Source organism: Janibacter sp. LM (assembly GCF_039631275.1).
GTDB classification, from domain to species: domain Bacteria; phylum Actinomycetota; class Actinomycetes; order Actinomycetales; family Dermatophilaceae; genus Janibacter; species Janibacter terrae.
Genome location: NZ_JBDIVG010000011.1, coordinates 1 through 54,566 on the forward strand (window position 1 = coordinate 1; position 54,566 = coordinate 54,566).

The window sequence follows — 54,566 nt, forward strand, 5'->3', positions numbered from 1 at the left end:
ACCCAAACCAGGCGGCCCGCACAAGGGGCAACTTCTCAAACTTACCGCTGTCCACGCTTGGGCGTCAACTTCGTGATCCGCTCTCGGAGCGGCCGACGCTGATCGCGCTTGGATCTTCAGCGGTGGCCCACCGTAGCAGCGCAGCTGCTCGGTTCCAAATCCCCGGATCTTGGTCTGTCCGCGACCACCTGGGTGGCCGCCGACCTGATCCGCGTACATCGGATGGGGGCTGTCAACTCGTGGGACCGGCCTGCCTGGGGCGACTTCAGCGAGTCACCGCTTGGTGTCCGTTCCTCCCTGTCGGGCTGACATCGAGAACATTAGGACACCGATCCCGAGGTTGCCAAATCGGCCGGTATTCCGGGGTTCTGGGTGTCTCCCCGCATGGGGGTCCACGTCCCGCGGCTGATCATCACCGTGCGCAGGACGTCCGGCCGGTCGGTGATGATCCCGTCCACACCCATGTCGAGGAGCTCGTGCATCAGCCCCGGCTCGTCGACGGTCCACACCACCACCCGCACGCCCAGCCGGTGTGCCCGCCGCACGAGGGAGGGCGAGTGGATGGGCAGCCGCCCGAGACGGACGGGGACGTGGGCGAACCGACCCCGCACCACCGACGACGGTGGCTGCACACCCGCCTTGGACGCGGAGATCAGGGCGACGAGCGATCGCCACCCGAGCGCGGTGCGCAGGTGGGGCGCCTGGGAGGCGAGCAGCTGCAGCCACCCGTCCCACGCACCGGCGACGCACACCCGCTCGGCGAAGTCACGGCGCTGGAGGAGGCGGGCCATGGGCGCGATGGCCGCCCGGTTCTTCAGGTCGACGGTGAAGCACGCGTCCGGGAAGGTCGTCAGCGCCTCCTCGAGCGTGGGGATCGGCTCCGTCCCCCCGACGCGCACGGTGCGGCGCAGGTCCGCCAGGGTGCGCGCGCCGATCCGACCCGTGCCCGTCGTGCACCGGTCGAGCACCTCGTCGTGGAAGCAGACGAGCTCTCCATCGGCGGTGAGCCTGATGTCCGACTCCAGGTAGCGCAGCCCCAGCGCCGTCGACATCGAGAAGGCCGCCAGGGTGTTCTCGGGCGCGAGGTGCGCGCCACCGCGGTGCGCGATCGCGAGAGGCTCCGTCTCCTCGCCGTAGGTCATGTCTCGATGGTCCCCCCCTTCGCCCGCCGGGGTCGCCGATCCCGGGTGTGGCGCGGGAAGGTTCACCCGGACTTCGTCGTCCTGTTCCTCCCCCTTCGCCCTCGGGCACCGACAGGCCGCCTGGCGGGCCGCACTGCTGTGACCGCGAACCCAGCCGACTCGTGGGTAGGCTGGCTCATGCACAGGCCACCCCGGTTGTGGCACCCGATCCACTGGGACCAGGAGCAGCATGAGCAACGACCAGCCCCGCACCACCACCGGCAGCAGCGATCCCGCCACGCGTCGGCGGATCGGTCAGCCCGCGCCCGGGGAGACCGAGCGCACCGTCGGCCAACTCGTCGCCGACGCCTCGCACGACATCTCGGCCCTGGTCCAGAGCGAGATCAAGCTCGCCAAGGCGGAGGTCACCAAGGGCCTGTCCTTCGGCGGCAAGGGGGCCGCCCTGCTCGGCGGCGCCGCCTTCCTCGGGCTCCTCGGGCTGATCTTCCTCTTCCACACCCTCGCCCAGGTCATCGCGATCTGGCTGCCCCTGTGGGCCGGCTACCTCATCGTCACCGTCGTGCTCCTCGCGATCGCCGCGGTGCTCGGCCTCATCGGCCTGAAGGCCCTCAAGAAGGCCAAGGAGAACACCGTCCCGCAGAAGGCGATCCGCAACGCGCAGGAGACGGTTGCCGCGATCAAGCCGGGCAGCTGAACCCGCCCGACGCCGCGGCCGCCCTCGTCGAGGGTCCGTGGGAGCACCGCTTCATCTCCGCCAACGGGGCCCGGTTCCACGTCACCACGACGGGGACCGGGCCCGTCGTCCTCTTCGTGCACGGCTACCCGCAGTTCTGGTGGGCCTGGCGTGCGCAGCTGCCGGCCGTCGCCGCCGCCGGCTACCGCGCCGTGGCCGTCGACCTGCGCGGCTTCGGGGCGAGCGACAAGCCGCCGAGCGGGTACGACGCGCCGACGGCGTGCGACGACCTCGCGGCGATCGTGCGCAGCCTGGGCGCCGAGAGGGTCGCCTTCGTCGGGCTCGGGCTCGGCGCGACCTTCGTGTGGAGCATGCCCACGCACCATCCCGAGGTGACCGCGGCGATCGCCCCGATCGGCATGCCCCACCCGGCGGTCTTCCACCACGCGATGTGGCGCCACCCGGTCCAGTGGCGCGCCAACCGGTACCTGCGGGCGATGCAGACCCCCTTCGCCTCCGAGCGCCAGTCACCGAGCGTGGCCCGACGGTTGCGCGCGTGGTCCGGGCCGGACCATGCGTGGATCACCGACGAGGTCGTCGAGCGCTACACCGAGGCGATGTCCTTCCCCTTCGCCGGGGTGGCCGCCGCGGAGTACCACCGCTGGTTCTACCGCTGCCGGCTCACCCCGCAGGGGGTCCGCTACCTGCAGCGGGTCAAGGCCCGCATCGAGGTCCCGGTCCTGCACCTGCACGGCTCCGAGGACCCCACCTCCCTGACGACGATGGCCGCCGAGTGCGAACGCCATGTCTCCGGCCCGCTCACCGTGCGGACCATGGCCGGCGCGGGGGCCTTCGTCCCTGAGGAGGCTCCCACGGAGACCACCTCGGCCCTCATCGAGTGGTTGGCCATCGCCCACCCGACGCACTGACGTACTGGCGCACGAAGCGCAACGGGAGGCGGCGCCGTCTGCCGTCGTCCCAGGGCCGGGTGAGTCCCGAGGCGTCGAGCAGCACCGAGAGCAGCTGGGCGGTGAAGCCCCACACGAAGAGGTCGGCCACCTCGAAACCCGGCCCGACGTAACCGCTCGGTCCCTTCACCGTGAAGCGGTTGGCCGGGTCCACGAGGTCGTCCACGGGGATCCGTTCGACGCGGGCGACCTCACCCGGGTCGACGACCCGCAGCGGGCCGGGCGCACCCCACCAGCCGAGGACCGGCGTCACGGCGTTCTGCGAGGGGCTGAGCCACAGGTCGGGGAAGGACCCGACGACCTCCACGCCCTGCGGGTCGACCCCGACCTCCTCCCACGTCTCGCGCAGGGCGGCCTCGACCGGCCCCTCGCCGGGGTCGAGCCGACCTCCCGGGAAGGAGACCTGGCCCGCGTGGCTGCGCAGCGCGTGCGAGCGCTCGGTGAGCACGATGTCGTGCCCCCGTTCCCCCTGCGCCACGAGCATGAGGACCGCGGACCGACGGGCGACGTCCTGCGGGGGCGCGAAGTCCCTGAACCAGGCGGGCTGGTCGGCCCGCAGGTTCTCCTCCGCCCGCAGCAGCCACTCCGGGGGACGCACGAGCGCCGTCATCGCGTCGCCGCCTGCGCACCGGGAGCGAGCTCGTACCTGAGGAGCTTGGCGGCCTTGTCCGGGTCGGTCTCCCCCACACCGTAGGAGGGGCACAGCCGGGCGACCGGGCAGGCGCCGCACGCGGGGCGGCGGGCGTGGCAGGTGCGTCGGCCGTGGAAGATCAGGACGTGGCTGAGCATCGTCCAGTCCTTGCGGGGGAAGAGCTCACCGACCGCGTGCTCGACCTTGACCGGGTCCTCCTCGTCCGTCCAGCCCATGCGACGGGCGAGCCGGCCGAAGTGCGTGTCGACGGTGATCCCCGGGACCCCGAAGGCATTGCCCAGGACGACGTTGGCGGTCTTGCGGCCCACGCCGGGCAGCTTGACGAGGTCGGCGAGGCGGGGCGGGACCTCCCCTTCGTGCCGCTCGACGATCGCGGCGCCCAGTGCGAGGACGGAGGCGGTCTTGGCCCGGAAGAAGCCCGTGGGCCGCAGGACCTCCTCCATCTCCGTGCGCTCAGCGGCGGCGAGGTCGGCAGCCGTCGGCCACCGGGAGAAGAGGAGCGGGGTCACCTTGTTGACCGTGAGATCGGTCGTCTGCGCGGACAGCACCGTCGCGACGAGCAGCTGCAGCGGGGTGTCGAAGTCGAGCTCGCAGTGGGCGTACGGGTAGCGCTCGTGCAGCATCCGGTACATCCTGCGGGCACGGCGGACCAGGGCGAGCGGGGACTCGACGCGTTCGGCAGACACCCCCGCAGCCTAGGCCCCCTACGGCAGGTGCCCCGTGGCACACTGCCCTCTGTGAACCTCGATGTCGTACGCCGCGCCCCGCTCTTCGCGACCCTTGACGACGACTCCGCCGCCGAGGTGATGGCGACCATGACCCCCGTGCGCATGGAGCGTGGGGACGTCCTCTTCAACGAGGGCGACCAGGGCGACCGGTTGTACGTGATCACCGAGGGCAAGATCAAGCTCGGCCGCACCTCGACCGACGGCCGGGAGAACCTGCTGGCGATCCTCGGTCCGTCCGAGATGCTCGGCGAGCTCAGCCTCTTCGACCCCGGGACGCGCACCGCGACCGCCACCGCCGTCGCCGAGACGCAGCTCATCGGGCTCGGCAACGAGCAGCTCACGCAGCTCCTCGGGGCGCACCCACGCATCGCCGGCACGCTGCTCGCCGCGCTGGCCCGCCGCCTGCGCCGCACCAACGAGAACCTCGCCGACCTCGTCTTCACCGACGTCCCCGGTCGCGTCGCGAAGGCGCTGCTCGAGCTGAGCCAGCGCTTCGGCCGCCCGGTCGAGGAGGGCGTCATGGTCGCCCACGACCTCACCCAGGAGGAGCTCGCCCAGCTCGTCGGCGCCTCCCGCGAGACGGTCAACAAGGCGCTGGCCGACTTCGCCTCACGCGGCTGGCTGCGCCTCGAGGCCCGCGCGGTCCTGCTCACCGACGTCGAGCGCCTGCAGCGTCGCGCACGCTGACCCCTGGCACGACGAGGGCCCGGATGCACGAGCATCCGGGCCCTCGTCGTGCGCGGGGTACCGGTCAGCCGACCTGCTCGAGGTGGGCCATCTGGGCGAGGACGGACATCCTCGCCGCGGGCCAGACCGAGCGGTCGACGTCGGCGTACACGCGCGCCACGACGGCGTCGGCGTCGCCGGCCCCGTCGGCGAGCGCCGCCCGCACCTGCTCGAGCCGCTCGCGGCGGTGCCTCCGGTAGAAGTCCACCATCGCAGCCGCGTCGGGGACCGTGGGGCCGTGGCCGGGCAGGATCGCGGTCACCTCGCCGTCACCGGTGAGCCCGCGGATGCGCTCGAGCGAGTCGAGGTAGGCCGCGAGCTCGCCGTCCGGGTGGGCCACGACCGTCGTCCCGCGCCCGAGGATCGTGTCGCCGGTGAGCAGGGCGTGGTCGGCGGTCAGCGCGAAGGAGACCGAGTCGGACGTGTGCCCGGGCGTCGCCACGACCCGCACCTCGAGGCTGCCGGCCCGCAGCACGTCGCCGTCGACGAGGTCGTCGTGACCCCGACCGACCGCCTGCACGGGAGCACGGGTCAGGTCGGCGAGGCGCGGAGCGCCCTGGCTGTGGTCGAGGTGCCCGTGGGTGAGCACGATCCGCGACACGCGGGCACCGAGCGCGGCGACGTGGTCGACGACCCGCTGCTGATGGGCGGCCTCGTCCTCACCGGGGTCGATGACGATTGCCTCGGTGCCACCGGGCTCGAGGAGGACCCACGTGTTGGTCCCGTCGAGGGTCATCGGCCCGGGGTTGCCCTGGAGGAGGCAGTAGGCGTGCGGGGTCACCGCTCCTCCCGCCCACGAGCCGAAGGGGGCAGAGGGCTCCGGCGCGACCGCTGCGCTCACGGCAGGTCGGCCCGCATCGCCGGACCGGCCTCGGTGAGGACCGGGTGCGGCATGACCGGGGCGACGTCGACGTCCTGGTCGAGGGCGGCCCGCACCGTGCTGACCTCGGCGAGCTGCTCGAGGCAGACGATCGTGGGCGGCATGAGGAGCAGGTCGCCGTCGGCGAAGGCGTCGAGCACCCCCGAGGGGCGCACCCACTCGGACAGATCGGCCTCGCTCGTGTCGCCGTCGGGGTCCTGCCCCTCCGGCACCGCCGCGACGAAGAAGCGGGTGTCGTAGCGACGCGGCTCGACCTCCGGGGTGATCCAGTGGGCCCGGTAGCGCAGCAGGTCGCTGCGCAGGACGAGGTGCTGGTCGAGGAGCACGTCGCCGAAACCGATCTCGCGCCGCACGAGGCGGGCGCGCAGCACGGCCGCGAGGGCTGGGTCGAGGTGGGGGACGCCCCCTTCGTCATCGACCGGAGAGGCGAGGAGCACGCCGGTCTCCTCGAAGATCTCGCGGACCGCCGCGGCGACGAGCATGCGCGCACTGGCCTCGTCGGTGCTGAGCTCCTCGGCCCACTCGGCCACGCTCGGCCCGGCCCACGGCAGCTCGTCCTCGGCATCGCGCTGGTCGACGCCCCCGCCGGGGAAGACGTGCATCGATGCCGCGAAGGCCATCGACCCCGCCCGGCGCAGCATGAAGACCTCGAGCGGGCCCTCGTCGTCGCGCAGGAGCATGACGGTGGAGGCGAGCTTGGCCCGCACCGGCCCATCACCGGAGGGCTCGACGTCGAGCCCGAGGACCTGCTGGGCCCGGGCTCCCAGCAGGAAGTCGCGCTGGGCCATCAGTGACGGACCCGGACGGTCACCTCGACCTCGACGGGCGAGCCGAGCGGCAGGGCCGCCACGCCGACCGCCGAACGGGCGTGCTCACCCGCGGTGCCGAAGACCTCGCCGAGCAGCTCGCTGGCGCCGTTGATGACCCCCGGCTGCCCCGTGAAGTCGGGGGCGCTGGAGACGAAGCCGACGACCTTGACGACCTGCTCGACCCGGTCGAGGTCGCCCACGGCCTGGCGGATGGCAGCGAGCGCGTGGATCGCGCAGGTCCGGGCCAGGTCCTTCGCGGTCTCCGGGTCGACCTCCGCGCCGACGTGACCGGTCGCGGGGAGCGAGCCGTCGACGAGCGGCAGCTGGCCCGAGGTGAGGACGTGGTCACCGTCGACGATGGCCGGGACGTAGGCGCCGGCCGGAGCGGGCGGGTCGGTCAGGGTGATGGACAGCTCTGCGAGGCGCTCGTCGATGCGTCCCATCAGGCGGCCCTGGGTCGCTTGAGGTAGGCCACGAGGTTGCCCCCGTCGCCCTGCAGGACCTGGACGAGCTCCCAGCCGTCCTCGCCCCACTGGTCGAGGATCTGCTTGGTCGCGTGGACGATGAGCGGCACGGTTGCGTACTCCCACTGGGTCATGGCCGCACCCTACTCGTAGGGTGATCACGTGACCGGTCCCTCCACCTCCCCCGTGCGGTTGCACGTCGTCTCCGGCAAGGGCGGCACGGGCAAGACGACCGTCGCGACCGCCATGGCGCTCGCGCTCGCCGCCCGTGGCCAGCGCGTCCTGCTCGCCGAGGTCGAGGGGCGGCAGGGTCTGGCCCAGGTCCTGGACGTGGCCCCGCTCGGCACCGAGGAGCGCACCCTGGTGACCGACCCCTCGGGCGGTGAGGTCGTCGGCCTGTCGGTCGACGCCAAGACCGCGCTGCTGGAGTACCTGCAGAAGTTCTACAAGCTCGGTCGCGCGGGCTCCGTGCTCGAGCGGGTCGGCGCGGTGGACTTCGCGACGACGATCGCCCCCGGCGTGCGCGACGTCCTGCTCATCGGTCGCGTCTACGAGGCCGCCGGGCGGGTGACGAAGGGGGCGAAGAAGCGTCCCGTCTTCGACTCCGTCATCCTCGACGCGCCCCCGACGGGACGCATCGGCCGCTTCCTCGCAGTGAACTCGGAGGTGTCCGAGGTCGCGAGGGTCGGACCGATCCGCAACCAGGCCGACTCGATCACCCGGATGCTCCAGAGCCCGACGACCGCGGTGCACCTCGTGACGCTGCTCGAGGAGATGCCCGTGCAGGAGACGCTCGACGCCATCGAGGAGCTGGGTGAGCTGTCCCTGCGGGTCGGCTCGGTCGTCGCCAACGACGTGCGACAGCCGCTCGTGGCCGACGAGGACGCCGAGGCCATCGCCTCGGGCGAACCGGAGGTGCAGACCGCACTCGAGGAGGCGCTGGCGCTGGTCGACATCACGGCGGGACCTGCGCTCGTCAGCGGATTGCTGCGGGAGGGCGCCGACCACGTCCACCGCTCACGGCTCCAGGCCGAGCAGCGCGAGGTGCTCGGCGCTCTGCCGGTGCCGCTGCGGGTGCTGCCCCACCTCACCGACGGGGTCGAGTCCGGCGACCTGCGCGTGCTCGCCGAGGTCCTCGACGAGCAGGGCGGTGTGTGATGGCGACCCGTCAGGGCCCCGTGCTCGACCTCGACGCCGTCATCGGCGACCCGGGGCGGCGGATCATCGTCTGCTGCGGCTCCGGAGGGGTCGGCAAGACCACGACGGCCGCGGCCCTCGCCGTGCGGGCGGCCGAGGAGGGGCGGCGGGTCGTCGTGCTGACGATCGACCCGGCCCGTCGGCTCGCCCAGTCGCTCGGGCTCGAGGAGCTCGACAACACCCCGCGCCCCGTCGCCGGCATCGACACCTCGGCCGGCGGCTCGCTCGACGCGATGATGCTCGACATGAAGCGGACCTTCGACGAGGTCGTCGAGTCCCACGCCAGCCCCGACAAGGCCGCGCAGATCCTCGCCAACCCCTTCTACATCGCCGTGTCGAGCTCCTTCGCGGGCACCCAGGAGTACATGGCGATGGAAAAGCTGGGCCAGCTGCGCGCGCAGATGGCCGACGGGTCGCGTGACTGGGACCTGGTCATCGTCGACACCCCGCCGTCGCGCTCGGCCCTGGACTTCCTCGATGCCCCCAAGCGGCTCGGGTCCTTCCTCGACGGGCGCTTCATCCGCCTGCTCACCGGACCCGCGAAGGTCGGCGGGCGCGCCTCGCTCAAGGTCTTCACCGCCGGCGTCTCGGTCGCGGGCGGGATCATGAGCAAGCTGCTCGGTGGCGAGTTCCTGCGGGACGTGCAGACCTTCGTCGCCGCGATGGACACGATGTTCGGCGGGTTCCGCGAGCGGGCCGACCAGACCTACGCCCTCCTCGCCCGTCCGGAGACCGCCTTCGTCGTCGTGGCCTCCCCGGAGCGGGACGCCATCCGCGAGGCCGGCTTCTTCATCGAGCGGCTGGCGAGCGACCGGATGCCGCTGGCCGGCGTCGTCGTCAACCGGGTGCAGGTCGCCTCGGCCAAGCAGCTCGGCGCCGGCCGCGCCGAGGACGCGGCCGCGCAGCTCGAGGAGACCGGGGGCCACGCGGTCGCGGCCGCCCTCCTCCGGGTGCACACGGAGGTCGCCGAGACTGCCGCCCGCCACCGGCAGGTGATCACCCGCTTCCGCACCAACCACCCGGGCGTCCCCCTGGGTACCGTCCCCGCGCACCCGCTCGACATCCACGACCTGGAGGGTCTGCGCGAGATCGCTGAGGCGCTCGACGGGAGCTGACCGGCTGCGCGGGGTCCCCGACCCGCACAGGTTGCTTCGTTACCCTGTGCCGCATGTCTGACTCAGGGATGCCGCACCTCTTCCGCCTGCTCGGCGTCTTCCTGGCCGTGGCGGTGGGCCTCGGCCTCGTCGGTGCGGGCATCGTCATCCCGATCGCGGGAGCGACCGGTGGCGCGGCCAAGTCGACCGCCACCGCGTTCAACGAGCTGGACGAGGAGTTCACGGCCAGTGCCCTGTCGCAGCAGTCGAAGATCTACTCGGCCGACAACAAGCTGCTCGCCACCCCGTATGCCGACAACCGCATCGTCGTCCCGCTGAGCAAGATCTCGCCGACGATGCGCAAGGCGCAGATCGCCATCGAGGACAGCCGCTTCTACGAGCACGGCGGCATCGACGTGCGCGGCACCACCCGCGCGCTCGTGTCCAACGCCTCGGCCGGCCAGACCCAGGGCGGCTCCTCGATCACCCAGCAGTACGTGAAGCTCATGCTCGTCGAGAAGGCCCGCGCCCAAGGCGACGAGGCCGGCATCACCGCGGCGACGGAGCAGACCTACAGCCGCAAGCTGCAGGAGCTCAAGTACGCCCTCAACGTCGAGAAGACGCACACCAAGGACCAGATCCTCGCCGGCTACCTCAACCTGGCCCTGTACGGCGACCAGGCCTACGGGGTCGAGGCGGCCGCGCAGCACTTCTTCAGCAAGCACGCCAAGGACCTCGACCTCGCCGAGTCGGCGACCCTTGCCGGCGTGGTCCAGTCGCCGAGCCGCCTCAACATGCGCACCAACCCCGACGAGGTGCAGGAGCGCCGGGACCTCGTCCTCACGCGGATGCAGCAGCTCGGCATGGTGACCCCCGCCCAGGCGGACGCGGCCAAGGCCAAGGACGTCGAGGACATGCTGAAGATCAAGAAGAACGAGGGCGGCACCTGCTCCAAGGCCGCCGACCCGTACTTCTGCAACTACGTCATCCAGTACCTGCGCACGATGCCCGAGCTCGGACCCGACCCCGATGCGCGCATGCTCGCCGTCAACACCGGCGGTCTGAAGATCAGGACCACACTGCGTCGCGACTGGCAGAAGAAGCTCAAGGACGACCTCACCGAGCGCGTCCCCACCGGCACCGAGCGGTTCGGCGCCGCCGGCGCCCTCGTCGAGCCGGGCACCGGCAAGGTCCGGGCCATCGCCCAGACCTCGACGTACAAGATCGGCCTCAAGAAGGCCTCGACCCGCTACTCCGAGCAGGCGTGGAGCGTCCCCGCCCAGTACGGCGGCACCAACGGCTTCGCCATCGGCTCGACGGCCAAGATGTACGCCCTCGTCGCGGCGCTCGAGAAGGGCAAGCCGCTCACCTCGACCGTCAACGCTCCCCCGGCGGGTGTGAAGAACCCGCACAACTTCTCCCCGGGCGACTTCCAGAAGGGCTGCACGACCAACGACCCGACGTGGGCGGTGTCGAACGACTACCAGATCGGCGGGAGGATGACCCTCGCCGAGATGACGAAGAAGTCCATCAACACCGCCTTCGCACAGCTCGCCTCCGACGTCGGCTCGTGCAACATCCCCAAGGTCATGTCGAAGATGGGTCTCGTGGACGGCTACGGCCTCCCCTACGGCCTGACCTACAGCGGCGGCAAGAAGGCCAAGGGCGACTACGCCATCTCCAACCTCGTCCTCGGCTCGGACTCGACCTCCCCCCTCCAGCTCGCGTCCAGCTACGCGACCCTGGCAGCGGACGGCAAGTACTGCCCGCCCAACCCGATCGAGTCGATCACGACGGCCACCGGCAAGAAGCTGAAGATCACCCCACGCCCGTGCAAGCAGGTCATCGACAAGGACGTCGCCCGGGGGGTGACCCAGCTGCTCCTCGGGCCGCTCGAGACCGGTGGCACCGCCGCGGGCAACGACCTCGCCAACGGACGCCAGGCCGCGGGCAAGACCGGCACGACGGACAACCACAAGCAGTCCTGGTTCGCCGGGTACACCCCGCAGCTGTCCACGGCGATCTGGGTCGGCTCCCCGATCCGCGAGTACGACATGGACGGCATCACCCTCGGTGACCGGTACTACGACCAGGTCTTCGGCGGCACGATCGCGGCGCCGATCTGGCAGGAGATCATGAACGAGGCCTCGGAGGGGATGGCGAAGAAGCGCTTCGCCAAGCCGAGCAAGAAGGTCGTCAACGGCGACCTGCGCACCATTCCCGACGTCACCGGCCAGGGGCCGACCCAGGCCCGGGCCGCCCTGGAGAAGGCCGGCTTCAAGGTCAAGGAGGGCGGCCAGGTCAACAGCAGCGTCCAGGCCGGCGCCATCGCTTACACGCAGCCGAGCGGCAAGGCACTCAAGGGTGCGACCGTGACGATGTACATCTCCAACGGCATCCCGCCCTACACCCCGCCGCCGCCGCCGAGCACGACGTTCACACCGCCGCCGCCGCCGCCGGTCACGACGACCCAGCAGCCGGCTCCCACGACGACGCAGAGGCCGAGCACGACCTCGACACCGGCGCCGACCACGACCTCTGCCCCCACGACGACGTCCAAGCCCAGGCCGACGAAGCCCAAGAAGACCGCCAAGCCGTCGGGCGGCAACTAGCCGGCCAGGCGCGCCTTGACCTTGGCCGCGATGGCGCCACCGTCGGCGCGACCGGCAGCCTCGGCCTGGGCCACCCCCATGACCTGACCCATCTGCGCCATCGAGGTCGCGCCGACCTGCGCGATGGCGCGGTCGACGATGGCGGTGAGCTCGTCGTCACCGAGCTGCTCGGGCAGGTACTCCGCGAGGACGGCGAGCTCGGCCTCCTCGCGCTCGGCGAGCTCGGGGCGACCGGCGTCACGGAAGGCGGTGGCCGACTCCTTGCGCTTCTTGGCCTCCTTGGCGACGACCTTGAGCGTCTCCGCGTCGGTGAGCTGCTTGGCCTCGGTGCCGGAGACCTCTTCGTTGCTGATGCCGGTGAGCACCATGCGCAGCGTGGCGACCCGGACCTGCTCACGGGCGCGCATCGCCGTGTGGAGGTCGTGCTGGAGGGTGTCCTTGAGAGTGTCGGTCATGACCCGATTGTCGCAGTGTCGGCACGCGGCGTCCGCCGACTTTGCCAAGATGGGGCGGTGACCTCCTCCCCCTTCGTCCGGTCCGTGGCCGGGATCGCCGCCACCGGAGCCGCCGTCATGGCCTGGGGGACGCTCGTCGAGCCGCGGCTCTTCGCCCTGCGCCGTTACACGCTGCCGGTGCTGCGCGCCGGCTCGCTGCCCGTGCGGGTCCTGCAGCTCAGTGACATCCACATGGTCCCCGGTCAGCGCGCCAAGGCCGAGTGGATCCGATCGCTCGCCGCGCTCGAGCCGGACCTCGTCGTCAACACGGGCGACAACCTCAGTCACCTCGAGGCCGTCCCCGCCGCGCTCGCCGCGATGGGGCCGCTGCTCGAGCGCCCGGGGGTCTTCGTCATGGGCTCCAACGACTACCACGCGCCGGTCCTGAAGAACCCGGCCCGCTACCTCACCACGAACCACGCCGAGATCGTCGGCCGCAGGATCGCGCTGCCGACCGACGAGCTGCGCTCCGGCATGACCGAGCGCGGGTGGGTCGACCTCGACAACGCGCGCACGAGCATCACCGTCGGTGCCGATCGCCTGGACCTCGTGGGCGTCGACGACCCGCACATCCATCGGGACGACTACGCCGCGGTGAGCGCGCCCGCCGACCCGACCGCGACGACCACGATCGGCGTCACGCACGCGCCGTACCGGCGCGTCCTCGACGCGATGACGGGCGACGGCGCGCGGCTCGTCATCGCCGGCCACACCCACGGCGGCCAGCTGTGCGTACCGGGGTACGGCGCGCTCGTCACCAACTGCGACCTCGACCGACGTCGGGCGAAGGGGGTCTCGCGCTGGTGGCCGGGTGCCGGTCGCGCGGGCAGCGGGCCGGACGACGCGGCGTGGTTGCACGTGTCCGCGGGCCTCGGGGCGTCGCGCTTCGCGCCTGTACGCTTCGCCTGCCGACCAGAGGCCACGCTCATGACCCTCGTCCCGGAAGGACTCGATCGATGAACGCACGCGAGGTGGCCGCCCTGGCGGTCGCGGCGGTCTTCGCCTGCGGGTCCTCCGCCTGGGCCCTCGCCGGGGCCGCGCCCGTCGCGGACCTGCCCCCGGCACCCAACCTGTCGACGAGCCAGCCCTCCACCTCGTCGAGCTCGTCCACGAGGACGAGGAAGAGCTCGACGACGTCGACATCGACGTCTTCCTCCGCGAGCACCGTGGAGACGACGGCCCCGGAGCCGACCACCACCCAGGCGCCCGAGCCCGAGCCGACGACGACCAGCGAGTGGACCCCGCCGCCGACCGACACCTGGACGCCGCCGCCCACCGAGACGTGGACCCCGCCGCCGACGCCGGAGTACACGCCTCCGTACACGCCCCCCGCGACCGAGTCGACGACGACCGTCCCGGGCCCGGACCCCACCGGCACCGGGACGGGCGAGACGACCGAACCGACCGAGCCGACCGGGCCGAGCGAGACCGGCCTGACCGACACGGTGACGGAGCGGCTCGCGCCCACCGCCCCGGGTCCGCGGCGGACCGGGCGCTGACCCCGATTGTGGCTCGGGCCGGGGACTGGGTTATCCTTCCTTGTCGCCGCCTCGAGCAGGTGGTGCACGCTTCGGGGTGTGGCGCAGCTTGGTAGCGCGCTTCGTTCGGGACGAAGAGGCCGCAGGTTCAAATCCTGTCACCCCGACCCGCTGAACCGGCTCCGGTCCTCCAGGATCGGGGCCGGTTCTTTCGTGCCCGACCTTGGCGCCGGTTGTATACATTGGGTAGCGTTGTATACATCATCTGTACCGAGGAGGACCCGTGACCCACCGCCCCTGCTTCCACCTGGCCATCCCCGTCGACGACATCGCCGCAGCCCGTGCCTTCTACGGCGGCGTCCTCGGCCTCGAGGAGGGGCGCTCGGACACCCTGTGGGTCGACTGGAACTTCTACGGCCACCAGGTCGTGACGCACCAGACCGCGGACGGCTCGCCCGGGCCCGCCGGGCACAACCCCGTCGACGACCACCAGGTGCCGGTCCCGCACTTCGGCGCGGTCCTCTCGTACGACGACTTCCACGACCTCGCCGGCAAGATGCAGGCCGCGGGCGCCGAGTTCGTCATCGAGCCCTACCTGCGGTTCGAGGGCCAGGCAGGCGAGCAGTGGACGATGTTCTTCCTCGACCCGGCCGGCAACGCCATGGAGTTCAAGGCCTTTGCCGACGAGTCGATGATCTTCGCCAGGTGAGCACCGCGCCCTCGGCGACGACCAAGGCCGGACAGGTCCACGCCGCGCTGCGCGCCGCGATCCTCGACGGCTCCCTCGCCCCCGGCGAGGCGGTCGACGAGGCCGCGATGGCCACGGCCCACGGCGTCTCGCGCACCCCCGTGCGCGAGGCGCTGCGCGCCCTCACGAGCGAGGGGCTGCTCGTGCCCGGCGCCCGACGCCAGCTGCACGTCGTCGACGTCTCCGAGGACCACCGGCGCGAGGTCGCCTCCCTTCGCACCGCACTGGAAGGTGCCGCAGTGGAGGCGGCCTGCGAGCGCCGCACCGACGAGGACGTCGACCGGCTGCGGCTCCTCGTCGCCCGGCAGCGGCGGGAGGCGAAGGGGGGCGACGCAGCAGCCTTCCTCGGCAGCGACGAGGCCTTCCACCGCGCGCTGGCGCAGGTCGCGGGCATGCCCACTCTCCTGCAGCTGCTCGACCAGCTCGGCGCCTTCGTCCGGCTCGCCCGTCTCGGTGAGCCGACGCCGCAGCGGCACATGCTCGCGCTCGCCCGGGAGCACGACCAGCTCGTCGACCTCCTCGAGGCCCGCGACGCCGCGACCCTCAGGACGACGCTCACCCAGCACATCCGCTCCACGGCACCTCGTGCGTGAGGGATAACCTCCGTGCCATGGCGCGCCCCGGCTTCCTCACGCGCATCGCGGGCGCCGAGCGGACCCCGGAGCTCAACCACCAGCTGGCGACCCTCCTCGCCCTCGTCGCCGGCGTGCTCAACTCGGTCGGCTTCGTCGCCGTCGCCTTCTACACCTCGCACATGACGGGCGTGGGCGCGCAGGTCGCCGATCACCTCGTCCTCGGCGACTACTACCTCGTCGGCATCGGCCTGCTGTCGATCGCGAGCTTCGTCACCGGCGCGATGGCCTGCGCGGTGATCTTCAACTGGGGGCGCCGTCGTGGCCTGCGCAGCCGCTACGCCAACGTCCTGCTCGGCGAGGGGACGCTGATGCTCGTCTTCGGCCTGCTCGCGGAGGAGCTGACGGTGTCCTGGCGCGAGCTCGTCTTCGTCCCGGTCCTGTGCTTCACGATGGGCCTGCAGAACGCGATCATCACGAAGATCTCCGGCGCCCAGATCCGCACGACGCACATCACGGGCATGGTGACCGACATCGGCATCGAGCTGGGCAAGCTCAGCTACCGCAGCCGACGCACCGACCTGGAGCCTGTGCAGGGTGACTGGCCCAAGCTGCGGATGCTCGGCTCGCTCGTCCTGCTCTTCGTCCTCGGCGGCGTCATCGGCGCAGGAGGCTACCTCAGCCTCGGCTTCGCGGTCCTCGTACCGTGCGCCCTCGCCCTCGTCGCCGTCTCCGTCCGCCCGCTGGCCGCCGACCTGGCCGAGCGTCGGTCCGAGCAGGCCTGACTACCCTGCTGCCATGAGCACCGACCTCTGCCCCTGTGGCTCCGGAGCCGACCTCGCGGCATGCTGCGGCCCGCTCCTGGCGAGCGAGCGCCAGGCGAGCACGGCCGAGGAGCTGATGCGCAGCCGCTACACAGCCCACGTCTACGGCAACGCCGAGCACCTGTGGCGCACCTGGGACGGCCGGACCCGACCGGCCCAGGTCCACCTGGACGACACCCGCTGGCTCGGGCTCGAGGTGCGGGAGGTCGTCGACGGGGGACCCGACGACACGACCGGCGTCGTCGACTTCGTCGCCAGGCACGCGGACGGCGAGCTGGCCGAGCGCAGCGAGTTCACCCGACGCGGCGGGCGTTGGTTCTACACGAAGGGAAAACCATGACCGAGGTCCGCTACGAGGTCGCCGACCACATCGCGACCATCACCCTCGACGCCCCGGACCGGCGCAACGCGCTGTCCGTGGAGATGTCGCGCCAGCTCGTGGACGCCGCGCGCACGGCCGAGGCCGATGCAGCGGTGGGCGCCGTCGTCGTGACGGGTGGGGGCCACTTCTGCGCCGGTGCGGTCCGTGACGTCCTCGCCGGCGTCGGTGCCGACCCGGTCGAGGACGAGGCCTACCGCGGCCTGGAGACGGTCTACTCCGCCTTCACCACGATCGGCTCGATCGACCTGCCCACGATCGCCGCCGTGCGCGGGGCCGCCGTAGGGGCGGGCCTCAACCTCGCCCTGGCGACCGACCTGCGCGTCGTCTCGCGCACGGCCCGCCTGCTGCCCGGCTTCGCCCAGATCGGGATCCACCCCGGCGGCGGGCACCTGTCGCTGCTCGCCCGGGTCGGCGGGCGGGAGAGCGCCGCGGGGATGGGGCTCTTCGGCGAGGAGGTCAGCGGCGAGGACGCCGTCCGCCTCGGCATGGCCTGGTCCGCGCACGAGGACGAGGACGTCGAGCAGGCCGCCCGGGACGTGGCCGCCCGCGTGGCCGCCGACCCCGAGCTGGCCCGCCGGCTCGTGCGCAGCTTCCGCCGCGAGACCGCACCCGCCACCTTGCCCTGGGACGTCGCCGTCGAGGTCGAGCGCTCGCCCCAGATGTGGTCGCTGCGGCGCAAGCACGGGTCGAGGTAGCACGGGTCGAAGGGCCAGCGACCGGATAGCCGGTCGCGATTACCTCGAATCGTGCCGGTGGTGGGGGTGCTGACCGATGTCGGAGAGGAGGTCGGCGAACCAGTCGACGCCCGGGTCGAAGGCCCCGCCGCCGGCGATCCGGTCGAACTCGACGACGCGCAGCTCGTCGCCACGCTCCTCGTCCTGCCCGACGACGCCCGAGCGGCCGTCGAGGGCCGCGGTGACGGCCAGCTCGGTGCAGCGCCGGATGAGCTCGAGGTCCTCCTGGTTGGGAGCGGCCGCGCGCGCGAAGTAGCCGGACTTCCACACCTTCGCCTTCTCGGCGCCGAGCGCCTCGGCGAAGGTCGAGGCGAGGTACTCCCCCGGGTTGACCAGGTCGAGCTGCACGTGACCGAAGGGGTCACGGGGCACCTCGTGGCCGGAGGCCTCCATCGAGGCGACGACGTCCGCGACACCCGCCCCCTCGGCGACGAAGAGGTTGACGCACCCGATCTCGTCCATGACCGCCCGAAGGCGCCGGCCCTCACCCGCGAGGTCGAGGGGCAGCTCCGGCACGTACACGCCGTGGACGTCCCAGCGTCGCGGGTCGTTGCCGATGCCGGGGACGAAGCGCCGCGTGGCCAGGTCTGCGCGGTAGCGCCGTGCGGTCTCCGCGGTGAGCCACCCGCTGTGCCGGCCCATGACCTCGTGGACGACGAGCATCCGGGGGTTGGAGGAGTGCTCACCGATGATGTTGCGGGCGAAGAGCGCACCCTGCTCGGCCGCCGTCCAGGCGCCGAGGCTCTGCAGGATCGGGACGATGTCGTTGTCGATGGTCTTCGGCAGGCCGACGACGCGCATCGCGTGGCCCTCCGCCGCCAGGTGGGCGGCCAGGTCCGCGGCCGTCGTGTTGGTGTCGTCGCCGCCGATCGTGTGGAGCACGTCGACGCCGTCGGCGGCCAGCTGTGCCGCAGCGGTGCGAAGGGGGTCCTCCCCCGCCCGCACGAGGCCGCGTCGCTCGCAGTCGGCCGCGTTGGTCAGCTTGACCCGCGAGTTGCCGAGCGGGGAGCCACCGAAGTCGTGGAGGCGGGAGGCCTGGGAGCGCACCTCGTCGGTGACCTCGACGCTGCGGCCGGTGAGCAGCCCGGCGTACCCGTCGAGGTAGCCGACGATCCGCACCTCGGGAGCGACCTGCGTGTAGCGCTCGATGAGCCCGCCGACCGCCGAGGAGAGACAGGGCGCGATGCCCCCGGCCGTGAGGAGGCCCACCGTGCGGACGGTCACGAGCCCTCGGGCACGCAGGGCTTCTGGATCGTCTCGGCCGGACGCACGTACGGCTTGACCTGCGGCACCCGGGACTCGGGCTTGAGCCGCTCGAACTTGTTGCCGAGCACGAGGTCGACCTTGCGGCTCGTCCGGTCGTCCTTCTGCAGCTGGGCTCCCTCGATCTGCTGCGCGAGCCGCTTGGCCGAGCGCTGGCCCTCGGGCCCGAAGCGGATGATCGCGACCTCCTTCTCGAGGAAGCTCATCTGCGGGTCGTTGCCCGTGGCCTTGATCTTGAACCCGCGGTCCCTGAGGTCATCGGCGACCTCCGAGGCCAGACCTTCCTTCCACGTCGTGTTGTAGACGTTGAGGGTGATCTCCGAGGGGGCGGGCAGCGGCGGCTCGGGCTCCTTGACCAGCTTGTCGTAGCCGTAGCCGAGGACCAGCTGCACGCTGTCGCCGGGCCGGGCGTCGTTCCAGATCTTCGCGCCGGGGATCTGCTTCTGCAGCAGCAGCGCGTTGTCGCGCCCCTCCTCGCCGTAGTAGATCGTCGCCGAACCCTTGACGTAGACCGAGCTGTCGGCGTTGCCGACGGAGGCGACGTCGAAGTCGCGCAGCGTCAGCTCGCGGGCGACCTCGCTGCCGAGGCCGTTGGTGTCGTTGCTGTTGAGCAGCTGGATCTCGAAGGAGTCGCGCTCAGGGGCGGGCTCGCTGATGGGCTCGCAGACCGTCGCCTCGGTGCCGATGAGACCGGTGCCGTAGGCCGTGGCCACCGTCGCGGTGCCGAGCATCAGACCGGGCAGGGTGACGAAGAGCAGGAGCCGGCGCCGACGCTGCCGGCGGTAGTGCTCCGCGGCCGAGCCGTCGAGCTCGTCGAAGCCCACGACGCGATACGAGGCGCGCTCCTCGTCAGACTGCAGATCCACGTCGCCCTCCTGGTCCCTCATGCGGTGTCCGTCCCCACGGTCGAGTATAGGTGGTCACATCATTCACAGTGACCACACCAGTCACACAAGCCCCACATCTCGATCGTGCTCCGAACGAGACCTGTGCGTGCCGCTCCCCATGGTCGACGACTCGGGTGTCGGAAGGGTTGCGTCCCGGTCACCGTCGGGACTCGGCACCGACCATCTCGGCCACGGCGAGCATCGCGCTCGCCCCGCGGCGCGTGGTGTCGGAGCTGACGAACATGTCGACGTGGTGCCCGGCCCCCTTGGGCTGGCGGATGCGGCCGACGAACCGCGGGTCGATGCCCACGCTGTCGACCGGGGTCGGGACCTCGCCGTCCTGCTCGTCGAGGTGGACGAGCGAGGGGGCGGCGACGCAGGCTTGGCGCACCTTGTCGATCGCGACGGGGCGGGCACAGCGGGCGTGCAGCGCCATCGAGTGCGCGAGCACGACGGGCACCTGCACGAGCGTGACGACGACGGGCACCTGCGGACCCAGGCGCAGGATCTTGCGCACCTCGTCGGCGACCGCCAGCTCGGCGGTGGTGTATCCCCCTTCGTCGGGCTGCCCGACCCACGGGATGACGTTGAGCGCCAACGGGGCCGGGAAGGGCGAGCCGATCGGCAGGTCCGAGACCGCGGCGCGGACGTCGCCGGGGTGCTGGCCGATCGAGGGCTCGGCAGCCACGGTGTGCAGCTCCTCGCGCAGGCGGGCGACGCCGCGGTCGGACTTGGAGACGGCCGCGATGAGGCCGGTGACGACGAGGTGCTGCAGCTCCCAGCCCTGGTGCAGGACATGGGCGGCGTCGATGAGCCCCCAGGTCACCGGGCCGGGCAGCGCGACGACCCCCTTGGGGCGGTCGGCGACGAGCACGGAGTTGATGCCGGGGACGACGAGGGGCACGTCGGGGTCAAGACGGTGCGCGGCACTGGCGTCGACGACGACGGCGCCCGCGGCGACCGCCCGTCGCGCCCACTCAGGGGTGATCTCGGGGGCGAGGTTGAACAGGGCGACGTCGACCCCCTCGAAGGAGTCCTCGCGCAGCGGCTCGATGACCTGCTCCCGGCCCCGGACGCTCAGGGTCCGGGTGGAGACGCCCGGGGCGAGCAGGTGGATCTCGCCCCAGGCGTCATCCCGCAGAGCGAGCGCGGAGGCGATCGCCTCCGCGAAGCGTCCCGTCGCCCCCACCAGGGCCAACGTGGGCCGGGCGGAGGACGACGGGAAGGCGGTCACCGACCGGTGCCCCCGTAGACGACGGCCTCGCCCTCGGTGTCGAGGTCGAACGCGGTGTGCACGGCGCGCAGCGCCTCGTCGAGCTGGTCGATGCGGGTGACGACCGAGATGCGGATCTCGGAGGTCGAGATCATCTCGATGTTGATGCCGGCGCCGGCGAGCGCGCTGAAGAAGGTGGCGGAGACGCCGGGGTTGGTCCGCATCCCGGCGCCGACGAGGGAGAGCTTGCCGATCTGGTCGTCGTACTGGATCGACGCGAACCCGACCTCGTCCTTGGTGCCCATGAGCGCCTCGACCGCACGCTGGCCGTCACTCATCGGGAGGGTGAAGGAGATGTCGGTGCGGCCGGTGTCGGCCTCGGACACGTTCTGCACGATCATGTCGATGTTGACCTGGGCCTTCGCGACGGTCGTGAAGATCTGCCCGGCGCGGCCGGGCTCGTCCGGCACGCCGACGACGGTGATCTTGGCCTCGCTGCGGTCGTGCGCGACACCCGCGATGATCGGTTCTTCCATGTCCTGGGTCCCTTCGGGATCGGCGGTCACCACCCACGTGCCCTCCTTCGAGGAGAAGGACGAACGCACGTGGATGGGCATGTTGAAGCGGCGCGCGTACTCGACGCACCGCAGGTGGAGGATCTTGGCGCCGCTGGCCGCCATCTCGAGCATCTCGTCGTGCGAGATGCTGTCGATCTTGCGGGCCGAGGGGACGACGCGCGGGTCGGCCGTGAAGATGCCGTCGACATCCGTGTAGATCTCGCACACGTCGGCCTCGAGGGCCGCCGCGAGCGCCACCGCCGTGGTGTCGGAGCCACCGCGCCCGAGCGTGGTGATCTCCTTGGTCCCCTGGCTGACGCCCTGGAACCCGGCGACGATGACGATGTGCCGGTCGCCGAGCGCGGAGGTGATGCGGCCGGGCGTCACGTCGATGATCTTCGCCTTGCCGTGGGCGGCGTCGGTGATGACGCCCGCCTGGCTGCCGGTGAAGGAACGCACGCTGTGCCCGAGGTCGGCGATGGCCATGGCGACCAGGGCCATGGACATGCGCTCACCTGCGGTGAGGAGCATGTCCATCTCGCGCGGTGGGGGCACGGGGCTGACCTGCTCGGCCAGGTCGAGCAGCTCGTCGGTCGTGTCACCCATCGCGGAGACGACGACACAGACGTCGTTCCCCGCCTTCTTCGTCTCGACGATGCGGTGGGCCACGCGCTTGATGCTCTCGGCATCTGCGAGCGACGAACCGCCGTACTTCTGGACAACCAGGCTCAAGGGAGAACTCCGTGGAATCTCGCGGGTCCGGCCCGGGCACGGACCGGCACGACCCCTCGAGGATAACGACCGGCGGTCCCACGACCCATTCGCGTCCACCCTGCAGATGTCATGACCGCTATCCGTTGGGCGCGACGGCGATCGCCCGAGGCGAGCCGCTCAGGAGTTCAGCGCGTCGAACTCGGCCTCGCCGACGACGTCGGCGTCGGCGTCAAGCCGCAGGTGGGCGAGCAGCGTCTGCAGGACGCGCACGGCCATCGCCGCCCGGTCGCCCCAGTCGGCGAGATAGCTGTACTGCCACCACCACAGGGCCTCCGTCGCCCGGCCCGCGTCGTGGTGGGCGAGCCCGTGCGCCAGAGCGGCGGCGATGATCGCGAGGTCGTTGCTCAGGGCACCCCCCGCGGTCTCTGGCGAGGTGACGGGGTCGACGAGGTCGACGTACTCGTCGACGCCGTCGAGCAGGTGGGCCAGTCCGGTGCGCAGCGGGTCGATCTCGGTGTCGGGACCGGGATCGTCCTCGAAGCGCTGCTCGAGCACGACGTCGGCGATGGCGCCCAGGCGTGCCCCCACGAGCTGGATCTGGCTCGTCGTGAGGAGCAGGAGCGGGATGGCGCTCTCGGGGGCGACGCCGGAGGCGATGTCGGCGACGGTCGTCAGCCAGGCCCGGGCCTCGGCCGCGCACTCGTCCGCGAGCAGCGTGGTCTCGTCAGGCATTGAGCAGCTTCCTTCCCTCGAAGGCCCGGCCGAGGGTCACCTCGTCGGCGTACTCCAGGTCACCGCCGACGGGCAGGCCCGAGGCCAGTCGGGTCACGGTGATGTCGAAGGGGATGAGCAGCCGGGCCGTGTAGGAGGCCGTGGCCTCGCCCTCGAGGTTGGGGTCGGTCGCGATGATGACCTCGGTGACGGTGCCGTCGGACAGGCGCGACATGAGCTCGGTGAACCGCAGGTCGTCGGGGCCGATGCCGTCCATCGGGCTGATCGCGCCACCGAGCACGTGGTAGCGACCGCGGAACTCGCGGGTGCGCTCGATCGCGACGACGTCCTTGGGCTCCTCGACGAGGCAGATCGCGGTGGCGTCGCGGCGCGGGTCGGCGCAGATGCGGCACTGGGGGCCCTCGGCGACGTTGCCGCAGGTCTCGCAGAAGGTCACCTTGTCCTTGACCTCGCTGAGGGTGTGGACGAGTCGTTGCACGTCCTGCGGGTCGGCCTGCAGGAGGTGGAAGGCGATGCGCTGGGCACTCTTGGGACCGACCCCGGGGAGTCGCCCGAGCTCGTCGATCAGGTCCTGGACCACGCCTTCGTACACCCTTGAACCCTACGCCCCGGCGCCGTCGGCGCGGGACACCGGCGCGGGCGGTACGCCGCGAGGCCGTTCGTCACTCCTCGCGGATGACGGTGCCCCCGAGGATGCGCTCGATGACCGCCGGGCCGGCCGCGCCGGCGTCGACGATGTCCTCGTCGTCGTCGCTGACGGACGAGTCATCGGGCTCGGCCCGGGGCGTCGGCTCCGGGAAGGGGGGCGCCCCGGCGCCCGACGCCGGCCCGCCCGTCGCGGACGGGGTGGCCGTGGGACCGTCCGCCCCGCCGGGGGCTGCGGTCGCCCAAGCCGGCGCCGAGGCCGCGCTCGAGGGCGCGCTCCCCCAGTCCGGGCCGGACGGACCGCCGGCAGGTGCCGGGACGCCGACGTCGGAGGGTGCCCCTCCTGAGGCCGCTCCACCCGAGGGGCCTGAGGGCGCGGGAGCACCGACGGGGTCACCGGCGGGTGCCGAACGAGTCGTCGTGGCCTGGGCGCCGCCGCCGGTCGGCATCGTCCCGGTGTCGTGGGGCACACCCTCGACCCGGGCGTCGACACCGAGCGAGTCGATGAGCGCCTGCCGCACGACCTCGGCATGCGAGCCGTTGCGGAAGGCGTTGGCCAGACCGACCGTCGCGATCCCGAGCACGAGCCGCTGCCCGTCGTAGCTGAGCACCTGCGCGTGCTCGGACAGGAAGGTCCAGGTCGCCCGGCGCATCTGGTAGATCCGCCCGAGGACGTCGGGCCAGCTACGACGCAGCGCCTCGACGTCGATGCCACCCGTCGACGGTGCCGCTACCGCGGGCTCGGCGGTCGGTCCCGCCGTGGGCTCGGGCTCCGGGGCAGGGGCCGCCTCGCGCTCCGGCGCCGGCGGCGCTGGCGCAGCTTGAACGGGTGTCGGCTGCACGAGCGCCGGCGGCTCCACAGGTGGCTGCTGCACGGGTGCCGCCACCTGGGGGGCGGGACGGGGATCCCCTTCGGCCGTGGGCACACCCCCGACCTCGAGACGACGCTCGATCCGGTCCAGGCGCGCGGCATAGCCGGACTCGCCCGCCGCGGCGGGCAGGAGGACCCGGGCGGCGATGATCTCGAGCTGGACGCGGGGCGAGGTCGCACCCGTCATCTCGGTCAGGCCGGCGTTGACGATGTCGGCGGCGCGGGACAGCGACGCGGGCCCGAAGACGCTGGCCTGCTGCAGCATCCGGTCGATCTGGTCCGCGGGCAGACCGCGCAGGATCGCGCCGGCCCCATCGGGGGCCGCCGAGACGACGATGAGGTCACGGAAGCGCTCGAGGAGGTCCTCGACGAAGCGCCGCGGGTCCAGGCCGGTCTCGATGACCGAGTCGATGACCTTGAAGACGCCCGCGGCGTCACCGGCGCCGAAGGAGGTGACCGCGGAGTCGAGCAGCTCGGCGTCGGTGAACCCGAGGAGCGCGGCGGCGCGCTCGTAGGTCAGGCCCTGCTCGTCGCTGCCGGCCATGAGCTGGTCGAGCACGGACAGCGAGTCGCGGACCGAGCCGCCGCCCGCGCGCACGACGAAGGACAGCACCCCCGGCGCGACCTGGACACCCTCGGCATCGCACAGCTGCTGCAGGTAGTCCGTCAGGCGGGCCGGCGGGACGAGCCGGAAGGGGTAGTGGTGGGTGCGGGAGCGGATCGTGCCGATGACCTTCTCGGGCTCGGTCGTCGCGAAGACGAACTTCACGTGCTCCGGCGGTTCCTCGACGATCTTCAGCAGGGCGTTGAAGCCCTGCGGCGTCACCATGTGCGCCTCGTCGATGATGTAGATCTTGTAGCGGCTCTGGGCCGGGCCGAAGGACGCCCGCTCACGCAGGTCCCGGGCGTCGTCGACGCCTCCGTGGCTGGCGGCGTCGATCTCGATGACGTCGATCGTGCCGGCGCCCCCGCGGGCCAGCGCGGTGCACGAGTCGCACTCGCCGCACGGCGTGGGTGTCGGCCCCTGCTCGCAGTTGAGGCAGCGGGCCAGGATGCGTGCACTCGTCGTCTTGCCGCAGCCGCGTGGCCCCGAGAAGAGGTAGGCGTGGTTGACGCGCCCCGAGCGCAGAGCCTGCATGAGCGGCTCGGTCACGTGCTCCTGCCCGATGACGTCGGCGAAGGACTCGGGTCGGTAGCGGCGGTACAGCGCGGTGCTCACGGGCCCGACTCTACGTGCGGACGGCGACAGCGGCCTCCCCCGCCGGGAGGCCGCTGTGGACGCGCCTGGTCAGGAGCGGAGGGAGGCGGTCGCCTCGGTCAGCCGGGTCAGCTGCCGCAGGACGTTGCCGAGCTCCTTGGCGCGCCGCTCGGCCGGGGCGAAGACGACACCGTCGGCACCCTCGCTCACCTCGAGCATCGTCGAGAAGGAGACCTGGCCGCGCACGACGTGCATCTGCGGGTTGGCCAGGATCGTGCGCCAGTGCTCGACGGCCCGGACCCCGCCGTCGGCGCCGTAGGAGACGAGTGCAGCACCCTTGTGCAGCCATTCGGGGTAGAGGACGTCGAAGGCGTTCTTCAGCGCGGCGGGGACGCCGTGGTTGTACTCCGGCGTGACGAAGACGTAGCCGTCGAACTCGTCGATCCTGGCGCTCCAGCGCCGCGTCTTGGGGTTGTCGTACTGCCGCTTGGCGGCACCGGGGACGGTGGGCTCGTTGAGCAGGTCGAGGTCGTACTCGGCGAGGTCCACGAGCTCGTACTCGGCGTCGTCGCGATCGGCGACCTGCGTCATGACCCAGTCGGCGACCTGCGCGCCGAGGCGGCCGGGGCGGGTGCTGCCGAGGATGATGGCGATCTTCACGTGACTCCTTGGGGTCGGGGCACGGGGAGGGCCCGCCACCCGGAGGTGACGGGCCCCACCGTCGGTCTGCTCAGCCGCGGGGACGGTCGTCGCCGCGGCCGCCGTCGACCTTACCGCGCAGCTTGTCCATGAAGCCCGGCTTGCCGTGCTCCGGGTGGGTCGAGCCGGCGGACGCCACCCCGGTGCCCGGCATGTCGACGTCACGGTCGCGCACGCCCTGCTCCTCGGTGTACCCCTGGTCCCGACGGTGGGCACCGCGCTCGTCGTAGGCGCGGGGCTGCTCGTCGTGGTCGCGGCGCTGCTCGTCGTAGGAGTCCTCGGACTCGATGACGCCGTCGCGGTAGCCGTCGCGGTCGGCGTCGACGTCGTGCTGCGGGTCCCGGCCGTGACGCGCCACGCCGTCGTCGACCCGGTCGCCGTCGCCGAGCCGGTCGCCGTCGTCCAGCCGGTTGCCGTGCTCGTCGGTCCGCACGTCAGGGTCCTTAAGGTCGGCCTGGCGACGGGCCTCGTCGTGGGCCTCGCGGTCCTGGTGCGCGACGTCCGCCTTGGCCTGCGCCTCCTGCTGCAGGCGCTCGGCCTCGACGCGGCGCTGCTCGGCCTCCGCGGCCTGCCGGTCGGCCTCTGCGGCCTGGCGCTGCGCGTCGGCCTCGGCCGCACGGGCGTCGGCGTCGGTGGCGGCCGCGGCCGCCTGGCTCTCGCGGGTGCGGCGCTCGCGCTCTGCTGCCTCGACCCTCAGCTGCTCGGCCTCCGCGCGTTCGCGCTCGAGGCGCTTGGCCTTCGAGCCGCGCGACAACGCCACGACCAGCCCGATGATGATGAGCAGGACGATGATGCCGATGATGATCCAGATCCAGGTGTCCATGGTCCGCCTCCTAGGGGTGGGGCACGCGGCCGCGGGACACGACCGCTCTCGGGTCCAACCTAGGCGTATTTCCCCTCCACGCCACCCGGGGGAGGCCGCTGATCCCGGCGACCGCTCGCATCGCGGGGACAGACGAGGACACCCCGCGTACCTGGAAGAGCTCGCCTACCCTTGCTGCATTCCTGCCCTGGGGGAGTTCGGTGAGGTACCACCACGCGGGGTGCCGATCGCCGAGTCTACGTGGCCTCGCAGCCAGGGGCCAAAGCGGGGCCCGAGGGGAGCAGAGAAGCCCCGGTCGTGACGACCGGGGCCTCGCTCTGGCGGAGGATAGGGGATTCGAACCCCTGAGAGCTTTCACTCAACGCGCTTTCCAAGCGCGCGCACTAGGCCACTATGCGAATCCTCCGCGGGAGAGATTACCCGAGCACCTCGCTACCTCGAAATCGGGCGGATTTCACCCCTTCGTCACCCGTCGGCGACCATGGGGCCCATGCCCTTCCCCTCCCCTCGCCGCCTCTTCATGACCGTCGCGACCGCGGAGGCGGTGACGTGGTCCCTGCTGCTCGTCGGGATGTTCCTCAAGTACGTCACCGAGACCACCGAGCTCGGGGTGCGGATCGGCGGGATGCTGCACGGCGTCGTCTTCATCGCCTACGTGCTGGTGACGATCCTCGTGTGGGTGGACCAGCGGTGGCCCGCCCGACAGGGGCTCCTCGCGCTGGCCTCCGCGGTGCCGCCGCTCCTCACGCTGTGGGCCGAGCGCCGGCTCGACCGGGCCGGCCTCCTCGCCGGCACGTGGCGGCTGCGGACGAAGGGGGTCGCCCGCACCCCGGTCGAGCAGGCCGTGTCCGGCGCGCTGCGCCGCCCGGCGCTCTTCGCGCTCGGGCTCGTCGTGGCCGTCGCCGTGCTCACCACGGTCGCCCTGGCCGTCGGCCCGCCGGTCGGCTGACGCATGGGCGGCGTGCTGCTCGGCTTCTCCACGATCGCGGCCGTCATCGGCCTCGGGGCCCTGCTCGCGCACCGCGGCGTCGTCGACGTCTCCGCGCAGGTCCTGCTCTCCCGGCTGGCCTTCTTCGTCGCCACGCCCGCCCTCATGGTCACGACGATCGGTGAGGCGCACGTCGTCGACGCGTTCTCCGGCAACCTCGTCGCGACCGCGACGGCGGTCGTCGTCACCGCGGGCCTCTACCTCGCCGGCGCGAGGTGGGTCTGGCACCACCGGGCACCCGAGGCCGTCATCGGTGCCCTGAGCTCGGCGTACGTCAACGCCGGCAACCTCGGCATCCCGATCGCCGCGTACGTCCTCGGCGACGCGGCACTCGTCGCCCCCACGCTCCTGCTGCAGCTCCTCGTCCTGCAGCCGATCGCGCTGAGCATCCTCGACCGCCACACCAGGGACTCACCTGCGGGCCTGCTGAGCACGGTGCGCGGGATCATCTCCAACCCGCTGACCGTGGGTGCCCTCATCGGCCTCGTGCTCTCCCTCGGCGGCTGGACGCTGCCGCCCTTCGTCGCCGACCCGCTGGGTCTCGTCGGTGACATGGCGGTGCCCGCGATGCTCATCGCGTACGGCATCGCGCTGCGCCTCGGGCCGGGCTTCGGCGACGGTGGGACCGGCAGCGAGGTCTTCGTCGCGAGCGCGCTCAAGCTGCTCGTGCAGCCCTTCGTCGCGTGGGTCGTCGCGCACTGGGTGCTCGGGCTCGACGGCACGGCGCTCTTCGCGGTCGTCGTCACCTCGGCGCTGCCGACCGCGCAGAACATCTTCGTCCACGCCACCCGCTACGGCCGCGGTCAGGTGATGTCGCGCGACACCATCCTGCTGACGACCATGGGGTCGGTCCCGGTGATCCTCGTCATCGCCCTGCTGCTGGGGTGAGTCGGGCGAGCGTCAGCGCCGTCGACGACGCGAGGTGCCGAAGAGCGAGCGGGTGATCTCGCGGCCGATCACGGTGCCGGCCGAGCGCAGCGCGGACCGGAAGGCCGAGCTGGCGACCACCTGCTCCACCATGCCGGGCTCGTCCTCGTCGGCCTTCGGTGGGGACGAAGGGGGCTCCGCTCCCCCCTCCGTCCCGACCGGCGCCTCCTCGCGGGTCGGAGCGGCCGCGAGCCGGGCCGAGAGCTGCTCGTAGGCGGACTCGCGGTCGAGCGCCTCGGAGTACCTGGGCGCGAGCGGCGAGGCGGCGACGGTCTGCTCGAGGAGCTCCTGGGTCGAGGGGGACATGAGCGACTGCGGCGCCCTCATCATCGTGTGCGCGACGGGCGTCGGGGTGCCCTTCTCGGAGAGCACGGTGACGACCGCCTCGCCGGTGCCGAGCTGGGTGAGCAGCTCCTCCAGGTCGTACTCCGTGTGCGGGTAGGTCGAGACCGCCGCCCGGATCGCCTTGGAGTCCTCGGGGGTGAAGGCGCGCAGCTGGTGCTGCACGCGGTTGCCGAGCTGCGCGAGGACATCCCTCGGCACGTCCTTCGGGCTCTGGGTCACGAAGAAGACCCCGACACCCTTGGACCGGATGAGCCGCACGGTCTGCTCGATCGCGTCCTGGAAGTCCTTGCTCGCCTCGTCGAAGAGCAGGTGCGCCTCGTCGAAGAAGAAGACGAGCTTCGGCACCTCGACGTCGCCGACCTCGGGGAGGTCGTGGAAGAGGTCCGCGAGCAGCCACATGAGGAAGGTCGAGAAGAGCTCGGGCCGCGCCTGCACGGCCGGCAGCTCGAGACAGCTGACGATCCCCCGCCCGTCGTCGGTGACGCGCAGCAGGTCGGCGGTGTCGAACTCCGGCTCCCCGAAGAAGACGTCGGCGCCCTGGTCCTCGAAGGCGATGAGCTCGCGCAGGATGACACCGGCGGTCGCGCTCGACAGGCCACCGAGCGCCTTGAGCTCGGCCTTGCCGTCGTCGGAGACGAGGTGCTGGATGACGGCGCGCAGGTCCTTGAGGTCCAGCAGCGCCAACCCCCGCTTGTCGGCGTAGTGGAAGACCAGGCCCAGGCTCGACTCCTGCGTGGCGTTGAGCCCCAGGACCTTGCTCAGCAGCGTCGGGCCGAAGCTGGTCATCGTCGTGCGGATCGGCACCCCGATGCCCTGGCCGCCGAGCGAGAGGAACTCGGTCGGGAAACCGGTGGCCTGCCAGTCCTGGCCGATGGAGGCCGTGCGCGAGGTGAGCTTCTCACCCCCTTCGCCGGGGGTCGCGATGCCCGAGAGGTCACCCTTGATGTCCGCGAGGAACACGGGCACACCCGCGGCGGAGAGCTGCTCGGCCATGAGCTGCAGGCTCTTGGTCTTGCCCGTACCGGTCGCTCCCGCGACGAGACCGTGCTTGGTCAGGCTGGCGAGCGGGACGCGGACCGGGGTGTCGGCGTGCGGTCGGCCGTCCACGACCGCTGCACCGAGGTCGATCGCCGGCGCCGCGAACGTGTAGCCGGCGCGGATGGAGTCCAGGTGTGAAGAGTCGGTCACGACCCCGACACTAGTGCGGTCCGCGCAGAGCCCCCCTCTTATCGTGTCGGGGTGATCTTCCAGTCCGTGGGCGACTCCCGCCCCTACCCCGACCACGGGCTCCGCAGCCCCCGCGACTGGGCCGACGTCCCTCCACGTGCCCTGCGTCTCGAGCAGCTGACGACGACCAAGAGCTCGCTCAACCTGCACGACCTGCTGGCGGACGACTCGACCTTCTACGGTGACCTCTTCCCCCACGTCGTGCTCTGGCGCGGACGGCACTACCTCGAGGACGGGCTCCACCGCGCCCTGCGCGCGGCGCTGCAGCAGCGCTCGACCCTGCACGCCCGCGTGCTCGAGCTGGCCGACTGAGGCGTCATGGCACCGGAGGACTACGGCATGAGCAACGAGGCGCGTGGCCGTCGCCGACGTGCCGTCGTGACGATCCTGCTCGTGCTGCTCCTGATCTTCTACGCCGCCTGGTACGCGCTGTCCTACATCCGCGCCGACACCGTGAGCAGGCAGCAGGCAGCGCCGGTCACGCGGTCGGTCACGTGCACCACCTCGCCCAAGCAGGTCGAGGTCAACGTCTACAACGCGACCAACCGCGACGGCCTCGCCGCCCGCGTCGCGTCGGACCTCAAGGCCCGCGGCTTCACCGTCAAGACCGTCGCCAACGACCCGAAGAAGCGCAAGGTCACCGGCCGGGGCCAGCTGCGCTACGGCTCCGCCGGGGCGAAGGGCGCCAGACTCGTCGCCCTGCACGTCGGCCGCTTCGAGAAGCTCGCGGACAGCCGGGCGCGCACGACCGTCGACGTCGTCCTCGGGCCGGACTTCACGCGGCTCGCGAGCGAGTCGCGGATCGAGACCTGCTGAGGGTCAGCGGCGGACCGAGCTCAGCTCGACCTTGCGGTCGCCGACGACGTCGCACGTGATCGTCGTGTCGGCGACGACGAAGCTGGCGCCCTGTGTGCAGCGGTTCTCGACGCCGTTGGTCTCGATGACCGCCTCGCCACCAGGGGCCGCCGAGACGAGGGTGATCGTCGTCTTGTCCCGGCTCGTGCCGTCCTTGCTGTAGGGCAGCGGGAAGTCGTTCCACGCGTCCCCCTCGATCGCGACGCTGCACTCCTGCCCCGAGCAGGACGAGCTGAAGCTGTTACTCTCGCAGGCCGCCAGGGTGGTCACGAACGAGGCGGCGGCGACGGCGACGAGGGCGCGGGTGGGGCGACGCATGGGTCCAGACAACCAGACGCCCGCAGGACCTGCAGCGGCTCCCGGGCACCCGGCGGTGCGGGTCTGGTGCGTGACGCCGTCCGACTCCATACTGATGTGATGGCCGCTTAGCAGGCAGAGGTGCGTATCTCGACGGGGCGAGGAGAGATGCCGGCCTACTGCGCCGTGCCGACGACACCGCCCCCGTGGCCGGGTGTGGTGGTGATCCATGACATCACCGGGATGAGCCATGACCTCCGCGCCCAGGCGGACTGGCTCGCCGGACAAGGGTTCCTGGCGGTGGCGCCGGACCTGTACTACTGGAGCAGTCGACTGGGCTGTCTCCGCACGATCATGCGCGACCTCGGCAAGCGGGCGGGACGCAGCTTCGATGACATCGAGGCCGCCCGGACCTGGCTCGGTGAGCACGCCGGCTGCAGTGGACGGATCGGGGTGATCGGCTTCTGCATGGGTGGCGGGTACGCGCTGGCACTGGCCCCCGACAGCGGGTACTCGGCCGCCAGCGTGAACTACGGCGGATGCCCCTCCGACGCCGAGGACTGGCTTGCGCAGGCGTGCCCCATCGTCGGCAGCTTCGGCGGTGCCGACGGCTCGCCCCTGGGCAGGGAGGCCGGCAAGCGCCTGGACCGGCTGCTCGATCAGCACCAGGTGCCTCACGACGTGAAGATCTACCCCGGCGTCGGGCACGGCTTCATGAACGACCACGACCCGGCCGACGCCACCCTGGTGCTGCGGTTCCTGGCCCGCATCTCGGGCACGAAGTACGACCCGGCCGCCACCGAGGACGCCCGGCGCAGGATCATCGGGTTCTTCGACACCCACCTGCGCGGTGGGGTCACCGACTGACCTGCTCCCGGCCTCAGCTGCGGGCGCTCCAGCGGAAGAGCCGCGCCCCGAGCAGCCCGCCGCCCGTCAGCCACGCGGCCATCACCGCGATCCCCACCCAGCTGATCGCCGGGCCCGCGGGGTCGAGGGCACCTGACATCGAGTTGGCCAGGTGCTTGAGCGGGAAGAACGCCCCCACGGTGCTCATCCACTCGGGCACCGCCCCGATGACGAACACGTCGGAGAAGAACGCCAGCGGGATCGTCAGAGCGAGCCCGACGGCCGTGACCGCCTTGCCGCTCGACAGCACCGAGACCAGCAGCACACCGCACGCGGCCAGCGCCGCGGTACCCAGGACCAGGAGGGCGGCGGCCAACGGCACCCCACGCCAGGCGACCTCCAGGTCGAACAACAGCGTCCCGGCCAGGAGGATCAGGCCCGCGGTGGCGAGCACCAGCAGGAACGCGGAGGCGAACCGACCCACGAAGTAGATCCCGAGCTCCAGCGGGGTCCCTCGCAAGCGCTTGAGGATCCCCTCGTCGCGAGCCCGGACGATGGCGTCGGGCACCATCACGGTCGCGGTCACGATCGCCCCCCAGGCGATCATCCCGGTGGCGGACTGCAGCCCGTACGGCGGCGAGGACTGGGTACCCGTCGTCGCGTCGCCCAGGATCGCGGCGGTGAACAGGTACTGCGCGAGTGGGAAGGCGATGGCGAAGAACACCCACGAGGTGTCGTGCAGCGCCGACTGGGTGGCCCACCGCGCCTGGTCGCCCAGCAGCGCGAGACGGCTGGGCCGTCCCACCGCGAGCGCCTCCAGCGCGGGTCCGGCGCCGGGCCCGGCGCCGGGCCCGGGGACCGGGGCCGGCTCCGGCCCGGCGTGCGCCGCCTCGATCCGGCGTCTCCGCGCTCGCCTCGCGGGCACGGGGCTCCAGTGGAAGGTCAGCGCGGCGACAGCGACGGCACCGGCGGTCCAGGCCGCCATGACGGCCAGTGCGCCGAGGTCCCAGCCGTTGCCGGTGGTGAACGGGTCGAACTGGTCGGCGAGGGCGTCGTTGAAGGGCTTGAGGGGAAAGACCTGCGCGATCCGGTCCGCCCAGCTCGGCATGTCGCCGTACCCCATCACCCCGGAGACCCAGGACAGGACCACTGCGGTCGCGATGGATGCTGCCTGGGCGACCGCAGCGGAGCGGGCCAGTCCGGCGACCGCGACTCCGGCGGAGGCGAAGCAGGTCACGGCGACCAGCACCGTCACCACGGTGGCCGGCATCGTGTGCCACTGGACCTGCACGTCGTAGGCGATGACACCGACGACCAGCATCAACGTCAGCGAGCCGAGCGCGAAGAGCACCGCGGCGCCGATCCGCCCCGCCAGGTACACCCAGCCGGGCAGCGGCGTGCCGTGCACGCGCTTGAGCACCGCTCTTTCGCGGGCATCGGCCAGGGACGCGGCCACCGTGGGGTAGGCGCCGTACAGGGCACCCATCACCGCAGCCGAGGGGGTCACGAACTGCATGACCCGCACGGTCGAGTCGGCGCTGACCCTGGTGTTGCCGACCATGGCGCCGATGACGACCAGGAAGATGAGTGGGAACAGGAACGTGAAGATGAACGCGATCCGCGTGCGCCACAGATCCCGTATCGCGTAGTCCAGCTGGTCCAGCAGCAGCCGAGCCACCGAGGGTCGACCCGCGGTCAGGACGGACATCACGGGACCCCCACCGGGTGCGGCGGGACAGCCATGGCGCCGGCGTCCTCGATCAGCTCGAGGTAGACATCCTCGAGGGAGGGTCGCTCGACGGTCAGCCCCGCGAGGGTGACACCGCGCGAGCGCGACCAGCTGAGCAGTCTCTCCAGCACCTGCGTGGGCTGGGCGCTGCGCAGCTGCCAGTCCCCGCCCTGGGGCCGCAACGGCGCACCCACGTCGGGCAGCTCGGACTCCGCCACCCCGGCAGGCAGCCGGAACGTGATCGTCGAGCGCGCTCGAGCCTCACCGCCGATCTCCGCGGGGGCACCGAGAGCGATCAGCCGTCCGGCGACCACGACCCCGACCCGGTCGGCCAGGTGCTCGGCCTCGTCCATGTAGTGCGTGGTGAGCAGCACGGTCTTGCCCAGCCCCCGCAGGTTCTCCACCAGCTCCCAGGCCCGACGGCGCGCTGAGGGGTCGAACCCCGTGGTCGGCTCGTCGAGGAACAACAGCTCCGGATCTCCGACCAGCCCGAGCGCCAGGTCCAGCCTCCGCCGCTGACCCCCCGAGAGGTTCTTGACCTTCGCGTCCGCCTTGTCGGTGAGACCGACCAGGTCGATCACCCCGTCGACCGGCAGCTGACGCGGATACATGCCGGAGTACAGCCTCACGAGCTCGCGTGGCGTGAAGTCCTCATCGACCCCTGCGTCCTGCAGCACGATGCCGATCCGCTCCCGGTAGTCGCGACCGCCGGTCTCGGGGTCGAAGCCCAGCACCTCGACCCGGCCGGAGGTGCGACGACGGTGGCCCTCCAGGATCTCCACGGTCGTGGTCTTGCCCGCACCGTTGGGTCCCACCAGGGCGAAGACCTCCCCCGGTTCGACGCAGAACGACAGCCCGTCGACCGCGTGGGTCTCCCCGTAGTGCTTGTGCAGACCTTGCACCTCGATGGCGTGCATCGCCGTCACCTCCTGGTCGATCGCGCACTGGCTCGTTCGTCCAGTACACGCCCCGGAGCCACGACCGACCAGGGGCGAAAGCCCCGACTGCACCCGCCTGCGGTGCCGAGGACCTTCGGCCCTGCCCCCGAGGCCGCGACGCTGCATAGCGTGATCACCGACCGGTTGGGGACGCCATCGCCCCCACCCACTCCGGCGGCAGAGGCGCGATGAACCGCAAGAGCAAGATCCTCCTCGGGTTGCTGCTGTTCAACGGCCTCACGGCCGCGGGCGGGGGGCTCGCGCTGATGACCGACTGGATCCCCGAGCAGACGTCCTGGCTCCGGGACACCGACTTCCCCAGCAACTACTTCCCGGGCGTGATCCTGCTGGCCGTCGTCGGAGGCAGCTCGCTGGTCGCGGCCGTCGCCCTGGCCAAGCGCAGCGACGGTTGGCACCTCGCCAGCATCCTCGCCGGGACCATCATGGTGATCTGGATCGTCGGAGAGGTCGCCTCGATCCGAGGGTTCCACGTCCTGCAGGTGGTCTACCTCGTGACGGGCGTGCTCGTCGTGGCGTGGACACCGGCGCTCCCCCCTTCGGCCGACCTCGGCGAGGAGGAGGGATCGTGGCGATGACGCCGGCCGACGACGTCCGACGGTCCACCGAGGAGGTGAGCCGCCGGACACAGCGACTCTGCGCCGCCGTGGCCGCGCTGGTGGTGATCGCGGCCGTCCCGACGTTCTTCGTGGACGGGGTCCTCAACGGGACGGCGGTGATGAACGGATCGGCGCGCGGCACCGCGCTCACCATGTTCGCGCTGGCGCTCCCCGTGCTCGCGCTCGGCATGGTGACCTCGACCCGGGGCTCGGTCCGGGGACGGGCGGTCCTCATCGGGTCGCTCGCCTACCTCACCTACAACGCCACCCTGCTGGTCTACGCCACCCCGTTCAACGAGCTGTTCCTGGCCTACGTCGCCCTGCTCGGGCTGTCGCTGTGGTCCCTGGTCAGCGCGCTGCTCGACCCCCGCCCGGTCCTGCTGCCGGACAGCCGGTTGCCCGCGCGCGGAATCGCCGCGTTCATCCTGACGGTGGTCGCGCTCAACGCGCTGGCCTGGTTGCGGTTCATCGTGCCCGACCTGGGGCAGGACCCGCCGGGCTTCCTGGACGGGACCGGCCTGACCACCAACCCCATCTACGTCCAGGACCTCGCGGTCTGGCTGCCCGCGCTGGCGATCGTGGCCGTGCTGCTCTGGCAGCGCCGACCTTCCGGCCTCTTCCTCGCCGGGGCCGGGCTGGTCTTCTGGCTGATCGAGGCGATCGGCGTGGCGGCCGACCAGTGGTTCGGGCACCGAGCCGATCCGACCTCCGCCGTGGCGACCCAGGGCGGCGTCGTGGTCTTCGTCGTCCTCGCTGCAGCGACCCTCGTGCCCCTGGTCCTGTGGCTGCGCGGCTCGACCCATCACGAACGGAAGTCGCCAGCGATGACCACCTCGACGTCCCCGACCGGATACCCCCGTCCAACCATCAGGAGGAAACCATGAAGGCTGCTGTCGTCCCCACGCTCGGCGCACCGCTGGAGATCCGCGATGTCCCGATCCCGACGGCCGGTCCCGGTCAGGTGCTCGTGCGCATCGAGACCTGCGGGCTCTGCCACACCGACATCCACGCCGCGCGCGGTGAGTGGCCGGTCAAGCCCAAGGAGCTCCTCGTCCCCGGGCACGAGGGTGTCGGGATCGTCGAGGCCGTCGGCGAGGGAGACCTGCCGGTCCCGGTCGGGCAGCGGGTCGCGCTGCCCTGGCTGGGCCACGCGTGCGGTCACTGCCGCTACTGCGTCGACGGCTGGGAGACCTACTGCACCAGCCCGTCGTACATGGGCTACACCATGGACGGCAGCTACGCGGAGTACGCCGTCGCCTGGGCGAGCCACGTCGTGCCCGTGCCGGACGGGGTCGCGCCCATCGACGCCGCTCCGCTGACCTGCGCCGGCGTGACGACGTACAAGGCGCTCAAGGTCGCACACCCACAGCCCGGCGAGACCACGATGGTCGTCGGCGTCGGCGGCCTGGGCCACCTCGGCCTGCAGTACGCGCGGATCTTCGGCACGCGCACCGTCGCGGTCGACGTGCATGACGACAAGCTGCAGCTCGCCCAAGAGCTCGGCGCCGACCACGTGGTCGACGCGCGCGGTGACCAGGAGTCGGAGCTGGCGGCCCTCGGCGGCGTCGACATCGCCTTGGTGACCGTGCCCTCCCCCGCGGCGATGCACGCCGCCCACGCCGCACTCAACCCCCGGGGCCGACTCGTGATCGTGGGGCTGCCGGCTGACAACCGGCTCGAGCTGCCGGTGTTCGAGACGGTGCTCAAGGGGATCTCGGTCATCGGATCGCTGGTCGGGACACGCAACGACCTGGCGACGTGCTTCGACCTCCACGCCCGTGGGCTGACCCGGGTGGTGACCCAGCGCCGTCGGCTCGAGGACGTCAACGACTACTTCGAGGAGGTGCTGGCCGGTCAGGTGCCGGCGCGGCTGGTGTTCGACATGGGGGTCCAGCACGGGGGACGGCAGACATGACAGAGGCCCCGGAACCGCTGACACGTCAGGGTTCCAGGGCCTCGGCCTAGAGCGGTGGCGGTGGGATTTGAACCCACGGTCGGCGTCAACCGACAAACGCTTTCGAGGCGTTCTCCTTAGGCCGCTCGGACACGCCACCGCGGAGCACAATACAGCGCACGTGCCCACGGCCCGAAATCCGGGGCCCGACCCTCACGAGCCGTAGGGCACCTGCTGCCACGACAGCGTCGTCTCGCCGGCGTGGCGGCGCACCGTCGTCTTGAGCCAGTCGGTGTTGTTGTTCGACCCGTCGACCGTGACGCGCCTGAGGTTGTCCGCCGGTGCGTCGACCCCGTAGACGTCGAGCCACGAGGACCCGGTCGCCAGCGGACGGTCGTCGTTGTATGCGTGGCTGTCCCCGTTGACGAGGTAGACATTGCCGTCGAAGTCGCGGGACTCCTCGGCGAGCGCCCTGACGAAGGGGGTGAAGGCGTCCACGTGCCACGTCGGCTGGTACGAGGGGTCGAACATGTCGGCCTGGAGGAAGACCGTCACCGCTCCGTCACGGTGCCTCTTCGCGGAGTCGAAGCTGGCACGCATCGTCGCGATGCTGGAGTCCATGCGGGCCTCCTCCTCCGCGACCTGCTCCGGGGTGGGCTCGGTCTTGCCGATGCCGGTCCACGGCTCGAGGCCGTTGTTGCTCCCGACCACGTGCACGGCAGCCATGGAGACCCCGGCCCTGCGCCAGGTGACGTTCTCCGGGAAACCTGCTGCCGCGTCGTCCTGCACCCTCATCTCCTGCTCGCCGAGGGTGCGGCCCGCCTCGGGGTAGAAGAGCTCGCGGATCAGGCCGAGGCGCTCGAGCGGGTCGTAGGCGCCGTTGTTCACGCGGTGGCAGTCGGTCCACTCGTTGTCGCCCGGGCTGTAGACGAGCGGGCGGTCGAAGGACTCGAAGCGGTCGCGGATCCCCTCGAGGTAGGCATCGTCGCACCGGCTCGAGCCGTTCTTGATGTCCCCGACGTGCACGGTGAAGTGCACCTGCCGGTCGGCGTCGATCTGCTCGATCCACGACGGGAAGGCGGCGACCTGGTCGGCGCCGTAGGGCACGTCACCGATGACGGCGAACGAGTAGCCGGTCTCGGCGGGCGCCGCGGTGGACGCGGAGGCGAAGGGGGCGGCGGCGACGAGCGCGACGACGGCGGGCGCGGCGAGCAGGCGGACAGGACGCACGGGGGCTCCTCGGGGAAGGACGATCTGGTCTCGTCATGTGTGCCAGAGCGATGTGAACATCAGCCCACGTCCAGGCCAACGTCCTCCCGACGCCGCTCGAAGAAGTCGACGAGCAGCTGCGCGGCCTCCCCTTCGCGCACCCCGCCGACGACCTCGGCGCGGTGGACCGAGCGACGGTCACGGACGATGTCCCACACCGACCCGCACGCGCCCATCTTGGGGTCCCAGGCGCCGAGGACCACGCGCGGGAGCCGGGTGAGCACGATCGCGCCGGCACACATCGGGCAGGGCTCGAGCGTCACGACGAGCGTGCACCCCGTGAGGCGCCACTCCCCCTTCGCCTCGGCCGCGGCGCGCATCGCGAGGACCTCCGCGTGCCCGGTGGGGTCGCCGTCGCGCTCCCGGGTGTTCCTCCCCTCCCCGATGACGACGCCGTCCGCGTCGACGACGACCGCGCCCACGGGGACGTCGCCGTCCGCCGCCGCCTGCGCGGCGAGCTCGAGGGCGCGCGCCATCCACGTCTCCTCGGCGGGGCGCTGGGGACGGGCGGGGTCGTGACTCACGGGCCCAGTCTCCCGCACGGTAGTTTCACGGGCATGCGCGTCATCGTCGCGGACCACCCGCTCATCGCCCACAAGCTGACCTACCTGAGGCACAAGGACACCGACAGCCCGACCTTCCGTCGTCTCGCGGACGAGCTCGTCACCCTCCTGGCCTACGAGGCCACGCGCGAGGTGCGGGTCGAGCCCTTCGACATCGTCACGCCCGTCGCCCCGACCACCGGGATCAGGCTCTCGACGCCCAAGCCGCTCGTCGTGCCGATCCTGCGCGCCGGCCTCGGGATGCTCGAGGGCATGGTGCGCCTGCTGCCGACGGCCGAGGTCGGGTTCCTCGGCATGCTGCGCAACGAGGAGACGCTGGAGGCGGTCACCTACGCCAACCGGCTCCCCGACGACCTGTCCGGCCGCCAGTGCTACGTGCTCGACCCGATGCTCGCCACCGGCGGCACGCTCGCGATGTCGATCCAGTACCTCGTCGAGCGCGGCGCCGACGACATCACCGCCGTCACCCTGCTGGCCGCCCCCGAGGGCATCGCGGCGCTCGAGGGCCAGCTCGCGAGCCTCGACGTGCCGGTCACGCTCGTCACCGCGGCCGTCGACGAGCGGCTCAACGAGGACGGCTACATCATCCCGGGGCTCGGGGACGCCGGCGACCGGCTCTACGGGGTCGTCTGATCCCCCTTCGTCCGCCGGCTCCGGCGCGCCGGGAGGAATGTCGGACGCCACACCCGTCACATCTGCAACACTTGAGCCCGTCCCACGCCCGCCTCGGGCCGACCCCAGCCCGCAGATGACGGAGGAGCACGCGAGATGAACACGCCGCCGATCAAGAAGATCGTCCTGTGGCTGCTCACGATCTTCCTCCTCTACGCGATCCTCACCTCGCCGAGCGACGCGGCCAACATCGTCGGCTCCGCCTGGGACGTGATCGCCAACGGCGTGCGCAACATCGGGCGCTTCTTCGACTCCCTCATCGCGAGGTAACGATGGCCGCGGAGGTCGCCCACCGAGGGCTGCGCAAGTACCTCCTCCCCGGCGAGACCCCGGTGGCCGAGATCCGGCACCACCGCATCGTCCTGCTCAAGCCCGCCGTGGCCGTGCTCGCCTCGCTCGCGCTCTGTCTCTGGCTCGACATCTCGGTGAGCGACGCCGACGCCGGCATCCTCGGCTACGTGTGGCTGCTGTGGTTCGGCGTGGTGGCCTGGGCCGCGTGGCAGTGGATCGAGTGGCGCCACACGCGGGTCGTCGCGACCGACAAGCGGATCGTGCTCTTCGAGGGCTGGATCAACCACAAGGTCTCGATGATGCCGCTCAAGAAGGTCACCGACATGGGCTACGAGCGCCCGCTGCTCGGCCGCATCCTCGGATACGGCACCTTCGTCCTCGAGAGCGCCGGGCAGGACCAGGCCCTCTCGAGCATCCGCTTCGTGCCCGACCCGGACGACAACTACCGGGCGATCTGCTCGGTGGTCTTCGGCATGGGTCCGATCGACGACGATGACGAAGGGGGCGCCCCCCGCGACGACGAGCCGGCCTGGGAGACCTCGGCGGACTACGCGACGCGCCTGGGGATCGTCGACGGCGTGTACGTCGGGGGCGGTCCGGTGCCCGACCCGGCGGTCTACGGGCCCCCGCCCCGCCTCGACAGCTCCATCTACCGCAGCCGCGACCTCGAGCACCGTGAGCACGACGCCGACACCGGAGAGCTCCCCCCGTACGACCCCGACGCCTACTGACCGTCGGTGCGGGCGCCGACCGGCTCGACGCGGCCGGTGTCGCGCATGCGGCGCACCGCCGTGAACGCCTCCCAGCCGGTGATGACGACGATGCCGACCGCCACCGCCGGGATCGAGAGGCTCCAGCCCGCGTCCCAGCCGAAGGTCGCTTCGAGCTCTCGCGGCAGGTCCGTCAGCAGCTGCTCGGTGAGGAGCAGCCACACGAGCGCGGCCCCGGAGACGACGGCGCTGACGAGGCTGGCTGCGGCGAGCGGGCGGCTCCACCCGCCACGCGCCCACGCACCTCTGCATTGCCCTAGGGGAATGCAGGTTCAGGTGCGCATTGCCCTAGGGGAATGCGGGGTCCGGGGACGACGAAGGGCGGCGCCCACCCCATGAGGTGAGCGCCGCCCTTCGCGGTGGTGCGGTGGTGCTGTGGTGCGGTGGTGCGGTGGCCCGGAGGACCTCAGAGGGCCTTGAGGATGTCGCTCACCCGGTCCTTGGCGTCGCCGAAGAGCATCTGGGTGTTGTCCCGGAAGAACAGCGGGTTCTGGACGCCCGCGTACCCCGTGGCCATCGAGCGCTTGAAGACGATGACGTCCTTGGCGTTCCACACCTCGAGCACCGGCATGCCGGCGATCGGGCTCGTCGGGTCCTCGGCCGCGGCCGGGTTGACCGTGTCGTTGGCGCCGATGACCAGGACGACGTCCGTCTCCGGGAAGTCGTCGTTGATCTCGTCCATCTCGAGCACGACGTCGTAGGGCACCTTCGCCTCGGCGAGGAGGACGTTCATGTGGCCCGGGAGGCGGCCGGCGACCGGGTGGATGCCGAACCGGACGTCCACCCCCTTCGCCCGCAGTTGGGCGGTGAGGTCGGCGACCGGGTACTGCGCCTGCGCGACGGCCATGCCGTAGCCCGGGGCGATGACCACCGACGAGGCCTCGAGGAGCAGCTCGGCGACGGCATCGGCCTGGATCTCGCGGTGCTCGCCGTAGTCCTTGTCCTCGCCCGTGACCTGGCCGTCGGAGCCGAAGCCACCGGCGATGACGGAGACGAAGGAGCGGTTCATCGCCTTGCACATGATGTAGCTCAGGAAGGCACCGGAGGAGCCGACGAGCGCACCGGTGACGATGAGCAGGTCGTTGGAGAGCATGAAGCCCGCGGCGGCCGCGGCCCAGCCCGAGTAGCTGTTGAGCATCGAGACGACGACCGGCATGTCGCCGCCGCCGATGGAGGCGACGAGGTGCCAGCCGAAGAGCAGCGCGATGACCGTCATGATCGCGAGCGGCAGGAGCGAAGGGGAGACGACGAACCAGACGCACAGGGCGACGGAGACGAGCACGGCGAGCAGGTTGAGCCAGTGTCGCGCGGGGAGCACGAGCGGCGAGGACTTCATCTTCGCGCTGAGCTTGAGGTAGGCGACGATCGATCCGGTGAAGGTCACTGCGCCGATGAAGACGCCGACGAAGACCTCGCCGTTGTGGATGCCGACCATGTCGATCGCCTCGAGCCGCTTGTGCTCGGCGACCGCCTCGGCGCCGTCACCGTGCGACGCGAAGAAGGTGTTGTAGCCGACGAGCACGGCGGCCAGGCCGACGAAGGAGTGCATCATCGCGATGAGCTCGGGCATGCCGGTCATCTCGACCCGGCGGGCGATGCGCACACCGATGAGCCCGCCGAGGGCCATCGTGACGACGAGGACGCCCAGGCCCCACTTGCCGGCGTCGGTGGCCTCGCCGTCGCCGTAGACCCCGTCGATGACGAGGGCGATGGTGGCGAGGAGGGCGATGGCCATGCCGGCCACGCCGAACCAGTTGCCGTGCTTGGCCGACTCGTGCCTGCTCAGGCCGGCCAGGGACAGGATGAAGAGGAGCGCCGCGACGATGTAGGCGGCGGTGACGACGGTGGACAGCACGACTCAGCCCTTCCGGAACATGTTGAGCATCCGGTTCGTCACGGTGAAGCCACCGAAGACGTTGATGCTGGCGAAGAAGATGGCGGCGGCTGCGACGACCTGGATCGTCAGGTTCGACGAGGTGACCTGCAACAGGGCCCCGACGACGATGATCCCGGAGATCGCGTTGGTCACCGACATCAGCGGCGTGTGCAGCGCGTGGTGCACGTGCCCGATGACGTAGAAGCCGATGACGACCGCGAGCGCGAAGACGATGAAGTGCGACAGGAAGGCGGCCGGCATGAAGGCGGCGAGGACGAGGAAGACCACCGCTGCCCCGCCGATGAGCCAGAACTTGCGGTTGGGGTCGACGGGCTTCGCGGGCTCGGGCTCGACCTGTGCCGCGGCGGCCGGGGCGCTCTGAGCCGCGGAGACCTGCACGGGCGGCGGCGGCCAGAGGGTCTCCTCGGCCCGGGTGACCGTCATGCCGCGCACGACGGTGTCCTCCATGTCGAGGACGGGCCGACCGTCCTTGTCCGGGGTCAGCAGCTTGAGCAGGTTGACGATGTTGGTGCCGAAGAGCTGGCTGGCCTGCGTGGGCAGGCGGCCCGCGAGGTCGGTGTAGCCGATGATCCGCACGCCGCCCTCGGTGACGACACGCTCGTCCGCGACGGACCCGGCGACGTTGCCGCCGGAGCCGGCCGCCATGTCGATGATGACCGAGCCCGGCTTCATCGAGGCGACCATCTCCTCGGTGATGAGGCGCGGCGCCGGCCGGCCGGGGATGAGGGCCGTCGTGATGATGATGTCGACGTCCTTGGCCTGCTCCGCGTACAGCTCGGCGGCCTTGCGGTTGAAGTCCTCGCCGGTCTCCTTGGCGTAGCCGTCGCTCGAGACCTCCTGCTGGACGTCGATCCGGAGGAACTCGGCGCCCATCGACTCGACCTGCTCGGCGACCTCGGGGCGCACGTCGAAGGCGCGCACGATCGCACCGAGCGAACCGGCGGCACCGATCGCCGCCAGGCCGGCGACGCCGGCCCCGCAGACGAGGACCTTGGCCGGCGGGACCTTGCCCGCGGCCGTCACCTGTCCGGTGAAGAGGCCACCGAACTCGTGCGCGGACTCGACGACCGCGCGGTAGCCCGCGATGTTGGCCATCGAGGAGAGCACGTCGAGCGACTGCGCGCGCGAGATGCGCGGCACGGCGTCCATCGCCAGCGCGGTGACGCCCTGGGCGCGCAGCGCCTCGACCTTGTCGGGGTTGAGCGCCGGCGCGAGCAGGGAGGCGAGGATCGCCCCGGACCGCAGGCGCGGCACCTCTTCGTCGGAGGGCGCGTTGATCTTGGCGACGACGTCGCTGGCCCACACCTGCTCGGCGGGCTCGAGGGTGGCTCCGGCGTCGAGGTAGGCCTGGTCCGGGTAGGCGGAGGCCTCACCGGCACCGGGCTCGACGACGACGTCGTATCCGAGCTTGATCAGCTGCTCGACCGTTCTGGGGGTCGCCGCGACGCGGGTTTCTCCGCGCTTCGACTCCTTGGGCACGCCAAGTCGCATCGTCACTCCTGGTCAGGGGTGTGGGTGTGGTTGGTGGGCAACCTACGACAGGCCCCCACGCCACCCGTGGGTCTGGGATGGGGACGATGATCACAGGCCACGAGGTGAGACGGCGTCTCGTCTCACTGGACAGTCCCGGTCGGCGCTCAGTCCGCGTCGTCGACGGGAGGGGCCTCCCCTTCGTCCTCGGCGAGGTGCTCCTCGGCGATGGCCGCCTCCCGGGCGGCCTCCTCGTCGTCCCACACGGTGTGCGAAGGGTCGGTGCTCACCCCGCCACCCTACGGACCTACCGAAGAGTAACCTAGGGGCGCATGGAGCACTTCGACGAGGTCAGCGGCGGCGCGTGCGCCGTCTCCGCCGCGGCGGCGCACGGGGTGAGCACGATGTTCACGCTCACGGGCGCCCACGTGTTCCCGCTCTACGACGGCGCGGTCCGCGCCGAGCCGCCGATGCGCCTGCTCGACGTGCGCCACGAGCAGACCGCGGTCTTCGCGGCCGAGGCGATGGGCAAGCTGACCCGCACACCCGGCCTGGCAGTGCTCACCGCCGGCCCCGGCGTCACCAACGGGATCAGCGCCATCACCCAGGCGCACTTCTCGGGCTCCCCCCTCGTCGTCCTCGGCGGCCGGGCGGCATCCTTCTCGTGGGGAAGGGGGGCGCTCCAGGAGCTCGACCACCCCCGCCTGCTCGGGCCGGTCACCAAGCGCGCGGCGACGGTCGGCTCGGTCGACGAGATCGCCGACGAGGTCGACGAGGCCTTACACCTCGCGGCGGCGCCGCACCGGGGCCCGGTCTTCCTCGACATCCCGATGGACGAGCTCTTCGGCGACGCCGAGGGGGCGCCGGTCGAGGCGAGCGCGCCCCTGCCCCAGCAGCCGACGAGCGGTGACGTCGACGCCGTCGCCGGGCTCGTGGCCCGCGCCGAACGTCCGCTGCTCGTCCTCGGCACCGACGTGTGGAGCGACGGCGCGGAGGAGTCGGCGCTGCGCCTCGTCGAGGAGCTCGGCCTGCCGACCCTGACCAACGGCATGGGCCGTGGCATCCTCCCCGGCGGGCACCCGCTGCTCGTCGGCAGGGCGCGCAGGACCGCTGTCGGCGAGTGCGACCTCGCGGTCGTCGTCGGCACACCGCTCGACTTCCGGCTCGCCTACGGGCAGTTCGGCGGCCTCGGAGGAGCGGACGCGCAGGTCGTGCACATCGCCGACTCCCTCGGGCAGGTCAGCTCGCACGCGGAGCCGGCGGCGAGCGCCTCCGGTGACCTCACGCTCGTCCTCGACGCCCTGCTCGCCGCGGTCACGGCACGCGGCCACGCGGACTGGACGGCCTGGACGGACCGGCTCGCCGAGGAGGCCGCCGGCCGCGCGAGCCGGGACCGGGAGCTGCTGACGAGCGCGGTCTCGCCCGCGCACCCGGCCCGCATCTACGGGGAGCTGCTCCCCCGCCTCGCGGAGGACGCGGTCGTCATCGGCGACGGCGGCGACTTCGTCTCCTGGGCCGGGCGGTTCGTCGAGCCGCAACGTCCGGGCGGGTGGCTGGACCCCGGCCCCTTCGGCTGCCTCGGCGCCGGCCTCGGTGCGGCGATCGCGGCCCGGGTGGCCCGCCCTTCGTCCCAGGTCGTGCTGCTCCTCGGCGACGGGGCCTCCGGCCTGTCGCTCATGGACGTCGACACGCTCGTGCGGCACGACCTCCCGGTCGTCATCGTCATGGGCAACAACAGCGCGTGGGGGCTGGAGAAGCAGCCGATGCAGATGCTCTACGGCTACGACGTCGCCACCGACCTCGCCCCCCGGACCCGCTACGACCAGGTGGTCACGGCGCTCGGCGGTGCCGGTGAGCTCGTCACGGACCCGGCGCAGATCGGGCCGGCCCTCGACCGGGCCTTCGCCGCCGGCGTGCCGTACCTCGTCAACATCGTCACGGACCCGCAGATCCCCTACCCCCGCTCGACGACGGGGATGTAGCCCGCCGGGTCCGTCGGCCGGTCGTTGCCGGGCATCGGCCCCTCTCCCTGAGAGACTGACGCCATGCGCCAGATCCGCCAGAGCCGCAAGCTGAAGGACGTGCGTTACGACGTGCGCGGCCCCATCCTCGTCGAGGCCCAGCGCCTCGAGGCCGAGGGCCACAAGATCCTCAAGCTCAACATCGGCAACACCGCCCCCTTCGGCTTCGAGGCCCCCGAGGCGATCGTCGCCGACATGACCCGGCACCTGCCCGGCTCGCAGGGCTACGTCGACAGCAAGGGGATCTACTCGGCCCGCACCGCGGTGGCGCAGTACTACCAGTCGCGCGGGCTGCGGGAGACGACCGTCGAGGACGTCTACATCGGCAACGGCGTGTCCGAGCTGATCTCGATGGTGCTGCAGGCCTTCGTCGACAACGGCAACGAGATCCTCATCCCGGCACCGGACTACCCGCTGTGGACCGGCGCCGTCTCGCTCGCCGGCGGCACGCCCGTGCACTACCGGTGCGACGAGGGCAACGGGTGGAACCCCGACCTGGCGGACATCGAGTCCAAGATCACCGACAACACCCACGCGCTCGTCATCATCAACCCCAACAACCCGACGGGTGCGGTCTACTCGCCGGAGATCGTCCGCGGGCTCGTCGACATCGCGCGGCGTCATGATCTCGTCGTCATGGCCGACGAGATCTACGAGAAGATCATCTTCGACGACGCCGTCCACCACCACGCCGCCGAGTACGCCGACGACGACGTGCTGTGCCTGACCTTCTCCGGCCTGTCCAAGGCCTACCGGGTCTGCGGGTACCGCGCCGGCTGGGTGATGATCTCGGGGCCGAAGCACCTGGCGGCGGACTTCCTGGAGGGTCTCACCCTCCTGGCCAACATGCGGATGTGCGCGAACGTGCCGGCCCAACACGCGATCCAGACGGCGCTCGGCGGGTACCAGTCGATCAACGAGCTGATCGTCCCCGGCGGTCGGTACCACGACCAGATCAAGCTCGCCTCGCGCCTGCTCAACGAGATCCCGGGCGTCAGCTGCGTCGAGCCGAGGGGCGCGCTCTACTGCTTCCCGAGGCTCGACCCGGAGGTCTACCGGATCGACGACGACGAGGCCTTCGTCATCGAGCTGCTGCGCGCCAAGAAGATCCTCGTCACCCACGGCACCGGCTTCAACTGGCCGGACACCGACCACTTCCGTCTGGTGACCCTGCCCGACGAGGACGTCCTCACCGAGGCGATCGGACGTATCGCGGAGTTCCTCGAGACCCAGCGGGCATGAGCCGGGCCCCGGGGGAAGGGTGGACCCTCCTCGCCGTCGCCGCGGGCGGCGTCCTCGGCTCGCTCGGGCGCTGGGCGGTCTCCTCGGCGGCCGGAGCCCCGTGGGGCACGGTGGTCGTCAACCTCACCGGCGCCCTCACGCTCGGCCTGCTCGTCGCGTGGCTCGGTGCGGCGCAGCGGCACCCGCTCGTGCGGCCCTTCGTCGCCGTCGGGCTGCTCGGCGGCTGGACGACTTACTCGACGTTGGCGCTCGACGGGCACGCACTCGCGACCGACGGTCTCGGCGGCCTGCTCGGCTACCTCGCGCTCACCCTCGGGCTCGGTGTCGGTGCGGCGCTCGCCGGGCTCGTCATCGGCGAGCGGCTCTGGCACACACCGCCGCTCGTCGACGACACCGCGATCGACCAGGAGGAGCTGTGACCGCGCTGCTCGTCGCGCTCGGCGCGGCCCTCGGGGCCGCGTCCCGACACCTGGTGATGACCTCCCTTCGCGCCCGGGGTGCGACGCCCGCGGGAGGCGTGCTCGCGGTCAACGCCACCGGTTCGCTCCTGCTCGGGCTCGTCGCCGGGCATGCCTCCGGCGGCTCCTCCGGCTGGTTGCTCCCTCTCGCGGGGATCGGGTTCTGCGGGGCCTTCACGACCTTCGCCACGCACGCGGTCGAGGTCGCCTCGGCGGCCCGCTCCGGGCGCCCCCGCCACGCGGTCGCCGACGTCGTCCTCAACCTCGCCCTCGGCCTGGCCCTCGTCTCCCTCGGCTGGTGGCTGGCCTCCTGAGGTTGCATGGACGTCCTAGGATCTCCTGCATGACCGACCGGGACCCCATCGCCGCGGCCCACGACCAGTGGGTCGCCCACGGGTGGGACGACGCCGCCGACGGCATGGCCCTGATCACCTCGATCACCCGGGCCAACCAGCTGCTCGTCGAGCGCATCGAGACCGCCCTGCGCCCGCACGAGCTGAGCTTCGCCCGGTACGAGATCCTGCGACTGCTCGCCTTCAGCCGACGTCGGTCCATGCCGATGAGTCGCCTCGGCTCGCTCCTCCAGGTGCATGCGACGAGCGTGACGAGTGCCGTGGCGCGGCTCGAGGCGCACGGGCTCGTCGAGCGGCTGCGCCGCGAGACCGACCGACGGGTCGTCCTCGCCTCGCTCACCCGCGCCGGCGAGGAGCGCGTCGAGGCCGCGACCGCCGACCTCAACGCGTGCGTGTTCCGCTCGCCGGGGCTCGCGGCGGACGAGGTGCGTTCTGCGACCGCGCTGCTCGGCTCCCTTCGCGCGGCGCACGGCGACACCGTGGAGTGACCCTTCGCGACGCTTGCTGCGCAAGCTCCTCAGGGAGCGAGGGGCAGACCGCCTGCGCAAGCTCCTCAGGGAGCGAGGGGCAGACCGCCTGCGCAAGCTCCTCAGGGAGCGAGGGGAAGCCCGCGAGCGCGAGCTCCTCAGGGAGCGAGGGGCAGACCGCCTGCGCAAGCTCCTCAGGGAGCGAGGGCGGGGGTTTCGGCATTTACTTGGATGTCCTAGTATTTGTCCGTACCGGCTCCCCGACGACGAGGACTCACCGATGGCTGCGCCTGCCACGCCCGAGCTGCACTCCCCGACCCACCCGGTCCGTTTCGTGACCGCGTCCGCGCTCTTCGACGGGCACGACGCATCGATCAACATCATGCGACGGATCATGCAGAGCCAGGGGGCGGAGGTCGTCCACCTCGGTCACAACCGCTCCGTCCAGGAGGTCGTCGACGCGGCGATCGACGAGGACGTCCAGGGCGTCGCCGTCTCGTCCTACCAGGGCGGGCACGTCGAGTACTTCGAGTACCTGACGCAGCTGCTGCGCGAGCAGGGCGCGGGTCACGTCAAGGTCTTCGGCGGCGGTGGCGGCGTCATCGTCCCCGAGGAGATCGACCGGTTGCGCGAGGCGGGTGTGCGCATCTTCTCCCCCGAGGACGGCCAGCGGCTCGGCCTGCCCGGCATGATCAACACGCTCATCCGGGACTGCGACACCGACGTGTGGGAGGAGGGCCCCGTCGCCCTCGAGCCGGTCCTCGCCGGCGAGCGCGCCGCCGTCGCCCGCGCCATCTCCGGCGCCGAGCTCGGCCACCTCGACGAGGCCTTCCTCGGCGGCATCGCGGAGGCGGCACGTCGATCCTCCGCCCCCGTCCTCGGTCTCACCGGCACCGGCGGCTCGGGCAAGTCCTCGCTCACCGACGAGCTCGTCCGCCGCTTCCGCGTCGACCAGCAGGACAAGCTGCGCATCGCCGTCATCGCGGTCGACCCGACCCGCCGCAAGGGCGGCGGTGCCCTCCTCGGCGACCGGATCCGGATGAACTCCCTCGGCGAGTCCACGTCCGGCGCCTCCCCCGTGTTCTTCCGCTCGCTCGCCACCCGCGGCGACCGCGAGGTCCCCGACTCGCTGCAGACCGTCATCGACATCATCAAGGCGGCCGGCTACGACCTCGTCATCGTGGAGACGCCCGGCATCGGGCAGGGCGACGCCGCGATCATCCCCTTCGTCGACGTGCCGATGTACGTCATGACGCCGGAGTTCGGCGCGGCCAGCCAGCTGGAGAAGATCGACATGCTCGACTTCGCCGAGGTGGTCGCGATCAACAAGTTCGAGCGCCGTGGCGCGGCCGACGCACTGCGTGACGTCGCGCGCCAGCTCGTGCGCAACCGCGAGGCCTTCGGCCAGCGTCCCGAGGACATGCCGGTCTTCGGCACCTCGGCCGCGACCTTCAACGACGACGGCGTCACCGCGCTGTACCACCACGTCCGGGACCTGCTCACCGACAAGGGGCTGCACGTCGAGGAGGGCCAGCTCGCACCGGTCGCGACGAAGTACTCCACCCGCTTCGACCAGCTCGTGCCCGCCACCAGGGTGCGCTACCTCGCCGAGATCGCCGAGACCGTGCGTGGGTACCACGCCGAGACCGCGCGGCTCGCCGAGACCGCGCGTCGCGTGCAGCGGCTCGCGCTCGTCGACGACGAGCTGACCGCGGCCGGCAAGGACGGTCACGGCGTCGACGAGCTGCTCGATGCCGCCCGCACGACCCTCCCCGCGGAGATCGGCGAGCAGATCGAGGCCTGGCCGAGCGTCGTCGAGTCCTACTCGGGCGACGAGCAGGTCGTGACGATCCGGGGACGAAAAGAGCCTGTGCGCACACGCCTTTTCAAGGAGTCGCTGTCGGGCAACAAGATCTCCCGCGTCGCGCTCCCCCGGACCACCGACCACGGCGAGCTCGTGAGCTTCTGGCGCCGGGAGAACCTCCCCGGCCGCTTCCCCTTCACCGCCGGCGTCTTCCCGTTCAAGCGGGACAACGAGGACCCGGCGCGCATGTTCGCCGGCGAGGGCGACCCCTTCCGCACCAACCGCCGGTTCAAGCTGCTCTCCGAGGGGCAGCCCGCCACGCGCCTGTCGACTGCCTTCGACTCCGTGACCCTCTACGGTCGCGACCCCGGCGAGCGCCCGGACATCTACGGCAAGGTCGGCACCTCCGGCGTCTCCGTCGCGACCCTCGAGGACATGAAGGCGCTGTATTCGGGCTTCGACCTGCTCTCCCCCTCGACGAGCGTGTCGATGACCATCAACGGCCCCGCGCCGACGGTCCTCGCCTTCTTCCTCAACACCGCGATCGACCAGCAGGTCGACGCCTTCCGCGAGCGCGAGGGCCGCGAGCCCTCCGCCGCCGAGGCCGAGGAGCTGCGCGCCCACGCGCTGCACAACGTCCGCGGCACCGTCCAGGCGGACATCCTCAAGGAGGACCAGGGGCAGAACACCTGCCTCTTCTCCACCGAGTTCTCGCTGCGGATGATGGCCGACATCCAGGAGTGGTTCATCGAGCAGCAGGTGCGCAACTTCTACTCGGTCTCGATCTCCGGGTACCACATCGCCGAGGCCGGGGCGAACCCCATCAGCCAGCTCGCCTTCACCCTCGCGAACGGGTTCACCTACGTCGAGACCTACCTCGCGCGCGGCATGGACATCAACGACTTCGCGCCCAACCTGTCCTTCTTCTTCTCCTCCGGCATGGACCCGGAGTACGCGGTCCTCGGCCGGGTCGCCCGCCGCATCTGGGCCGTGGCGATGAAGGAGAAGTACGGGGCCAACGAGCGCAGCCAGAAGCTGAAGTACCACATCCAGACCTCCGGCCGGTCGCTGCACGCGCAGGAGATGGACTTCAACGACATCCGCACGACGCTGCAGGCGCTCAACGCGCTCTACGACAACGCCAACAGCCTGCACACCAACGCCTACGACGAGGCCGTCACCACCCCGTCGACGGAGTCGGTGCGCCGGGCGCTCGCGATCCAGCTGATCATCAGCCGCGAGTGGGGCGTCTCCTTCAACGAGAACCCCCTCCAGGGCAGCTACCTCATGGACGAGCTCACCGACCTCGTCGAGGAGGCCGTGCTCGTCGAGTTCGACCGGATCAGCGACCGCGGTGGCGTCCTCGGCGCCATGGAGACCGGGTACCAGCGGGGCAGGATCCAGGACGAGTCGATGCTCTACGAGCACCGCAAGCACGACGGCACGCTGCCGATCATCGGCGTCAACACCTTCCTCCGCGAGGACGGGTCGAAGGGGGAGGCCGACGAGATCGAGCTCGCCCGCGCCACCGAGTCCGAGAAGGTCTCGCAGCTGCAGCGCGTACGCGCGTACCAGGAGACGCACCGCGAGGAGGCCGAGCAGGCGATCGCCCGCCTCAAGGAGGCGGCGACCACCGATGCCAACGTCTTCGACGTCCTGATGGACGCCGCGCGCGTGTGCAGCCTGCAGCAGGTGACCGACGCCTTCTTCGAGGTCGGCGGGCAGTACCGTCGCAACGTGTGAGCACTGATCGCTGGCCGTCGCAGGTGTACGGCGAAGGGGAGGAACCGGACTACCGCTTCTCCCTCGCCAACGAGCGGACCTTCCTCGCATGGCTGCGCACGACGCTCGCGCTGCTCGCCGCGGGGGTGGCCGTCGACGTGCTCGACCTCGGGGCGCCCGAGGCGATCACGCGCGGGCTGGCGGCGATGCTGCTCGTCCTCGGCGCGCTCTGCCCGGTCCTGGCCTTCCTCCGGTGGGCGATGGCCGAGCGCGCCATGCGCCGCGCCGAGCCCCTGCCCTCCCTCGGCGTGGCGGCCGCCGTCGTCACGGGCGTCATCCTCGTGGCGGCGGCCGTGCTCACCGTCGTCGTGGCGGGGAGGTGAGCCGGGGATGAGCGAGCTCGCGCGGTCGGCGCCGCACGGCGCCCAGCCGGAGCGCACCGCGCTGGCCTGGCAGCGGACCGCCCTCGCGGCCGCCGCCGGCGCGGCGATCATCGCCCGGCACACCTCCGGTCAGCTCGGCCCCGCGGCGCTCGTCATCATGCTCGCCACCCTGGGGCTGGCGGGCGCAGCCTTCGTGCTCGGCCGGCGGCGGTACGCCGCCGCGCCGGTCGAGCCCTCCCGACGACGTGACGGCCGGGCCCCCTTCGCGCTGGCCCTGGCGATCTCGGCGATGGCGCTCAGCGAGCTGCTCGCCCTCGCCCTGGCGGGGCGATGACCGCTCGCGACGACCTGGACGCCCCGGTCGACCTCCCTTCGCCCCTGCAGCGGGTCGTCTCGCTCGTGCCGAGCCTCACCGAGGCGATCGCCGCGACCTGCCCGGAGCGCCTCGTCGGGGCGACGGACTGGTGCACGTACCCCACCGACCTCGCGGTCGCGCGGGTGCGCGGGACGAAGAACCCCGACCTGCGTGCGATCGCCGGGCTCTCCCCCGACCTCGTCGTGGCCAACAAGGAGGAGAACCGCGAGCTCGACGTGCGCCGCCTCCGCGAGCGCGGGACCACCGTCTGGGTCACCGACATCGAGACCGTGCCGCAGGCGATCACGTCGATGCGCCGTCTCTTCACCGAGGCGCTCGACCTCGCCGCGCCGGCCTGGCTCGAGCGCGCCGACGAGGTGTGGTCGGCTCCCCCGCCGGCCGACCGCGGTCGGGTGGTCGTCCCGATCTGGCGCGACCCGTGGATGGTCGTCGGCCCCCGGACCTACACGACCGACCTGCTCAGCAGGCTCGGCTGGACCAACGCCTGCGCGGGGCCGGACGCAGACCCGTCGCAGCGCTACCCGCACGTCGAGCTCGCGGACATCGACCGCGAGGACGTCGACCTCGTCCTCCTGCCCGACGAGCCCTACGTCTTCACGCCCGAGGACGGCCCGGAGGCCTTCGAGCGGGTACCGACCCGGCTCGTCAGCGGCCGACTGCTCACCTGGTACGGCCCGGCGATGGTCGAGGCGTACGAGCTGTTGGCGCACGAAGGGCCGGACACCTCGCGGTGACCGGCCCTCCTGCGGTGGTGGCGCGTCAGCGCTTCTTCGGCGCGACCGCGGCGTAGGCATTGATGATGCCGTCGCCGTAGAAGCCGTTGAAGTCCTCGTCACCGACGCACTCCGCCGTGTAGGCGGCGGGCAGACCCGGGTAGACGAAGGTGCGCGGCTCCGGGCAGGCCTTGTTGCGGGCCGAGCCCATCAGGATGTCGCGGGTGGTGTCCGCGTCGAGACCGAAGCCCTCCTTGCCCTCGACCTTGCCGTAGCGGCTGACGATGAGCGCCGAGACGCCCGCGGCGTGCGGTGAGGCCATCGAGGTGCCCTGGTAGTACTCGTAGTACCCGCAGGCCTCCTTGCCCTTGACCGTGCCGCAGTCCTTGAAGACGTAGCCCTCACCGAACTCCGTGATGTTGCCGTCCTCGTCGACCGAGCCCTCGGACTTCACGACGTTCTCCGGGACGGAGGAGAGGATCAGGTTGGCCGGGCTGCGGTAGTCCGGGGTCCCGAAGTACTCGCGGGAGTCACCACCGGGGGCGCTGACCTCGATCTCGCCGGACTGCAGGTCCGTCGTGTAGTTCGAGTAGTAGGACTTGCGCTCCGACGGGCCCACGGCCGAGACACCGATGACCTCGGGCCCCTCGACC

General features: G+C 71.6%; 61 protein-coding genes, 3 tRNA genes and 1 other RNA gene (1 of these 65 running past the window's edge). 34 read left to right on the plus strand and 31 right to left on the minus strand.

The features are described from left to right. Positions 1–320: 320 nt before the first annotated feature. Positions 321–1,142 carry a glycerophosphodiester phosphodiesterase family protein gene (locus tag ABC138_RS06985; protein WP_338537546.1) on the minus strand — a complete coding sequence of 274 codons (822 nt, stop codon included), beginning with the start codon at positions 1,140–1,142 and terminating at the stop codon, positions 321–323. Between the two features lie 229 nt (positions 1,143–1,371). Between ABC138_RS06985 and ABC138_RS06990 the strand changes: the two genes are divergently transcribed. Continuing rightward, a complete protein-coding gene (locus ABC138_RS06990) occupies positions 1,372–1,836 on the plus strand; it encodes a phage holin family protein (protein ID WP_082807789.1) in 465 nt (154 codons plus the stop codon). 53 nt (positions 1,837–1,889) lie between these two features. Beyond that, entirely contained in the window at positions 1,890–2,744 is an 855-nt protein-coding gene (locus ABC138_RS06995; RefSeq protein ID WP_345913255.1) for an alpha/beta hydrolase, read from the plus strand. Here the strand turns inward: ABC138_RS06995 and ABC138_RS07000 are convergent. Both ABC138_RS07000 and nth read right to left on the minus strand, forming a co-directional pair. Continuing rightward, a complete protein-coding gene (locus ABC138_RS07000; protein ID WP_068329672.1) occupies positions 2,707–3,393 on the minus strand; it encodes a CoA pyrophosphatase in 687 nt (228 codons plus the stop codon). The two genes, ABC138_RS06995 and ABC138_RS07000, sit on opposite strands and share 38 nt — an antisense overlap. Then, entirely contained in the window at positions 3,390–4,067 is a 678-nt protein-coding gene (nth, locus tag ABC138_RS07005) for an endonuclease III (RefSeq protein ID WP_082807787.1), read from the minus strand. The genes ABC138_RS07000 and nth overlap by 4 nt, the downstream gene beginning before the upstream one ends. Positions 4,068–4,172: 105 nt before the next feature. Here nth and ABC138_RS07010 point away from each other — a divergent pair, with 105 nt between their 5' ends. After that, positions 4,173–4,850, plus strand: a complete 678-nt coding sequence (locus tag ABC138_RS07010; RefSeq protein WP_068329667.1) for a Crp/Fnr family transcriptional regulator — start codon at positions 4,173–4,175, stop codon at positions 4,848–4,850. Positions 4,851–4,914: 64 nt separating this feature from the next. On the opposite strand, the gene ABC138_RS07015 is transcribed toward ABC138_RS07010, so the two are convergent. The 4 genes from ABC138_RS07015 to ABC138_RS07030 are packed head-to-tail and all read right to left on the minus strand — an operon-like array spanning position 4,915 to position 7,176. Next, positions 4,915–5,730, minus strand: coding sequence for an MBL fold metallo-hydrolase (locus ABC138_RS07015; RefSeq protein WP_082807786.1), 816 nt, complete (start codon positions 5,728–5,730; stop codon positions 4,915–4,917). After that, positions 5,727–6,557, minus strand: a complete 831-nt coding sequence (locus tag ABC138_RS07020) for an NUDIX domain-containing protein (RefSeq protein WP_169702088.1) — start codon at positions 6,555–6,557, stop codon at positions 5,727–5,729. Before ABC138_RS07020 ends, ABC138_RS07015 begins: the two co-directional genes overlap by 4 nt. Beyond that, entirely contained in the window at positions 6,557–7,021 is a 465-nt protein-coding gene (locus ABC138_RS07025; RefSeq protein ID WP_345913110.1) for a RidA family protein, read from the minus strand. The genes ABC138_RS07020 and ABC138_RS07025 overlap by 1 nt, the downstream gene beginning before the upstream one ends. Beyond that, positions 7,021–7,176, minus strand: a complete 156-nt coding sequence (locus ABC138_RS07030) for a DUF4177 domain-containing protein (RefSeq protein ID WP_169702087.1) — start codon at positions 7,174–7,176, stop codon at positions 7,021–7,023. Before ABC138_RS07030 ends, ABC138_RS07025 begins: the two co-directional genes overlap by 1 nt. Before the next feature lie 28 nt (positions 7,177–7,204). On the opposite strand from ABC138_RS07030, the gene ABC138_RS07035 reads away from it, so the two are divergent. From ABC138_RS07035 to ABC138_RS07045, 3 genes are read left to right on the plus strand one after another with little or no spacing between them, the layout of a single operon-like run. After that, positions 7,205–8,200: an ArsA-related P-loop ATPase gene (locus ABC138_RS07035; protein WP_345913111.1), complete on the plus strand. Its 996-nt coding sequence runs from the start codon at positions 7,205–7,207 to the stop codon at positions 8,198–8,200. Then, a complete protein-coding gene (locus tag ABC138_RS07040) occupies positions 8,200–9,354 on the plus strand; it encodes an ArsA-related P-loop ATPase (RefSeq protein WP_345913112.1) in 1,155 nt (384 codons plus the stop codon). Before ABC138_RS07035 ends, ABC138_RS07040 begins: the two co-directional genes overlap by 1 nt. A 53-nt stretch (positions 9,355–9,407) precedes the next feature. Beyond that, entirely contained in the window at positions 9,408–11,945 is a 2,538-nt protein-coding gene (locus tag ABC138_RS07045) for a penicillin-binding protein (RefSeq protein ID WP_345913113.1), read from the plus strand. Here ABC138_RS07045 and ABC138_RS07050 read toward each other — a convergent pair. Further along, positions 11,942–12,400: a GatB/YqeY domain-containing protein gene (locus tag ABC138_RS07050; RefSeq protein WP_068329655.1), complete on the minus strand. Its 459-nt coding sequence runs from the start codon at positions 12,398–12,400 to the stop codon at positions 11,942–11,944. The genes ABC138_RS07045 and ABC138_RS07050 overlap by 4 nt on opposite strands. A gap of 117 nt (positions 12,401–12,517) precedes the next feature. Between ABC138_RS07050 and ABC138_RS07055 the strand changes: the two genes are divergently transcribed. From ABC138_RS07055 to ABC138_RS07090, 8 genes are all read left to right on the plus strand, one after another. After that, positions 12,518–13,399 carry a metallophosphoesterase gene (locus ABC138_RS07055; RefSeq protein WP_345913257.1) on the plus strand — a complete coding sequence of 294 codons (882 nt, stop codon included), beginning with the start codon at positions 12,518–12,520 and terminating at the stop codon, positions 13,397–13,399. Continuing rightward, positions 13,396–13,938 (plus strand): hypothetical protein, encoded by a 543-nt coding sequence (locus tag ABC138_RS07060; RefSeq protein WP_170307681.1) that lies wholly within the window; start codon positions 13,396–13,398, stop codon positions 13,936–13,938. Before ABC138_RS07055 ends, ABC138_RS07060 begins: the two co-directional genes overlap by 4 nt. Before the next feature lie 72 nt (positions 13,939–14,010). Then, positions 14,011–14,084: transfer RNA gene (locus tag ABC138_RS07065), tRNA-Pro, on the plus strand. A 116-nt stretch (positions 14,085–14,200) separates the two neighbouring features. Then, positions 14,201–14,626 (plus strand): VOC family protein, encoded by a 426-nt coding sequence (locus ABC138_RS07070; protein WP_169702085.1) that lies wholly within the window; start codon positions 14,201–14,203, stop codon positions 14,624–14,626. Further along, a complete protein-coding gene (locus ABC138_RS07075; RefSeq protein ID WP_068329638.1) occupies positions 14,623–15,258 on the plus strand; it encodes a GntR family transcriptional regulator in 636 nt (211 codons plus the stop codon). Before ABC138_RS07070 ends, ABC138_RS07075 begins: the two co-directional genes overlap by 4 nt. A 17-nt stretch (positions 15,259–15,275) precedes the next feature. After that, positions 15,276–16,022, plus strand: a complete 747-nt coding sequence (locus ABC138_RS07080; protein ID WP_345913114.1) for a YoaK family protein — start codon at positions 15,276–15,278, stop codon at positions 16,020–16,022. Between the two features lie 13 nt (positions 16,023–16,035). Beyond that, positions 16,036–16,401 carry a YchJ family metal-binding protein gene (locus ABC138_RS07085; protein WP_338537540.1) on the plus strand — a complete coding sequence of 122 codons (366 nt, stop codon included), beginning with the start codon at positions 16,036–16,038 and terminating at the stop codon, positions 16,399–16,401. Beyond that, on the plus strand, positions 16,398–17,138 hold the full coding sequence (locus ABC138_RS07090; protein ID WP_345913115.1) for an enoyl-CoA hydratase-related protein: 741 nt from the start codon (positions 16,398–16,400) through the stop codon (positions 17,136–17,138). The genes ABC138_RS07085 and ABC138_RS07090 overlap by 4 nt, the downstream gene beginning before the upstream one ends. A 39-nt stretch (positions 17,139–17,177) precedes the next feature. On the opposite strand, the gene ABC138_RS07095 is transcribed toward ABC138_RS07090, so the two are convergent. The 11 genes from ABC138_RS07095 to ABC138_RS07145 form a co-directional block, all read right to left on the minus strand. Further along, positions 17,178–18,401, minus strand: coding sequence for a pyrophosphate--fructose-6-phosphate 1-phosphotransferase (locus ABC138_RS07095; RefSeq protein WP_345913116.1), 1,224 nt, complete (start codon positions 18,399–18,401; stop codon positions 17,178–17,180). Continuing rightward, a complete protein-coding gene (locus ABC138_RS07100; protein WP_345913117.1) occupies positions 18,398–19,306 on the minus strand; it encodes a LytR C-terminal domain-containing protein in 909 nt (302 codons plus the stop codon). The genes ABC138_RS07095 and ABC138_RS07100 overlap by 4 nt, the downstream gene beginning before the upstream one ends. Before the next feature lie 178 nt (positions 19,307–19,484). Then, the gene (locus ABC138_RS07105; RefSeq protein ID WP_345913118.1) at positions 19,485–20,561 is read right to left on the minus strand and encodes an Asd/ArgC dimerization domain-containing protein; all 1,077 of its coding nucleotides are present in this window, start codon (positions 20,559–20,561) and stop codon (positions 19,485–19,487) included. Next, entirely contained in the window at positions 20,558–21,829 is a 1,272-nt protein-coding gene (locus ABC138_RS07110) for an aspartate kinase (protein ID WP_068329613.1), read from the minus strand. Before ABC138_RS07110 ends, ABC138_RS07105 begins: the two co-directional genes overlap by 4 nt. A 159-nt stretch (positions 21,830–21,988) precedes the next feature. Continuing rightward, on the minus strand, positions 21,989–22,543 hold the full coding sequence (locus ABC138_RS07115; RefSeq protein WP_068329610.1) for a DUF5063 domain-containing protein: 555 nt from the start codon (positions 22,541–22,543) through the stop codon (positions 21,989–21,991). Continuing rightward, entirely contained in the window at positions 22,536–23,135 is a 600-nt protein-coding gene (recR, locus tag ABC138_RS07120) for a recombination mediator RecR (protein ID WP_068329608.1), read from the minus strand. Before recR ends, ABC138_RS07115 begins: the two co-directional genes overlap by 8 nt. A gap of 70 nt (positions 23,136–23,205) precedes the next feature. After that, on the minus strand, positions 23,206–25,278 hold the full coding sequence (locus tag ABC138_RS07125) for a DNA polymerase III subunit gamma and tau (RefSeq protein ID WP_345913119.1): 2,073 nt from the start codon (positions 25,276–25,278) through the stop codon (positions 23,206–23,208). Between the two features lie 69 nt (positions 25,279–25,347). Further along, complete coding sequence (locus tag ABC138_RS07130; protein WP_068424307.1) at positions 25,348–25,917, minus strand: NAD(P)H-dependent oxidoreductase; 570 nt, start codon at positions 25,915–25,917, stop codon at positions 25,348–25,350. A 70-nt stretch (positions 25,918–25,987) separates the two neighbouring features. Next, positions 25,988–26,779, minus strand: coding sequence for a hypothetical protein (locus tag ABC138_RS07135; RefSeq protein ID WP_345913120.1), 792 nt, complete (start codon positions 26,777–26,779; stop codon positions 25,988–25,990). A 131-nt stretch (positions 26,780–26,910) separates the two neighbouring features. Further along, an RNA gene (gene ffs, locus ABC138_RS07140) (signal recognition particle sRNA small type) lies at positions 26,911–27,007 on the minus strand. A 90-nt stretch (positions 27,008–27,097) separates the two neighbouring features. Continuing rightward, a tRNA-Ser gene (locus ABC138_RS07145) sits at positions 27,098–27,185 on the minus strand. 84 nt (positions 27,186–27,269) lie between these two features. On the opposite strand from ABC138_RS07145, the gene ABC138_RS07150 reads away from it, so the two are divergent. Next, positions 27,270–27,728 carry a DUF3817 domain-containing protein gene (locus ABC138_RS07150; RefSeq protein ID WP_338537535.1) on the plus strand — a complete coding sequence of 153 codons (459 nt, stop codon included), beginning with the start codon at positions 27,270–27,272 and terminating at the stop codon, positions 27,726–27,728. A gap of 3 nt (positions 27,729–27,731) precedes the next feature. Then, a complete protein-coding gene (locus ABC138_RS07155; RefSeq protein WP_345913121.1) occupies positions 27,732–28,655 on the plus strand; it encodes an AEC family transporter in 924 nt (307 codons plus the stop codon). A 12-nt stretch (positions 28,656–28,667) separates the two neighbouring features. Here ABC138_RS07155 and ABC138_RS07160 read toward each other — a convergent pair whose 3' ends face one another. Then, the gene (locus ABC138_RS07160) at positions 28,668–30,227 is read right to left on the minus strand and encodes a helicase HerA-like domain-containing protein (protein ID WP_345913122.1); all 1,560 of its coding nucleotides are present in this window, start codon (positions 30,225–30,227) and stop codon (positions 28,668–28,670) included. Between the two features lie 51 nt (positions 30,228–30,278). Between ABC138_RS07160 and ABC138_RS07165 the strand changes: the two genes are divergently transcribed. Further along, positions 30,279–30,578, plus strand: coding sequence for a hypothetical protein (locus ABC138_RS07165; RefSeq protein ID WP_068329592.1), 300 nt, complete (start codon positions 30,279–30,281; stop codon positions 30,576–30,578). Positions 30,579–30,584: 6 nt separating this feature from the next. Then, a complete protein-coding gene (locus tag ABC138_RS07170) occupies positions 30,585–31,082 on the plus strand; it encodes a LytR C-terminal domain-containing protein (protein WP_068424298.1) in 498 nt (165 codons plus the stop codon). Positions 31,083–31,085: 3 nt separating this feature from the next. Here the strand turns inward: ABC138_RS07170 and ABC138_RS07175 are convergent, their stop codons facing one another. Continuing rightward, positions 31,086–31,439 carry a hypothetical protein gene (locus ABC138_RS07175; protein ID WP_068424296.1) on the minus strand — a complete coding sequence of 118 codons (354 nt, stop codon included), beginning with the start codon at positions 31,437–31,439 and terminating at the stop codon, positions 31,086–31,088. A 147-nt stretch (positions 31,440–31,586) separates the two neighbouring features. On the opposite strand from ABC138_RS07175, the gene ABC138_RS07180 reads away from it, so the two are divergent. Next, a complete protein-coding gene (locus ABC138_RS07180; protein ID WP_068424294.1) occupies positions 31,587–32,285 on the plus strand; it encodes a dienelactone hydrolase family protein in 699 nt (232 codons plus the stop codon). 13 nt (positions 32,286–32,298) lie between these two features. Here ABC138_RS07180 and ABC138_RS07185 read toward each other — a convergent pair whose 3' ends face one another. Beyond that, positions 32,299–33,972 (minus strand): ABC transporter permease, encoded by a 1,674-nt coding sequence (locus ABC138_RS07185; protein WP_345913123.1) that lies wholly within the window; start codon positions 33,970–33,972, stop codon positions 32,299–32,301. Next, the gene (locus ABC138_RS07190) at positions 33,972–34,910 is read right to left on the minus strand and encodes an ABC transporter ATP-binding protein (RefSeq protein WP_345913124.1); all 939 of its coding nucleotides are present in this window, start codon (positions 34,908–34,910) and stop codon (positions 33,972–33,974) included. The genes ABC138_RS07185 and ABC138_RS07190 overlap by 1 nt, the downstream gene beginning before the upstream one ends. A gap of 209 nt (positions 34,911–35,119) precedes the next feature. On the opposite strand from ABC138_RS07190, the gene ABC138_RS07195 reads away from it, so the two are divergent. The 3 genes from ABC138_RS07195 to ABC138_RS07205 are packed head-to-tail and all read left to right on the plus strand — an operon-like array spanning position 35,120 to position 37,463. After that, positions 35,120–35,527 carry a hypothetical protein gene (locus tag ABC138_RS07195; protein WP_345913125.1) on the plus strand — a complete coding sequence of 136 codons (408 nt, stop codon included), beginning with the start codon at positions 35,120–35,122 and terminating at the stop codon, positions 35,525–35,527. After that, positions 35,518–36,432 (plus strand): hypothetical protein, encoded by a 915-nt coding sequence (locus ABC138_RS07200; RefSeq protein WP_345913126.1) that lies wholly within the window; start codon positions 35,518–35,520, stop codon positions 36,430–36,432. Before ABC138_RS07195 ends, ABC138_RS07200 begins: the two co-directional genes overlap by 10 nt. Next, positions 36,429–37,463 carry a zinc-dependent alcohol dehydrogenase gene (locus ABC138_RS07205; protein ID WP_345913127.1) on the plus strand — a complete coding sequence of 345 codons (1,035 nt, stop codon included), beginning with the start codon at positions 36,429–36,431 and terminating at the stop codon, positions 37,461–37,463. Before ABC138_RS07200 ends, ABC138_RS07205 begins: the two co-directional genes overlap by 4 nt. A gap of 52 nt (positions 37,464–37,515) precedes the next feature. Here the strand turns inward: ABC138_RS07205 and ABC138_RS07210 are convergent. The 3 genes from ABC138_RS07210 to ABC138_RS07220 all read right to left on the minus strand — a co-directional run bounded on the left by ABC138_RS07210 (position 37,516) and on the right by ABC138_RS07220 (position 39,187). Next, positions 37,516–37,602 (minus strand) — tRNA-Ser (locus tag ABC138_RS07210). 53 nt (positions 37,603–37,655) lie between these two features. Beyond that, positions 37,656–38,672: a hypothetical protein gene (locus tag ABC138_RS07215; RefSeq protein WP_345913128.1), complete on the minus strand. Its 1,017-nt coding sequence runs from the start codon at positions 38,670–38,672 to the stop codon at positions 37,656–37,658. Positions 38,673–38,731: 59 nt separating this feature from the next. Continuing rightward, the gene (locus ABC138_RS07220) at positions 38,732–39,187 is read right to left on the minus strand and encodes a nucleoside deaminase (RefSeq protein ID WP_345913259.1); all 456 of its coding nucleotides are present in this window, start codon (positions 39,185–39,187) and stop codon (positions 38,732–38,734) included. 81 nt (positions 39,188–39,268) lie between these two features. Between ABC138_RS07220 and upp the strand changes: the two genes are divergently transcribed. The 3 genes from upp to ABC138_RS07235 all read left to right on the plus strand — a co-directional run bounded on the left by upp (position 39,269) and on the right by ABC138_RS07235 (position 40,968). Further along, on the plus strand, positions 39,269–39,907 hold the full coding sequence (gene upp, locus ABC138_RS07225) for a uracil phosphoribosyltransferase (RefSeq protein WP_068329555.1): 639 nt from the start codon (positions 39,269–39,271) through the stop codon (positions 39,905–39,907). A gap of 135 nt (positions 39,908–40,042) precedes the next feature. Next, positions 40,043–40,216: a hypothetical protein gene (locus ABC138_RS07230; RefSeq protein WP_169702081.1), complete on the plus strand. Its 174-nt coding sequence runs from the start codon at positions 40,043–40,045 to the stop codon at positions 40,214–40,216. Positions 40,217–40,218: 2 nt separating this feature from the next. Then, positions 40,219–40,968 carry a PH domain-containing protein gene (locus tag ABC138_RS07235; protein WP_068329550.1) on the plus strand — a complete coding sequence of 250 codons (750 nt, stop codon included), beginning with the start codon at positions 40,219–40,221 and terminating at the stop codon, positions 40,966–40,968. Here the strand turns inward: ABC138_RS07235 and ABC138_RS07240 are convergent. The 4 genes from ABC138_RS07240 to ABC138_RS07255 all read right to left on the minus strand — a co-directional run bounded on the left by ABC138_RS07240 (position 40,962) and on the right by ABC138_RS07255 (position 44,664). Continuing rightward, positions 40,962–41,171: a hypothetical protein gene (locus ABC138_RS07240; protein WP_068424288.1), complete on the minus strand. Its 210-nt coding sequence runs from the start codon at positions 41,169–41,171 to the stop codon at positions 40,962–40,964. The two genes, ABC138_RS07235 and ABC138_RS07240, sit on opposite strands and share 7 nt — an antisense overlap. Positions 41,172–41,413: 242 nt before the next feature. After that, positions 41,414–42,862, minus strand: a complete 1,449-nt coding sequence (pntB, locus tag ABC138_RS07245; protein WP_345913129.1) for a Re/Si-specific NAD(P)(+) transhydrogenase subunit beta — start codon at positions 42,860–42,862, stop codon at positions 41,414–41,416. A 3-nt stretch (positions 42,863–42,865) separates the two neighbouring features. Beyond that, positions 42,866–44,395 carry a Re/Si-specific NAD(P)(+) transhydrogenase subunit alpha gene (locus ABC138_RS07250; protein ID WP_068424284.1) on the minus strand — a complete coding sequence of 510 codons (1,530 nt, stop codon included), beginning with the start codon at positions 44,393–44,395 and terminating at the stop codon, positions 42,866–42,868. A gap of 146 nt (positions 44,396–44,541) precedes the next feature. Further along, a complete protein-coding gene (locus ABC138_RS07255) occupies positions 44,542–44,664 on the minus strand; it encodes a hypothetical protein (RefSeq protein WP_255218353.1) in 123 nt (40 codons plus the stop codon). A gap of 42 nt (positions 44,665–44,706) precedes the next feature. On the opposite strand from ABC138_RS07255, the gene ABC138_RS07260 reads away from it, so the two are divergent. The 9 genes from ABC138_RS07260 (at position 44,707) to ABC138_RS07300 (ending at position 53,934) form a co-directional block, all read left to right on the plus strand. After that, on the plus strand, positions 44,707–46,356 hold the full coding sequence (locus tag ABC138_RS07260; protein WP_345913130.1) for an acetolactate synthase: 1,650 nt from the start codon (positions 44,707–44,709) through the stop codon (positions 46,354–46,356). 63 nt (positions 46,357–46,419) lie between these two features. Further along, complete coding sequence (locus tag ABC138_RS07265) at positions 46,420–47,637, plus strand: pyridoxal phosphate-dependent aminotransferase (protein ID WP_068329523.1); 1,218 nt, start codon at positions 46,420–46,422, stop codon at positions 47,635–47,637. Beyond that, on the plus strand, positions 47,634–48,056 hold the full coding sequence (locus tag ABC138_RS07270; RefSeq protein ID WP_068329519.1) for a CrcB family protein: 423 nt from the start codon (positions 47,634–47,636) through the stop codon (positions 48,054–48,056). The genes ABC138_RS07265 and ABC138_RS07270 overlap by 4 nt, the downstream gene beginning before the upstream one ends. Next, a complete protein-coding gene (locus tag ABC138_RS07275) occupies positions 48,053–48,409 on the plus strand; it encodes a CrcB family protein (RefSeq protein ID WP_068329516.1) in 357 nt (118 codons plus the stop codon). Before ABC138_RS07270 ends, ABC138_RS07275 begins: the two co-directional genes overlap by 4 nt. Positions 48,410–48,438: 29 nt before the next feature. Further along, complete coding sequence (locus ABC138_RS07280) at positions 48,439–48,936, plus strand: MarR family transcriptional regulator (protein ID WP_068329513.1); 498 nt, start codon at positions 48,439–48,441, stop codon at positions 48,934–48,936. Positions 48,937–49,195: 259 nt separating this feature from the next. Next, entirely contained in the window at positions 49,196–52,462 is a 3,267-nt protein-coding gene (gene icmF / locus ABC138_RS07285; RefSeq protein ID WP_068329510.1) for a fused isobutyryl-CoA mutase/GTPase IcmF, read from the plus strand. Further along, positions 52,459–52,824 (plus strand): DUF202 domain-containing protein, encoded by a 366-nt coding sequence (locus ABC138_RS07290; protein ID WP_068329507.1) that lies wholly within the window; start codon positions 52,459–52,461, stop codon positions 52,822–52,824. The genes icmF and ABC138_RS07290 overlap by 4 nt, the downstream gene beginning before the upstream one ends. 7 nt (positions 52,825–52,831) lie before the next feature. Further along, positions 52,832–53,158 (plus strand): DUF202 domain-containing protein, encoded by a 327-nt coding sequence (locus ABC138_RS07295; RefSeq protein WP_068329504.1) that lies wholly within the window; start codon positions 52,832–52,834, stop codon positions 53,156–53,158. Continuing rightward, positions 53,155–53,934 carry a helical backbone metal receptor gene (locus ABC138_RS07300; protein ID WP_068329497.1) on the plus strand — a complete coding sequence of 260 codons (780 nt, stop codon included), beginning with the start codon at positions 53,155–53,157 and terminating at the stop codon, positions 53,932–53,934. Before ABC138_RS07295 ends, ABC138_RS07300 begins: the two co-directional genes overlap by 4 nt. A 25-nt stretch (positions 53,935–53,959) precedes the next feature. Here ABC138_RS07300 and ABC138_RS07305 read toward each other — a convergent pair whose 3' ends face one another. Next, positions 53,960–54,566, minus strand: partial view of a S8 family serine peptidase gene (locus tag ABC138_RS07305; protein WP_169702080.1) — the 3' portion only. 1,118 nt of this gene lie beyond the right edge of the window; 607 of the gene's 1,725 nt are visible here — the last part of the coding sequence; its start codon lies beyond the right edge, outside the window — the gene reads right to left on this strand; the stop codon is at positions 53,960–53,962.

Excerpts from the sequence above, each read along its gene's own strand:
- nth (WP_082807787.1), bottom strand. The coding sequence starts at position 4,067 with ATGTACCGGATGCTGCACGAGCGCTACCCGTACGCCCACTGCGAGCTC.
- ABC138_RS07265 (WP_068329523.1), top strand. The coding sequence starts at position 46,420 with ATGCGCCAGATCCGCCAGAGCCGCAAGCTGAAGGACGTGCGTTACGAC.
- ABC138_RS07080 (WP_345913114.1), top strand. The coding sequence starts at position 15,276 with ATGGCGCGCCCCGGCTTCCTCACGCGCATCGCGGGCGCCGAGCGGACC.
- ABC138_RS07045 (WP_345913113.1), top strand. The coding sequence starts at position 9,408 with ATGTCTGACTCAGGGATGCCGCACCTCTTCCGCCTGCTCGGCGTCTTC.
- ABC138_RS07030 (WP_169702087.1), bottom strand. The coding sequence starts at position 7,176 with ATGACCCAGTGGGAGTACGCAACCGTGCCGCTCATCGTCCACGCGACC.
- ABC138_RS07155 (WP_345913121.1), top strand. The coding sequence starts at position 27,732 with ATGGGCGGCGTGCTGCTCGGCTTCTCCACGATCGCGGCCGTCATCGGC.
- ABC138_RS07170 (WP_068424298.1), top strand. The coding sequence starts at position 30,585 with ATGGCACCGGAGGACTACGGCATGAGCAACGAGGCGCGTGGCCGTCGC.
- ABC138_RS06985 (WP_338537546.1), bottom strand. The coding sequence starts at position 1,142 with ATGACCTACGGCGAGGAGACGGAGCCTCTCGCGATCGCGCACCGCGGT.
- ABC138_RS07040 (WP_345913112.1), top strand. The coding sequence starts at position 8,200 with ATGGCGACCCGTCAGGGCCCCGTGCTCGACCTCGACGCCGTCATCGGC.
- ABC138_RS07180 (WP_068424294.1), top strand. The coding sequence starts at position 31,587 with ATGCCGGCCTACTGCGCCGTGCCGACGACACCGCCCCCGTGGCCGGGT.
- ABC138_RS07235 (WP_068329550.1), top strand. The coding sequence starts at position 40,219 with ATGGCCGCGGAGGTCGCCCACCGAGGGCTGCGCAAGTACCTCCTCCCC.
- ABC138_RS07050 (WP_068329655.1), bottom strand. The coding sequence starts at position 12,400 with ATGACCGACACTCTCAAGGACACCCTCCAGCACGACCTCCACACGGCG.
- ABC138_RS07055 (WP_345913257.1), top strand. The coding sequence starts at position 12,518 with ATGGCCTGGGGGACGCTCGTCGAGCCGCGGCTCTTCGCCCTGCGCCGT.
- ABC138_RS07195 (WP_345913125.1), top strand. The coding sequence starts at position 35,120 with ATGAACCGCAAGAGCAAGATCCTCCTCGGGTTGCTGCTGTTCAACGGC.
- ABC138_RS07000 (WP_068329672.1), bottom strand. The coding sequence starts at position 3,393 with ATGACGGCGCTCGTGCGTCCCCCGGAGTGGCTGCTGCGGGCGGAGGAG.
- ABC138_RS07295 (WP_068329504.1), top strand. The coding sequence starts at position 52,832 with ATGAGCGAGCTCGCGCGGTCGGCGCCGCACGGCGCCCAGCCGGAGCGC.
- ABC138_RS07150 (WP_338537535.1), top strand. The coding sequence starts at position 27,270 with ATGCCCTTCCCCTCCCCTCGCCGCCTCTTCATGACCGTCGCGACCGCG.
- ABC138_RS07115 (WP_068329610.1), bottom strand. The coding sequence starts at position 22,543 with ATGCCTGACGAGACCACGCTGCTCGCGGACGAGTGCGCGGCCGAGGCC.
- ABC138_RS07300 (WP_068329497.1), top strand. The coding sequence starts at position 53,155 with ATGACCGCTCGCGACGACCTGGACGCCCCGGTCGACCTCCCTTCGCCC.
- ABC138_RS07135 (WP_345913120.1), bottom strand. The coding sequence starts at position 26,779 with ATGGACACCTGGATCTGGATCATCATCGGCATCATCGTCCTGCTCATC.
- ABC138_RS07280 (WP_068329513.1), top strand. The coding sequence starts at position 48,439 with ATGACCGACCGGGACCCCATCGCCGCGGCCCACGACCAGTGGGTCGCC.
- ABC138_RS07220 (WP_345913259.1), bottom strand. The coding sequence starts at position 39,187 with ATGGCGCGCGCCCTCGAGCTCGCCGCGCAGGCGGCGGCGGACGGCGAC.
- ABC138_RS06990 (WP_082807789.1), top strand. The coding sequence starts at position 1,372 with ATGAGCAACGACCAGCCCCGCACCACCACCGGCAGCAGCGATCCCGCC.
- ABC138_RS07190 (WP_345913124.1), bottom strand. The coding sequence starts at position 34,910 with ATGCACGCCATCGAGGTGCAAGGTCTGCACAAGCACTACGGGGAGACC.
- ABC138_RS07230 (WP_169702081.1), top strand. The coding sequence starts at position 40,043 with ATGAACACGCCGCCGATCAAGAAGATCGTCCTGTGGCTGCTCACGATC.
- ABC138_RS07060 (WP_170307681.1), top strand. The coding sequence starts at position 13,396 with ATGAACGCACGCGAGGTGGCCGCCCTGGCGGTCGCGGCGGTCTTCGCC.
- ABC138_RS07270 (WP_068329519.1), top strand. The coding sequence starts at position 47,634 with ATGAGCCGGGCCCCGGGGGAAGGGTGGACCCTCCTCGCCGTCGCCGCG.
- ABC138_RS07085 (WP_338537540.1), top strand. The coding sequence starts at position 16,036 with ATGAGCACCGACCTCTGCCCCTGTGGCTCCGGAGCCGACCTCGCGGCA.
- ABC138_RS07175 (WP_068424296.1), bottom strand. The coding sequence starts at position 31,439 with ATGCGTCGCCCCACCCGCGCCCTCGTCGCCGTCGCCGCCGCCTCGTTC.
- ABC138_RS07205 (WP_345913127.1), top strand. The coding sequence starts at position 36,429 with ATGAAGGCTGCTGTCGTCCCCACGCTCGGCGCACCGCTGGAGATCCGC.
- ABC138_RS07260 (WP_345913130.1), top strand. The coding sequence starts at position 44,707 with ATGGAGCACTTCGACGAGGTCAGCGGCGGCGCGTGCGCCGTCTCCGCC.
- ABC138_RS07020 (WP_169702088.1), bottom strand. The coding sequence starts at position 6,557 with ATGGCCCAGCGCGACTTCCTGCTGGGAGCCCGGGCCCAGCAGGTCCTC.
- ABC138_RS07250 (WP_068424284.1), bottom strand. The coding sequence starts at position 44,395 with ATGCGACTTGGCGTGCCCAAGGAGTCGAAGCGCGGAGAAACCCGCGTC.
- ABC138_RS07185 (WP_345913123.1), bottom strand. The coding sequence starts at position 33,972 with ATGTCCGTCCTGACCGCGGGTCGACCCTCGGTGGCTCGGCTGCTGCTG.
- upp (WP_068329555.1), top strand. The coding sequence starts at position 39,269 with ATGCGCGTCATCGTCGCGGACCACCCGCTCATCGCCCACAAGCTGACC.
- ABC138_RS07090 (WP_345913115.1), top strand. The coding sequence starts at position 16,398 with ATGACCGAGGTCCGCTACGAGGTCGCCGACCACATCGCGACCATCACC.
- icmF (WP_068329510.1), top strand. The coding sequence starts at position 49,196 with ATGGCTGCGCCTGCCACGCCCGAGCTGCACTCCCCGACCCACCCGGTC.
- ABC138_RS07025 (WP_345913110.1), bottom strand. The coding sequence starts at position 7,021 with ATGGGACGCATCGACGAGCGCCTCGCAGAGCTGTCCATCACCCTGACC.